This window comes from Spirulina sp. LEGE 11439 (assembly GCF_059821285.1).
The window spans coordinates 1-57,671 of sequence record NZ_JCAMRX010000019.1; the positions used below are offsets into that span (position 1 = coordinate 1).

Annotated in this window: 50 protein-coding genes (1 of these 50 running past the window's edge); 32 read left to right on the plus strand and 18 right to left on the minus strand. The window is 40.4% G+C overall.

All coding sequences use genetic code 11. The features are described 5' to 3' along the window. The 24 genes from AC6RV6_RS14255 to AC6RV6_RS14370 all read left to right on the plus strand — a co-directional run. Positions 1 to 688 (plus strand): class I SAM-dependent methyltransferase (locus AC6RV6_RS14255; protein WP_500241526.1); only part of this gene is annotated, 688 nt, incomplete at its 5' end. Between the two features lie 38 nt (positions 689 to 726). After that, on the plus strand, positions 727 to 2,445 hold the full coding sequence (locus AC6RV6_RS14260) for a glycosyltransferase (RefSeq protein WP_500241527.1): 1,719 nt from the start codon (positions 727 to 729) through the stop codon (positions 2,443 to 2,445). 24 nt (positions 2,446 to 2,469) lie between these two features. Further along, the gene (locus AC6RV6_RS14265) at positions 2,470 to 3,441 is read left to right on the plus strand and encodes a glycosyltransferase family 2 protein (RefSeq protein ID WP_500241528.1); all 972 of its coding nucleotides are present in this window, start codon (positions 2,470 to 2,472) and stop codon (positions 3,439 to 3,441) included. Then, positions 3,441 to 4,286, plus strand: a complete 846-nt coding sequence (locus tag AC6RV6_RS14270; RefSeq protein ID WP_500241529.1) for a class I SAM-dependent methyltransferase — start codon at positions 3,441 to 3,443, stop codon at positions 4,284 to 4,286. The genes AC6RV6_RS14265 and AC6RV6_RS14270 overlap by 1 nt, the downstream gene beginning before the upstream one ends. 4 nt (positions 4,287 to 4,290) lie before the next feature. After that, positions 4,291 to 5,145 (plus strand): hypothetical protein, encoded by an 855-nt coding sequence (locus AC6RV6_RS14275; protein WP_500241530.1) that lies wholly within the window; start codon positions 4,291 to 4,293, stop codon positions 5,143 to 5,145. A 91-nt stretch (positions 5,146 to 5,236) separates the two neighbouring features. Beyond that, on the plus strand, positions 5,237 to 5,959 hold the full coding sequence (locus tag AC6RV6_RS14280; RefSeq protein ID WP_500241531.1) for a methyltransferase domain-containing protein: 723 nt from the start codon (positions 5,237 to 5,239) through the stop codon (positions 5,957 to 5,959). A gap of 28 nt (positions 5,960 to 5,987) precedes the next feature. Beyond that, positions 5,988 to 6,800 (plus strand): class I SAM-dependent methyltransferase, encoded by an 813-nt coding sequence (locus AC6RV6_RS14285; protein ID WP_500241532.1) that lies wholly within the window; start codon positions 5,988 to 5,990, stop codon positions 6,798 to 6,800. Positions 6,801 to 6,828: 28 nt separating this feature from the next. Then, the gene (locus AC6RV6_RS14290; RefSeq protein WP_500241533.1) at positions 6,829 to 7,578 is read left to right on the plus strand and encodes a methyltransferase domain-containing protein; all 750 of its coding nucleotides are present in this window, start codon (positions 6,829 to 6,831) and stop codon (positions 7,576 to 7,578) included. Between the two features lie 24 nt (positions 7,579 to 7,602). Continuing rightward, positions 7,603 to 8,619: a glycosyltransferase family 4 protein gene (locus AC6RV6_RS14295; protein ID WP_500241534.1), complete on the plus strand. Its 1,017-nt coding sequence runs from the start codon at positions 7,603 to 7,605 to the stop codon at positions 8,617 to 8,619. Positions 8,620 to 8,826: 207 nt separating this feature from the next. Beyond that, on the plus strand, positions 8,827 to 9,786 hold the full coding sequence (locus AC6RV6_RS14300; protein ID WP_500241535.1) for a glycosyltransferase family 4 protein: 960 nt from the start codon (positions 8,827 to 8,829) through the stop codon (positions 9,784 to 9,786). Between the two features lie 24 nt (positions 9,787 to 9,810). Then, on the plus strand, positions 9,811 to 10,977 hold the full coding sequence (locus AC6RV6_RS14305; RefSeq protein WP_500241536.1) for a glycosyltransferase family 4 protein: 1,167 nt from the start codon (positions 9,811 to 9,813) through the stop codon (positions 10,975 to 10,977). A 3-nt stretch (positions 10,978 to 10,980) separates the two neighbouring features. Beyond that, positions 10,981 to 11,892: a class I SAM-dependent methyltransferase gene (locus AC6RV6_RS14310; RefSeq protein WP_500241537.1), complete on the plus strand. Its 912-nt coding sequence runs from the start codon at positions 10,981 to 10,983 to the stop codon at positions 11,890 to 11,892. Then, a complete protein-coding gene (locus tag AC6RV6_RS14315; RefSeq protein WP_500241538.1) occupies positions 11,889 to 13,010 on the plus strand; it encodes a glycosyltransferase family 2 protein in 1,122 nt (373 codons plus the stop codon). The genes AC6RV6_RS14310 and AC6RV6_RS14315 overlap by 4 nt, the downstream gene beginning before the upstream one ends. Positions 13,011 to 13,016: 6 nt before the next feature. Beyond that, positions 13,017 to 14,195: a glycosyltransferase family 4 protein gene (locus AC6RV6_RS14320; protein WP_500241539.1), complete on the plus strand. Its 1,179-nt coding sequence runs from the start codon at positions 13,017 to 13,019 to the stop codon at positions 14,193 to 14,195. Then, positions 14,173 to 15,318, plus strand: a complete 1,146-nt coding sequence (locus AC6RV6_RS14325) for a glycosyltransferase (protein WP_500241540.1) — start codon at positions 14,173 to 14,175, stop codon at positions 15,316 to 15,318. Before AC6RV6_RS14320 ends, AC6RV6_RS14325 begins: the two co-directional genes overlap by 23 nt. A 6-nt stretch (positions 15,319 to 15,324) precedes the next feature. After that, on the plus strand, positions 15,325 to 16,449 hold the full coding sequence (locus AC6RV6_RS14330; RefSeq protein WP_500241541.1) for a glycosyltransferase family 4 protein: 1,125 nt from the start codon (positions 15,325 to 15,327) through the stop codon (positions 16,447 to 16,449). Between the two features lie 74 nt (positions 16,450 to 16,523). Next, positions 16,524 to 17,114 carry a Uma2 family endonuclease gene (locus tag AC6RV6_RS14335; RefSeq protein WP_500241542.1) on the plus strand — a complete coding sequence of 197 codons (591 nt, stop codon included), beginning with the start codon at positions 16,524 to 16,526 and terminating at the stop codon, positions 17,112 to 17,114. A gap of 49 nt (positions 17,115 to 17,163) precedes the next feature. Continuing rightward, the gene (locus tag AC6RV6_RS14340) at positions 17,164 to 17,841 is read left to right on the plus strand and encodes a PD-(D/E)XK nuclease family protein (protein ID WP_500241543.1); all 678 of its coding nucleotides are present in this window, start codon (positions 17,164 to 17,166) and stop codon (positions 17,839 to 17,841) included. Between the two features lie 302 nt (positions 17,842 to 18,143). Beyond that, positions 18,144 to 20,087: an asparagine synthase (glutamine-hydrolyzing) gene (gene asnB / locus AC6RV6_RS14345; RefSeq protein ID WP_500241544.1), complete on the plus strand. Its 1,944-nt coding sequence runs from the start codon at positions 18,144 to 18,146 to the stop codon at positions 20,085 to 20,087. Positions 20,088 to 20,100: 13 nt separating this feature from the next. Next, positions 20,101 to 21,021 (plus strand): NAD-dependent epimerase/dehydratase family protein, encoded by a 921-nt coding sequence (locus tag AC6RV6_RS14350; protein ID WP_500241545.1) that lies wholly within the window; start codon positions 20,101 to 20,103, stop codon positions 21,019 to 21,021. A gap of 166 nt (positions 21,022 to 21,187) precedes the next feature. Continuing rightward, a complete protein-coding gene (locus AC6RV6_RS14355; protein ID WP_500241546.1) occupies positions 21,188 to 21,976 on the plus strand; it encodes a glycosyltransferase family 2 protein in 789 nt (262 codons plus the stop codon). Positions 21,977 to 22,011: 35 nt separating this feature from the next. Further along, on the plus strand, positions 22,012 to 22,707 hold the full coding sequence (locus AC6RV6_RS14360) for a class I SAM-dependent methyltransferase (protein WP_500241547.1): 696 nt from the start codon (positions 22,012 to 22,014) through the stop codon (positions 22,705 to 22,707). Positions 22,708 to 22,751: 44 nt separating this feature from the next. Beyond that, positions 22,752 to 24,413 carry a hypothetical protein gene (locus AC6RV6_RS14365; RefSeq protein ID WP_500241548.1) on the plus strand — a complete coding sequence of 554 codons (1,662 nt, stop codon included), beginning with the start codon at positions 22,752 to 22,754 and terminating at the stop codon, positions 24,411 to 24,413. A 46-nt stretch (positions 24,414 to 24,459) separates the two neighbouring features. Beyond that, positions 24,460 to 26,784: an ArnT family glycosyltransferase gene (locus AC6RV6_RS14370; RefSeq protein ID WP_500241549.1), complete on the plus strand. Its 2,325-nt coding sequence runs from the start codon at positions 24,460 to 24,462 to the stop codon at positions 26,782 to 26,784. A gap of 68 nt (positions 26,785 to 26,852) precedes the next feature. Here the strand turns inward: AC6RV6_RS14370 and AC6RV6_RS14375 are convergent, their stop codons facing one another. From AC6RV6_RS14375 to AC6RV6_RS14385, 3 genes are read right to left on the minus strand one after another with little or no spacing between them, the layout of a single operon-like run. Then, positions 26,853 to 29,231 (minus strand): hypothetical protein, encoded by a 2,379-nt coding sequence (locus AC6RV6_RS14375; RefSeq protein ID WP_500241550.1) that lies wholly within the window; start codon positions 29,229 to 29,231, stop codon positions 26,853 to 26,855. A gap of 41 nt (positions 29,232 to 29,272) precedes the next feature. Continuing rightward, on the minus strand, positions 29,273 to 30,139 hold the full coding sequence (locus tag AC6RV6_RS14380; RefSeq protein WP_500241551.1) for an FkbM family methyltransferase: 867 nt from the start codon (positions 30,137 to 30,139) through the stop codon (positions 29,273 to 29,275). A 5-nt stretch (positions 30,140 to 30,144) separates the two neighbouring features. Further along, positions 30,145 to 32,589 (minus strand): hypothetical protein, encoded by a 2,445-nt coding sequence (locus AC6RV6_RS14385; protein WP_500241552.1) that lies wholly within the window; start codon positions 32,587 to 32,589, stop codon positions 30,145 to 30,147. A gap of 231 nt (positions 32,590 to 32,820) precedes the next feature. Here AC6RV6_RS14385 and AC6RV6_RS14390 point away from each other — a divergent pair, with 231 nt between their 5' ends. The 5 genes from AC6RV6_RS14390 (at position 32,821) to AC6RV6_RS14410 (ending at position 39,324) form a co-directional block, all read left to right on the plus strand. After that, positions 32,821 to 34,221: a glycosyltransferase gene (locus tag AC6RV6_RS14390; RefSeq protein ID WP_500241553.1), complete on the plus strand. Its 1,401-nt coding sequence runs from the start codon at positions 32,821 to 32,823 to the stop codon at positions 34,219 to 34,221. A gap of 3 nt (positions 34,222 to 34,224) precedes the next feature. Further along, a complete protein-coding gene (locus tag AC6RV6_RS14395; protein WP_500241554.1) occupies positions 34,225 to 35,559 on the plus strand; it encodes a hypothetical protein in 1,335 nt (444 codons plus the stop codon). A gap of 167 nt (positions 35,560 to 35,726) precedes the next feature. Next, complete coding sequence (locus tag AC6RV6_RS14400; RefSeq protein ID WP_500241555.1) at positions 35,727 to 36,899, plus strand: glycosyltransferase family 4 protein; 1,173 nt, start codon at positions 35,727 to 35,729, stop codon at positions 36,897 to 36,899. Between the two features lie 63 nt (positions 36,900 to 36,962). Next, positions 36,963 to 37,994, plus strand: coding sequence for a glycosyltransferase family 4 protein (locus tag AC6RV6_RS14405; RefSeq protein WP_500241556.1), 1,032 nt, complete (start codon positions 36,963 to 36,965; stop codon positions 37,992 to 37,994). A 37-nt stretch (positions 37,995 to 38,031) separates the two neighbouring features. After that, a complete protein-coding gene (locus tag AC6RV6_RS14410) occupies positions 38,032 to 39,324 on the plus strand; it encodes a nucleotide sugar dehydrogenase (protein WP_500241557.1) in 1,293 nt (430 codons plus the stop codon). Positions 39,325 to 39,412: 88 nt separating this feature from the next. On the opposite strand, the gene AC6RV6_RS14415 is transcribed toward AC6RV6_RS14410, so the two are convergent. The 3 genes from AC6RV6_RS14415 to AC6RV6_RS14425 all read right to left on the minus strand — a co-directional run bounded on the left by AC6RV6_RS14415 (position 39,413) and on the right by AC6RV6_RS14425 (position 43,366). Next, positions 39,413 to 40,354, minus strand: coding sequence for a polysaccharide deacetylase family protein (locus AC6RV6_RS14415; protein ID WP_500241558.1), 942 nt, complete (start codon positions 40,352 to 40,354; stop codon positions 39,413 to 39,415). A 398-nt stretch (positions 40,355 to 40,752) separates the two neighbouring features. After that, positions 40,753 to 42,273, minus strand: a complete 1,521-nt coding sequence (locus AC6RV6_RS14420; protein ID WP_500241559.1) for a bifunctional pantoate--beta-alanine ligase/(d)CMP kinase — start codon at positions 42,271 to 42,273, stop codon at positions 40,753 to 40,755. A gap of 67 nt (positions 42,274 to 42,340) precedes the next feature. Then, positions 42,341 to 43,366 carry a septal ring lytic transglycosylase RlpA family protein gene (locus tag AC6RV6_RS14425; protein ID WP_500241560.1) on the minus strand — a complete coding sequence of 342 codons (1,026 nt, stop codon included), beginning with the start codon at positions 43,364 to 43,366 and terminating at the stop codon, positions 42,341 to 42,343. A 10-nt stretch (positions 43,367 to 43,376) separates the two neighbouring features. Between AC6RV6_RS14425 and AC6RV6_RS14430 the strand changes: the two genes are divergently transcribed. Further along, positions 43,377 to 43,583, plus strand: coding sequence for a hypothetical protein (locus AC6RV6_RS14430; RefSeq protein WP_500241561.1), 207 nt, complete (start codon positions 43,377 to 43,379; stop codon positions 43,581 to 43,583). A gap of 278 nt (positions 43,584 to 43,861) precedes the next feature. Next, positions 43,862 to 44,230 carry a YccF domain-containing protein gene (locus AC6RV6_RS14435; protein WP_500241601.1) on the plus strand — a complete coding sequence of 123 codons (369 nt, stop codon included), beginning with the start codon at positions 43,862 to 43,864 and terminating at the stop codon, positions 44,228 to 44,230. An 89-nt stretch (positions 44,231 to 44,319) separates the two neighbouring features. Here AC6RV6_RS14435 and AC6RV6_RS14440 read toward each other — a convergent pair whose 3' ends face one another. Beyond that, positions 44,320 to 44,889 carry a (2Fe-2S) ferredoxin domain-containing protein gene (locus AC6RV6_RS14440; protein WP_500241562.1) on the minus strand — a complete coding sequence of 190 codons (570 nt, stop codon included), beginning with the start codon at positions 44,887 to 44,889 and terminating at the stop codon, positions 44,320 to 44,322. Positions 44,890 to 44,929: 40 nt separating this feature from the next. Further along, positions 44,930 to 45,265 (minus strand): Asr1405/Asl0597 family protein, encoded by a 336-nt coding sequence (locus AC6RV6_RS14445; RefSeq protein ID WP_500241563.1) that lies wholly within the window; start codon positions 45,263 to 45,265, stop codon positions 44,930 to 44,932. Between the two features lie 173 nt (positions 45,266 to 45,438). Between AC6RV6_RS14445 and AC6RV6_RS14450 the strand changes: the two genes are divergently transcribed. Continuing rightward, entirely contained in the window at positions 45,439 to 45,657 is a 219-nt protein-coding gene (locus AC6RV6_RS14450; protein WP_500241564.1) for a hypothetical protein, read from the plus strand. A gap of 14 nt (positions 45,658 to 45,671) precedes the next feature. Here AC6RV6_RS14450 and AC6RV6_RS14455 read toward each other — a convergent pair whose 3' ends face one another. The 10 genes from AC6RV6_RS14455 to AC6RV6_RS14500 all read right to left on the minus strand — a co-directional run. Then, positions 45,672 to 46,331: a Na(+)/H(+) antiporter subunit B gene (locus AC6RV6_RS14455; RefSeq protein ID WP_500241565.1), complete on the minus strand. Its 660-nt coding sequence runs from the start codon at positions 46,329 to 46,331 to the stop codon at positions 45,672 to 45,674. Further along, a complete protein-coding gene (locus tag AC6RV6_RS14460; RefSeq protein ID WP_500241566.1) occupies positions 46,331 to 46,882 on the minus strand; it encodes a DUF4040 domain-containing protein in 552 nt (183 codons plus the stop codon). Before AC6RV6_RS14460 ends, AC6RV6_RS14455 begins: the two co-directional genes overlap by 1 nt. Next, on the minus strand, positions 46,875 to 47,159 hold the full coding sequence (locus AC6RV6_RS14465) for a monovalent cation/H(+) antiporter subunit G (protein ID WP_500241567.1): 285 nt from the start codon (positions 47,157 to 47,159) through the stop codon (positions 46,875 to 46,877). The genes AC6RV6_RS14460 and AC6RV6_RS14465 overlap by 8 nt, the downstream gene beginning before the upstream one ends. 352 nt (positions 47,160 to 47,511) lie before the next feature. Further along, positions 47,512 to 48,966 (minus strand): cation:proton antiporter, encoded by a 1,455-nt coding sequence (locus AC6RV6_RS14470; RefSeq protein WP_500241602.1) that lies wholly within the window; start codon positions 48,964 to 48,966, stop codon positions 47,512 to 47,514. Positions 48,967 to 49,006: 40 nt separating this feature from the next. Then, on the minus strand, positions 49,007 to 49,261 hold the full coding sequence (locus tag AC6RV6_RS14475) for a hypothetical protein (RefSeq protein ID WP_500241568.1): 255 nt from the start codon (positions 49,259 to 49,261) through the stop codon (positions 49,007 to 49,009). Positions 49,262 to 49,360: 99 nt separating this feature from the next. Further along, on the minus strand, positions 49,361 to 50,686 hold the full coding sequence (iscB, locus tag AC6RV6_RS14480) for an RNA-guided endonuclease IscB (protein WP_500241569.1): 1,326 nt from the start codon (positions 50,684 to 50,686) through the stop codon (positions 49,361 to 49,363). A 268-nt stretch (positions 50,687 to 50,954) separates the two neighbouring features. After that, a complete protein-coding gene (locus AC6RV6_RS14485; protein WP_500241571.1) occupies positions 50,955 to 51,353 on the minus strand; it encodes a Na+/H+ antiporter subunit E in 399 nt (132 codons plus the stop codon). After that, positions 51,338 to 52,786: a cation:proton antiporter gene (locus AC6RV6_RS14490; RefSeq protein WP_500241573.1), complete on the minus strand. Its 1,449-nt coding sequence runs from the start codon at positions 52,784 to 52,786 to the stop codon at positions 51,338 to 51,340. The genes AC6RV6_RS14485 and AC6RV6_RS14490 overlap by 16 nt, the downstream gene beginning before the upstream one ends. A gap of 3 nt (positions 52,787 to 52,789) precedes the next feature. Next, the gene (locus tag AC6RV6_RS14495; RefSeq protein ID WP_500241574.1) at positions 52,790 to 53,125 is read right to left on the minus strand and encodes an NADH-quinone oxidoreductase subunit K; all 336 of its coding nucleotides are present in this window, start codon (positions 53,123 to 53,125) and stop codon (positions 52,790 to 52,792) included. Between the two features lie 39 nt (positions 53,126 to 53,164). After that, positions 53,165 to 57,671 carry the 3' portion of an AAA family ATPase gene (locus AC6RV6_RS14500; protein WP_500241575.1) on the minus strand. The gene runs 1,295 nt beyond the window's last position, so only the last 4,507 of its 5,802 coding nucleotides appear in the window; the start codon falls outside the window, past its right edge; the stop codon is at positions 53,165 to 53,167.

Consider the following 57,671-nt stretch of genomic DNA (forward strand, 5'->3'; position numbering starts at 1 on the left):
ATTTTTATCAAACCCTCTTCCCATGCCTTTTTGCAAGTTTTGTCCTGTACTGAGACCTTTTCCTGATAAATCTTTTCAAGTTGTCTATCACTCTCATTTGCTCGAACATTTACCAAAATCTGAAGTCAAAACCTTTTTACAAGAATGTTATCGGGTTTTAAAACCGAATGGTATCATTAGAATTGTTGTCCCAGATCTCGAACAAATCGCTCGTTTGTACTTAAAGTCTTTAGAAGAAGCCAGCAAAGGTTCTACAGAATGGGCTGCTAACTATGAATGGATAATGTTAGAGATGTACGATCAAGTTGTGCGAAACAATTCTGGAGGAGAAATGGCTGCTTATCTTGCTCAAAACCCCATTCCCAATGAGGAATTTGTTCTAACAAGATTAGGTGTTGATGGTGAGATAATGATTAACAAATTGCGCTCCAGAGATAAAAAACCTCTATCTGATATTGCACTAACTCCTCAACAAATTGGTGAATTTCGTCAAAGTGGAGAAATTCATCAATGGATGTACGATCGCTATTCTCTAGAAGTTCTCCTCAAAAAAGTTGGCTTTCAAGATGTTAAAGTCTGTAATGCTTCAGAATCTCGAATTGCAGATTTTCAACAGTATTATCTTGATGTGATGCTCGATGGTCGAGTTCGCAAACCAGATTCTTTATTTATTGAGGCAAGTAAATAGAGATCGAAAATTTACTATTTCTGACTCTTCTCTCTACTATGCTCAGAATTCTACACATTATTCAATCTTTGACTCGGGGAGGTGCTGCTCGCTCTTTAATAGCAACTGCTAAATACTCTGCTTCTGCTTGCTCTGGAAATTATCAACATCATGTTATTTCCTTATTACCGGCTCAAATGGGAATTCTTGATCTCATTCAAGACTCTAGTTTGTCTTTGATTGATGCTCCGAGTCGAGAGGAGATATTAGATGAAATTCAAAGAGCAGATATTGTTCAGGTTCATTTTTGGAATAACCCCCATATTTATGAATTTCTACGATCGCCTCTCCCACCCATGCGTTTGCTAGTCTGGATTTGGGTGGCTGCTCATAACCCGCCACAAGTCATTACTCAAGACTTAGTAGAATATTCAGATAAGATATTAGGCTGTAGTCCTTATACTGAGGAGAATCCAATTTTTGCAAGTCTTTCTCCTGATGTCAAACAAGCTAAAACAGGAATGGTCTTTGGAGGAACAGATTTCGATCGCTGTATCGATATAAAACCCAAACCCCACAATACCTTCAATATTGGTTATATGGGGACGGTTGGTTTTGTCAAGATGCACCCGAATTATATTCGCATGAGTGCCAGTATCGATCTTCCCAATATCAAAATCATTACGGTGGGGAGAGGACGCGCTCAAAATGAATTACAGCAGCAAGTGACCCAACTGGGGCTAGAGAGCAAATTTGAGTTTATTGATTATGTGGAAGACCCTAAATCTATTATCGAAATCTTAGATGTTTTTGGCTATCCCCTCTGTGAAGAAACCTATGCGGCCTCGGAATTAGTTTTACAAGACGTAATGTATTGTGGTATTCCTCCGGTCGTCTTTCCCTATGGAGGGGTTAAACGTCTGGTCATTCATAATCAAACAGGACTCGTTGTGAATAATTCACAGGAGTATAAAGAAGCTATTGAATATCTCTATCACCATCCAGAAGAAAGGGCGAGACTGGGGAAAAATGCGAGAGAATATGCTCAGCAACATTTTGGGGCTGAAAATGCGATTCAACAACTTCACCCCATTTACGAAAAAATGATGCAACAACCCAAACGACAACGCCTTTGGGGAAGGGCAGCAGAGTCCAGCTTGCTTGAGCAACCCATTACTGTTGAAGATTTAACCGGAGAAATCAAGGCTCTTTCGGGTGCAGAATGCTTTGTCGAGTCTCTTGGAAATACGGCATCACAATTTCAAATTAGTCTGAACTCTGAGAATACTGAAGTATTGTTGGAGAGCGATCGCCAGATCGCTTTCTCTTCCCCCTTACTTCGCAATGGAGTCTCTAATTATTCCTTTTATTACCCAAATGATGCCAATCTAAAATTGTGGTCTGGCTTGATTTGTCAACAACTCGGCCAATACGAAAAAGCGGTCTCTGAATTTTCCGATGCGATCGCACTGGGTTGTAATCATTGGCGTGTTTTGTTGTACTTAGCACAAGCAGCAGAACAAACAGGAGATATCGACCTAGCTAAAAATACTCTGATTCAGTTAAGGAGGGTTCATCGAGACCTCGCGATTGCCCGAGAAACCTACATTCGTTTATTTCATTATCCCTTTTGGTTAATGCCTCTGGTTTTACCTTTAGATTGGTTGCTAGAAAAACTGAAAATGGCCATCCACTCCCCCAAACATTTTCTAAAATTATCGCTTATTTTCATCCGCGATCGCTGTAATTGGCCAATTTTCCCCACGTTAAAAATCTAATGGAAAAGCTAGATTTCTAAGTTTATGAACAAGCGACTAACTGTTGACGATTTACCTTCCGTAGAAGGAAAATCTGGCTGGCCTTGGACAGAGGATTGGCGATCGCTTTCCCTTTCACCTATCGATCGTTCGGACTATCCCCTTGTCAGTATCGTAACGCCCTCCTACAATCAAGGCCAATTCCTCGAAGAAACCCTGCGATCGGTACTGCTCCAAGGCTATCCTCATCTGGAATATATTGTTATCGATGGGGGGTCTACCGATGATAGTGTGGAGATTATTAAACGCTACGAACCTTGGTTAGCTTATTGGCATAGTCAAAGCGATCGCGGTCAAGCAGATGCGATTAATCAAGGCTTGGATTTAGCAACGGGAGAAATTTTGGGTTGGTTGAATTCAGATGATTGTCTGAACAGAGAATCCCTGAATTATTCCCTACAAATTTTCCACACTCAGCCCGACTTAGAATTCTTGTATGGAGACGTTGAAGTTATTGATGGCTTTAGTAAAGTGAAAGGTTTACGGAAGGGTGCAGAGTCGTCCTTTGTGGAAATATTGCGAACTTTAAAAATGCCAATTCCACAACCTGGTAGTTTGTGGCGAAAATCCGCGATCGCTCGAGTGGGAAAGCTAGATCCGAGGTGGCAAGTCGTCCTCGATCGCGAATTTTTTCTCAGGTTGAGGTTTGGCTGCAAAATAAAATATTTCCCAGAAACATTAGCGCAGTTTCGCCATCACCCCGAGGCAAAATCAACCTCTCGACGGAAAGAATGGCTCGATGAGATTCCTGTAATGTACGCAGAATTTTTTGCGCGATCGGATTTGCCTCCTCAGATTCGATCGTTAAAACGAGAAACTATGAGTTCTGTTCATCTATATTGTGCTAACATTGCCCGTGCAGAGAGTTCTCCCATTTTGTCTTACTTTTATCTGTTGCGTGCATCTCTCGAAAATCCTCAAATCCTTGTCAAATTTCTTCAGAAGAGGTTTAGCTAATGCGTATACTCAATAAAGCGATCGAAAAGTTAGACGCAATGGGTATCTTCAAACGAAAAGTCGAAAATTCAACCCCAGAAATAAGCTATCAACCCTACATTCCGACTGCGACAGATATCGATAAATTGTTAGCCAGTCTAAAAGACTTACTCAATATCGAATTGTTAACGCTGCAAAAAATGTGGTCGGAGTATGAAGCATTCTCCAAACAGAAAAATTATGCAGAAGTGCTAGGAGAACGCAAAACCCTCTCAACAGAAGAAGCCTTTGTTATTTATACCCTAGCCTCTCATTTTCGCCCCTGTAATTTCATTGAGATCGGAACACAGCACGGTCGTTCCACTAGACGTATTATTGACCTCTCCCAAAAGCTCGCTCTTGATGTCTCAGTAACCTGTTTTGACATTGTTAATCTTGTTCAATATTTCTCTCCAGATGAAGCAAATTTAATCCTTAAAGATATAACAGAAACTGTAAAAAAAGATATTTTTGATTGCTATAAATCTGGCATTATTTATTTAGATGCTCACCCATACTATTTACTTAAAAATGTCTTGCAAGCTGTTCTCACTAATTCAGATTGGATATTAGTGATTCACGATTGTAGTCGAGGTCTTTGCAACCCACAAATGCAGCTTGCAAAGGAAGACTACTTAGGGATTACCAGTCTGACAGGCCATTGGGAACGTCATGTTTTAGCAGAAGTTTTTGGGATCTCGGACGTGATGAGCAATGAATTAGATCGCGGTGAGAGCAAACACCATATCAGAATGATTTTAGATACTCCTCACGGTTTAAGTGTCATTCTTCCCAAACAATTAACAGCAGATCGAACTGTAAACTAAATTAATGGAAAAGATTGCATTTTGTATAACAGGTTGGCATTATGGCGATCGCGAAACTTACCAAAAATTAACCCTCATTGAAGGTGCAACTCTATTTGTCGTTTCGCATCAAAAAGCCGAGCAAATTCCGGCATGGCTTTATGAGTATGTCAAGCACGAAAATGTTTTAATTCAGCCTAATTTTGGTTATGACTGGGGATGTTACCAGCAGTTTCTCGAGTGGGGAAAATGGCGAGATTTTGACTATATCTTTTTCATGCACGATGATTTAGAGATTAAAGATATTGGTTTTGTTGCAGCTTGCTTACAACTTTTGGAAAAATATTCTGTGATTGGCAATGGCAGAGTAATGCCTCCTATGAATTGGGCAGATACGCACCCTCAATGTTACGCCCATTCTTACTGGAAACCACCCAAGCGAAATTTTACCCATGATGTGGTTCGCGGCTCGTTTTTAGCAACGACTCGCCAATCTTTAGAAGCGATCGGAGATTTCGAGATTTTTTGGGATCCGTGGCATTTGACGGTTGGCTTTGGAAATTTGAGTTTGCGGGCGACTTGCGGGAAATGGCAATCTATTTGTCGCGATCGCGATTGTTTTGGTTTCTTATCGGAAACCTATTGTGATAGTCCGTGGATATCGGAGCTTTATCGCGGTGGTATGGAAGAGAATAATGTATCCGATCGTCAATCCCTGAAAAAAATATTGACTCGTTGGATATTAAAGGTTTGTACAATACACATGGAAACATATTGGCATCGGGATCGTGGGTGTTTGCGTTCAGCTTTGTTGGCTTTTACGGGTTTTTTTGTGGCTATCTTTTCGGGAAATCGATGGAAATTTACAACTCCTAATTAGAAGGCGATTGCCTCAGCATAAAATGTAGAAAATGCTAGACAATTGCTTTTAATATTGATAGTATTAGGATGAAATCAATAAATTAGTTTTTATGGAGTTTAATCCATCTCATCGTTTAAGTTTTGATGTCCTCGACCCAAAATTTGACGATCTTGCTTACTCAATACGTCGCTATTATGTAGATGAATTTTATTCTCGCCACGTCCCTAATTTACCTTCAGGTACTTTAGTCTTAGATTTGGGCGGCAAAAAAATTCGTAAGCGAGGTCAATTTGATGTCGAAAAATATAACTTAAAAGTCGTTTACGTCAATCTGAATCCAGAAACTCAGCCTGATGTTATTGCCGATGCGGAAAATCTTCCTTTTGATGACGAGTCTTTTAATGTTGTTATTTGTTCTGAACTGTTAGAACACGTTGAAAATCCCAAGCAAGCGATCGCAGAAATTTTCAGAGTTCTGAAAAAAGATGGAATGGTTTTAATTTGCGTGCCGTTTTTGTTTCGCATTCACGGAGATCCGCAAGACTTTGGACGTTACACCGATTTTTATTGGAGTTCTCTATTACAAAAATCTGGATTTCAAAATCTTATAATTGAAAAACAAGGCTTATTTTATTCAGTAATAGCAGATTTTGCCAAACAGTATTTTTACAACTTGGGTTTTCCTCGACGTTTTTCCAAGCTCATGCAAATTATTTTTTCTCGTTTTATGAAATGGAGTTTCCAACAAGAGAAAATTTCTGCCATTCAATCCAATTCATTTTTATCATCATTTACAACAGGTTTTGGTATTGTTGCCGTGAAAAAGTTTTAATTCAATCAAAATATTAAAAGAGGTAAAGATGAAAAAAGATTACAGTATTATTTCAGAACAACAGATCGCGGCTAATGAAGAAGAATGGGTAGAACAATTTTGGTCTCAACGTTGGGATAACGTAACGCAATTACCCGATGCCCATACCATTGCCATACGAGAAGAATATCAAATCATTAATCCTTGGCTGCAAAAATTACCGCCAAGAAGTAAGATTTTGGATGGAGGATGCGGTTTGGGAGAGTGGACGATTTTTCTCGGCGATCGCGGTTTTGAAGTCGTCGGCTTGGATATTAGTCAAAGTACCATTACTCGCTTGCAAGAATTATTTCGCGATCGCCAGTTTTTTCATGGAGATATTCGTCAAACTAACTTTGAAAATGAAACCTTTGATGCTTACTTTTCTTGGGGAACTTTCGAGCATTTTGAAAATGGCTTAGGAGATTGTATTCGAGAAGCCTACCGAATTCTTAAACCCGATGGTTTCTTATTTATTAGCGTTCCTTATCACAATTGGAGACATATTTTACGAGATTCTAGAGCATTATCTCATTGGGATGAAACTTACAGTCCCGAACAAGGATATACTGGAGCAAGACGCTTTTACCAGTGGCGACTTACAATCCCAGAATTAGAGAGGGAGCTAGCCCTAGAAAGATTTAAAGTTTTAGACATTCAACCCATTGGCCGCGAACAAGGCGTAAAAAGAATGTTAATTTGCGATCTTCCCATTCAATCTGGTACATGGCTCGAGCGATTCATTACACCAATTTTATATCGAGTGATTCCCACCCGCTTTGTCGGTCACATGATCCTCGCGATTGCCCAAAAAATCCAATAAATTCAATCGATCAAAAGGAGGTCAATCCTTGAAGGAAATTTTCAAAAACCTGTCAGCAAAACTCGCAAGGTTTTGGTATTCAATTTACGATCCAAGAAGATTAACAGAAATGTCAGGGGAGCGAGTTGTTCTATCGGCTTTAAGGGCAACTGGATTTTTAGAGAATTTACAAGGAAAAAGAATTTTAGAAATTGGCCCCAAACATGGCTTGGATTCTTTGATATTAGATCGATTCAATCCCTCAGAGCTAGTTCTGATTGATTTAGCAGAAAAGACACCTTTAGTCAAAACGTGGCTTCCCAATATTGCTTGCAAAACTCGTTATATTGAAGGCAATATTTTATACTTTTCTCCCCAAGAGATTGAGTCAATGGGTTCATTCGATCTGATTTTGTGTAGTGGAGTTCTATATCATAACGTCGAACAAATCAGGATTCTCAAAAGAATTTATAATTTGCTGAATTTAGAAGGGAAAGTCATTATCGAGAGTGCAACAACTCGCGATCGCAAATTAGAGAACTTAAATGTTGTAGAACTTTATTATCCGAATTTTTACAGAAATATTCCAACTGTTACCCATCTGCCTTCCAGACTAGCCATCAAAAGCTGGTTGGAAATGGTGGGTTTTGAAGAAGTGCAGATTCAGGATATTTATTCTAAATCCTTGTGTCATCAAAGAGCAGTTTTAACTGGAATTAAAACTGCTCGCTCAACTCCTTACATTAGTTATGAAAAATCGGAACTCAATCCTATTTATCCTGTGGGAGAGGCAAAATAGTTGAGCTAGAAAATATCAACCAAGATGCTAAAACATTATCTTCTCATTCTCAAGTCAAAACTATTATCTACTAATAATTTATGCAAATTAGCTCTAACTCATTTGAGCGATCCATTGAGACAAGCGGATATTTCCTTCTTTCATGAATTCGTTCCTCCTCCTACTGGAGGAGGACATCAATTTATGCGAGCTTTATGGAGAGAACTAGAAAATCATGGCTTTCGATTGGAAAATAATACAATTTCTAGGACTACGCGAGCTTGCCTTTATAATTCGTTTAATTTTGATTTCGAGCAACTCAAAGAAGCTCAAAAATCTCCATGTAAAATGATTCATCGTGTTGATGGCCCGATCCAAACTTATCGAGGATGGGACGATGGAACAGACGATCGTATTTGGCAAATTAACCAAGAACTAGCAGACGCAACAATATTTCAATCTCAATATAGTTTAAACAAGCATCTTGAGTTGGGATTAAATTTTAAAGAGCCTCATGTGATTATGAATGCTGCCGATCCGCAAATTTTTCACGATCGCGGACGCAAGCCTTTCGATCGCGATCGCAAAATTCGTTTAATATCGAGTAGCTGGTCGGATAATCAAAATAAAGGTTTTGCAATCTATCAATGGTTAGATAAATATCTCGATTGGCAGAAATTTGATTACACCTTTATCGGACGTTCTCCTATTCAATTCGATCGCATTCGCCTTATTCCTCCTGCTAACTCCCAACAATTGGCCGAATTACTACGCCAGCACGATATTTATATTAGTGCCAGTCAAAACGATCCTTGTTCTAATAGTTTGATAGAAGCATTATCTTGCGGCTTACCCGCTCTTTATCTGAAGAGTGGGGGACATCCTGAAATTGTTGGTCAAGCCGGATTTGGATTTAGCGATCGCGAGGAAATTCCCGATTTGCTCAATCACTTAGTGACAAAATATGAAGAGAAGCAGAGTCAAATTAACCTTCCGACTTTAACAGAAGTTGCCGAGTCTTATTTAGCAGTAATGGGATTTAATCAAAATAGTAAGAAATAATCATAAAATCTTACGAAGTTGTTACAATTTATAAAGATCAGCTTAAATTCACCGGTGTTACAATCTCTTTATTTACGAATTCAGCAGAAAATCAATAATACGCTTGAAAATGCAACTTACTCATCAATTGAGCGATGGAAACCTCATTCTCGTCTATTTATCTCCAGCGACTCAGCATCGTGGGTTCTGGATTGGGAAAAACGAGAATTGAACCGAATTTCTCAGGAACTCGGCATTCACCTTCTACAAGATAAATTTTTATCTTATGCTCAAAATCAAGCTATCTTTTATTGTAGTCATTTCACTCTTTTACAAAACAGTTGGCTAGAGCGATCGCATCGTTCGGGATTTGCCTATTTTCACGGTCGTCCCGGAACATCAGATGCACCTGAATTTGACAATTGCTATCAAAACCTATGTCGGTTTCATTCTCAAATTCATCGTCTCCAAGTTTCCCATAGCGAAATGCACAATATTATCTTAGATTCAGGAATTGCACCAGAAAAAGTATTTTTAATTCCTATTGGGATCAATTTATCTTTTTTTCCTCCCCCAACTTCTGAATCTCGCCAACAGGCACGACAAAAATATGATATTCCTGAATCGGCGGTTGTTGTGGGTTCATTTCAGAAAGATGGGGTAGGCTGGGAAGAAGGACTCGAACCCAAACTTATTAAAGGTCCCGACGTTTTTCTCAAAACAATTGAGCGTCTTAAATCTAAAATTCCCGAACTTTTTGTATTGCTTTCCGGTCCCGCCCGAGGATATGTTAAAACAGGGTTAGAACGGTTAAAAGTTCCTTATTGTCATCGTTACCTCAGCCATTATCCTGAAGTTAGCGAACTATTCCAAGCCTTAGATCTCTATATCATTGCTTCGCGTCAGGAAGGAGGACCAAAAGCTGTTTTAGAATCAATGGCGAGTGGTGTTCCTCTCGTTACAACCAGAGTCGGCCAAGCAATGGACTTGATACAGCATGGAAAAAATGGCTGGATGGTGGATGTTGAAGATGTGGAGGGCTTGGCATATTGGGCAGAATATGCTTTGACTCATAAGAGCGATCGCGATCGCATTATTGAGGCTGGTTTACACACAGCTAAGGCTAATTCTTATGATGCTCAAATTCCGTTATGGCGAGAATTTATGCGCGGTTTTGTAGAGTTTTAAGCAAGAAAAACTATTTTTTAAATAATGAATCCACTGCGTAGAATTAAAGTTATTATTGCTTACATTCCTTTAAAAATATGGTATTGGGGGCTCGAACAAAAACAGTATATTCAGCAAAATAAACCAAAACTTGCAAGATGGTTAAAAATCTTTTGGGGAGGAAGTCCTCGCTTTCCTAAAATTAGCGTGTTTTATGGTCATGACTATATTCCCCGTTTAGGAGAAGTGGCTTGGGGAGGAATCGTTAAATTTCAGCGAATGCAGGAAGATTTTTCCAATTCACCGCGCTGTTTTAATATTCTTTATATGGTAAGCAGTGCTAGACCGCAAGACTCAGAACAATTACTCTGGTTAGCACGTCGTAAAGGGGTCAAATTTCTTTGGAATCAAAATGGGGTTGCTTATCCTGCTTGGCATGGGAAAGACTGGGAAAAAACCAACGAACCTTTTGCTAAAATGCTTCACGGGGCGGACTATGTATTTTATCAAAGTAAGTTTTGTAAATTGAGCAGCGATCGCTTTTTAGGAGAGAGAAAAAATAACTGGGAAATTCTCTACAATTGTGTCGATACAACTCAGTTTACTCCAGCAACTTCTAACCCCAATCGCGACAATCTTATCTTACTTCTTGGAGGGAGTCAGTATCAATATTATCGTTTAGAAACTGCTTTGCAAACTTTAGCGATTTTAGCTCGCGATCGCGATGATATATATTTATGGGTGACAGGTCGTTTGGGTTGGCTTCCTGATGAAACCGAAACTCATCAGATTGCAAAAAACTTAGTTGAGACCTTGGGAATTAGCGATCGCGTCACTTTTCTGGGAAAATATTCTCAAGATGAGGCTCCAGAACTCTTTCAAAATGCTCATATTCTCCTCCATCCCAAATATAACGATCCTTGCCCCGGTTTAGTTGTTGAAGCAATGGCTTGCGGGCTTCCTATCGTGTACTCTCAGAGTGGTGGAGTTCCAGAATTAGTAGGAGAAGAAGCCGGTATTGGGATTCCAACAGAGTTAAATTGGGAACGAGATTTACCCCCGAATCCTCACGATCTGGCGGATGCTATTCTACAGGTTAGCGATCGCTACCAACAATATAGCGAAGCTGCCAGAACGAGAGCCGTAGAAAATTTTGATTTGCGTCCTTGGTTGCAACGACATCGAGAGGTTTTTGAGAAATTATTGAGTTGAAAAATGGTAAATATAAAGCAACAATTTAGACAAGTCATAAGCAGAATTATTACACTGATTCCCGATCGCTTTTTTCAACTCATTATTACGCTTTGGCTGGAAAAAGTTTCACAGCGAGAAGGTTTAACGCCACAAGATCGGGATTCATTGCTTTTAGGCTTTTATTTATGGTTCAATCGAATTGAGAAAGAAGAGGACTTAAAAGATAGCGATCGGGATTTATTGAATGTAGGATTTAATTTGCTCTTAGATAAAATTTCTCGGCAAGATCCTAAAATGGCACTGAGATCGCTTTTAGAAATTGACGATAATCTCACCAATCGTATCGATCGCGCTGCTATAGAATATGACAATGGCGTTCATGTCAAGCATCGCTTAACAAAATATCACGATTTTTTTACAGATCGCATTCAAAAAGGCGATCGCGTTCTAGATATTGGCTGTGGTAATGGTGCTTTAGCTGACGATATTGCCCAAACATCTGGCGCAATTGTTACAGGAATTGATATCAATTCTGAATCAATTCAATTTGCGAAAGAACGTTTTCCTCATCCTAATTTAACTTTTATCGAAGGAGATGTTTTAAGCTATCATTTCAATCAATCTTTTAATGTCATTGTTCTTTCTAATGTTCTCGAACATATCGAACATCGCGTTCAATTTTTACAAGAAATTCAAGCTAATATTAACCCCGAACGAATATTAATTAGAGTCCCGGCGATCGATCGTCATTGGCTCGTTCCTTTGCGTCAAGAATTAGGACTGTTTTATTTTAGCGATATTACTCATTACACTGAATATACTTGTGAAAGTTTTGAGGAAGAATTAAGAGCGGCAAGTTTACAAATTAAGTATTTACAAATTAACTGGGGTGAAATTTGGGCTGAAGTTGTTTCAATGAACAATAAACAATGAACAAAAAGTTAAATCAAGCTCCATTGGTGAGTGTTGTGATGTCAGTTCACAATAGCCCAACTTATTTGGCAGAATCTATTGAAAGTATTCTTAGTCAAACCTTTCACGATTTTGAATTTATTATTATCAATGACGGCTCAACAGATCAAAGTAATGATATTTTAAAAAAATATGAAAAATTAGACGATCGTATTTGCTTATATCACCAAGAAAAACAAGGACTACCGACTGCATTAAATCGAGGAATACAGCTTGCTAAAGGCAAATATATTGCTAGAATGGATGCAGATGATATTAGTCTACCAGAACGTTTTGCAAAGCAAGTTTCTTTTATGGAAGCGCATCCAGAAATTGGAGTCTGTGGCACTCGGGTGAAAACTATTGGTGAATCTAGCAGTTATATTAATTCCTATCCTCCCGATGATGCAACAATTCGCTGTTGGTTATTATTGGGTATGGGATTAGCTCATCCTTCTATTTTTCTCAATAAAGCGCTTTTACAAAAGCACGCTTTAGAGTATGATTCTTCTTATCAATATGGTGAAGATTATGCTTTATGGGTCACAGCTTCTAAATTTTTTGCTTTAGCAAATATTCCAGAAGTTTTATTATTGTATCGACTTCATCCCCAACAAATGGGACAAGCATATAAAGAAGAATTACGTATTGAAAGTGCTTATCGCGTTTGGTCTATTTTATTTGACGATCTCGATGTATCATTTACTATGGAGGAATTAGAACTCCATCGGCGCTTGTGGCAATGGCAAATTGAATATACAGAAGAGTTTATCGGCAAAACTGAAAGATGGTTTCATAAACTTAGAAAAGCCAATCGAAAAACTTGCGTTTATGCAGAGCCAAACTTTACTAAATATCTCGGCGATCGCTGGTTTATTATTTGCGAACCCGCTAAGCAACTAGGGTTTTGGTTGGCTTGGAGATGTTGGCGATCGCCATTACTACGAGTTAGTTTGGATCGCGATCGCAAACAGGCTTTTATTCAAGAATGTTTTGATATTGGTGTAGAACATTTGAAAGATCGCTTGGATGATTGGACTCGCTACCGAACCATCAAAAAAACAATATTTAAAACCTTTCTTAAATCGAGAGATAATTAGAGATTTATGACTGAAAAAATTAGAATTACTTGTGTTATTAGTTCTTTAGCAGGAGGTGGTGCAGAACGTTGTATGGTCGATCTGGTGACTAATTTACACGATCGCGGTTATGAAGTCACGTTAATGACCTTATGGCCGGCAATTCCCGATGCTTACACCCTTCCTTCCTATATTCCTCGAATTTATCCCGAACCATTAGCATTTAGTGAAGAACGATGGTATCGAGAAATTATTAGAACTCGCAGTTTCAAAGGGATGAAAATGCGTTGGGAAAGACGCTGGAAAATGGTTTCCGTTTTGCGAACTCGGCTATTAGAAACTCGTCCCGATATTGTGATTAGTTTTATGGATGTTACCAATGCTTTAGTCATCCGAGCTTTGTTTTTCAATAGAATTCCGATTATTATTGCCGAGCATACCGATCCGAGACAGCATCCTCTATCATTATGGTGGAAAATGTGGCGAAATTTGACCTATCCATTTTCAACTCGGATAGTAATGTTAACCGAAGAAACGCGAGATTGGGCAAAAAAGCAATGGCCGTTTAGTCATCCTGTTGCTCTTCCCAATCCAATTTTACCGCCAAAATCCCCATTACCCAATAAACCGGAATACTATCAAAAAGATAAAAATATTGTCGCTCTCGGTCGTTTTGCTAAGGTTAAACGCTTTGATTTTTTAATTTCAGCTTTTGCTCGAGTTGCCGATCGCTTTCCCGACTGGCAATTAACGATTTTTGGAGAAGGGGAATTACGCTCTGAATTAGAAGCACAAATCAAAGAATTGAAGTTAGAAGAACAAGTTTATTTACCGGGGAGAATTCCAGAACCGACGAGAATCATGGCTCATGCGGATTTTTTAGTTTTATCTTCTTATTACGAAGGATTTCCTAATGCTTTATTAGAAGGAATGTCGTGCGGTTTGCCTGTAATTAGCGTAGATTGTCCGAGCGGTCCGAGAGCAATTATTCGCGATGGAGTTGATGGAATTTTAGTTCCTTTTAATGATTTACAGGCTCTGAGCGATGCAATGGCTGATTTAATGGAAAATGAGACAAAAAGGAAACGCTTTGCTCAAAATGCACCCGATGTTCTCGATCGCTTTAGTGTCGAGAGAATTATGGGAATCTGGGATGAAATGATTCGCGAACTCCTTGAAGAAAATGCCGAAAAAATCAAGAATTAGAGTTGCTTTTCTCATTCGTTCTCTTGAATATGGAGGAGCAGAACGTCAATTAGTGACTCTAGTTAAAGGAATGGATAAAACGCTGTTTGAAATTGCAATTTTTTATTTTTATGGTGGTGGTACATTAGAACAAGAATTACACGATAGTCCAGTCAAAACTATTTGCTTGCAAAAACGCGATCGCTGGGATATTTTTGGTTTCTTGGCTCAATTACTTCACCATCTCCGACAATTTCAACCTGATATTTTACATGGTTATCTCAGTACCTCTAATTTAATTGCTTTATGGCTCAAGATTTTTCTTCCTAAAACCCGCATTTTTTGGGGAGTTCGTGCTTCTAATTTAGATTTGAGTAAATACGATTGGTTTGCACGGCTTAATTTTCAGTTGGAATGTCTTGTCTCGCACTTTGCCGATCGCATTCTCGTCAATTCTCAAACTGGGAGAGATTATCATCTTCAGCATGGTTTTCCTCGGGAAAAAATGACGGTTATCCCCAATGGAATTGATATAAATTCATTTTATCCCGATCTTGAAGCGAGAGTTCGGATTCGTTTAGAATGGAATGTTGAAGATAACATTGTTTTAATTGGTTTAGTAGGCAGACTCGATCCGATTAAAGATCATTTTACATTCTTCCAAGCGGCTCGATTATTACTCGATCGCCAGAAAAATATCTGTTTTGTTTGTGTCGGGAGTGGAGAGAAAAGCTATGCACAAAAATTAAAAGTATGTGTAGAAGAATTAGGCATAACAGAAAATGTGATTTGGACGGGGATGCGGAATGATATGCCAGCAGTTTATAATGCGTTGGATATCGTGACTTCTTGCTCTCTGAGTGAAGGATTTTCGAATGCGATCGCAGAAGCAATGTCTTGTGGAGTTTCCTGCGTGGTTACAGATGTCGGAGACTCTAGTTGGTTAGTGAGTAATACAGGGTTTGTCGTTCCCAAACAACAACCCGAAGAACTGGTTCGGGGATGGTTATCTTATCTTGATAAAATGCCAGAATCAAAGAGATTTAGTGACGATAATCCCGCAAGAAAACGAATTCTAGAAAGTTTTAGCGTTGCAAGATTAGCAGAACAAACTCAAAATATATTTAGAGAGGCGATCGTATAATTAATCATGAAAATTCTCCATATCATTACTGATTTAGATACGGGAGGAGCAGAAATGATGTTGTATCGACTTCTCTCTCGCTGCGATCGCGATCGCTTCCAATGTACTGTAATTTCTCTTATGGATCGAGGGTCATTAGGCGATCGCATTGCCGATCTTGATATTCCCGTGCATACTCTCAATTTAAATCCTAAAGCACCTTCTTTTAACACGATCGCGATACTTTTAAAACTCGTTCGTCAAATTCAACCCGATATTATTCAGGGTTGGATGTATCATGCTAATTTAGCGGCATTCTTAGCCACTTTATTTTATCATAAACCTTGTATTTGGTGCATTCATAATTCTTTATATTCTCTCGAATATGAGAAGAAAAGAACAACAGCGATCGCCTTGACTTCTAGTTTATTATCACACTTTGTTAAGCAAACTATTTTTGTTTCTCAAACCAGTTATTCACAACATTTAGATGTGGGTTATAGTCGCAAACATAGTCTTGTTATTCCTAATGGTATTGATACCGCTCTTTTTATTCCTTCTGCTCATGCACGAAAAAGCACACGAGAAGAATTAGGATTATCAGAAGATAGCTTACTAATTGGTAAAATTGCGCGTTTTCACTCCCAAAAAGATCATCCAAACTTCTTACAAGCTGCCGCATTATTGTTAGAAAGTAAAAGCAATCGCGATCCTCATTTTCTTCTTTGCGGTCAGGGATGCGATCGCAAAAATAAAACCTTAACTCAACTCATTGAAGAATTAAACTTAACCGACAAAGTTCATCTTTTAGGCCAGCGAGATAATATCCCTAATATTATGGCCGCTTTAGATATTGCCACATCATCATCTTTTACAGAAGCATTACCTAATGTTATTGCTGAAGCAATGTCCTGTGGTATTCCTTGTGTTGTTACTGATGTGGGAGATTGCGCTAGTTTAGTAGGCGATACCGGAAAAATTGTTCCGCCAAAAAATTCAGAAGCATTAGCACAAGCATGGAGAGAATTAATCGATATTGGAGACCAAGAGAGAATGAATTGGGGAAAACTTGCTCGAGAAAAGATTGAGAAATCTTTTTCTTTAGAAATGGCCGTACAACAATACGAAAATTTGTATCAAAAATTAGCCTGAGTCACTGAAAATGCTAGTATGATTAATGAATTGGGTAAGCGATCGCTCTTCTTGACTCCCATTACCTCAAAACAATGCTTAGTCTCGACAATACTCCATTAATTCTCCAAACTCGCCCTGCTTTTGAAATGACAGACGAGCAGTTTTTTCAATTCTGTCAAATTAACCGTAATTATCGTATCGAACGAAATATTGAAGGAGAATTGCTGGTTATGTCTCCAGTAGGAAGCGAAACTGGACACCATAATGCAAAACTGACGCAACAATTGGGTAATTGGTCAGACGAAGATGGTACAGGGATTGATTTTGATTCTTCTACGAGTTTTACGCTTCCAAATGGTGCAAACCGATCGCCGGATGCGGCTTGGGTAAAATTAGAGAAATGGCAGGCAATTCCCTTGGAGAAACGACGAAAATTTGCGCCATTATGTCCTGATTTTGTCGTTGAATTGCGATCTCCTAGCGATAATCTCAAACCGTTACAAGATAAGATGCAAGAATATATTGAAAATGGAGCATCTTTGGGATGGTTAATCGATCGCAAAAATCGCCGAGTTTATATCTATCGTCCGCAAGTTGAAGTAGAATGTTTGGAATCTCCTACAACAGTTAAAGGCGATCCTATTCTATCGGGGTTTGTTTTAAAGCTAGCAAAAATTTGGTAATTTCTCACTGAAAACTTGTACAATGTAAAAATGTGTGAGGTGGGAAGTTATGGAAGAACAAGAAATTAAAGCATTGATTCGACAAGAATTACCGAAAATCATACAAGAAGATCGAGAGGTACGAGATTTTGTATTGCGAACTATTGAAAATTTATATGCAGGCAAACAAGAAACCGAAAATCGCTTCGATCGCATTTTGGCAGAATTGCAGCGCGATCGCGAAACACAGCGTCAAAAATGGGATGAACAAAATCGCAAGTGGGACGAACAAAACCGGAACTTCCAAGCACTTTTAGAAGAAGTTAGAACGCTTAATCGCAAGCACGATAGCACAATAGGTGCTTTAGGTGCGAGATGGGGATTTCGTTCGGAAGAATCTTTTCGCAAAGCACTCCAAGGAATTTTACAAGAGTCTTTTGGGGTTGAAGTGATTAACTTAACAGAATACGATGAAACAGGAGAAGTTTTTGGCAGACCAGAACAAATTGAATTAGATTTAATTATCAAAAATAGCTTGTTGATTATCTGCGAAATAAAATCATCGATCAGTAAAGCGGATATCTATACGTTTGAGAAAAAAGTTAGGTTTTATCAAGAACGCCATCATCAAACTGCCAATCGAAAAATTATTATTTCGCCAATGGTACATCCTAGAGCATTAGAAGTTGGTCGAAAACTAAACATTGAAGTGTATAGTTATGCTGAAGATATAGAAATAACTAGGTGAACTTAAACCTATCTGTTGACTTTGTTGTAATTGAATTCTATAGTCAATCAGTAAAGCCGAAATTTATACTAAGGAGAAATTCAAACAATGTCTCGTAGAGTAATAGGGATTCACTTAGTTTGTCGAGGTGGAGAGAATGTCAAAGATATCGGAGATGGTCGCTAGTATGGGTAGGTAGCGGAACAGGAGAAAAAGGATATCTTTGGTCAGATGATGCGTAAATTAGATCAATATATATCTTAGATTGCCGTTCAGTTCGTTATGATTAAACTCGACCCTATTCCCAAAATCAAGAACAAATAATGTGCGGAATTACTGGATTTTGGGATTCATCGGCCACAACAAGTCCCGATCGCTTACAAGAAATTGTCGAAAAAATGTCTTTTCGGCTTCTCCATCGCGGTCCCGATGATGGGGGAAACTGGGTGGATGAAAATGCAGGTATTGCTTTAGGACATCGCCGACTTTCCATTCTTGACCTGTCTCCAGAAGGACATCAACCCATGTTCTCGGCAGGCGATCGCTATATCATCATTTTTAATGGGGAAATTTACAACTTTTTAAGCCTACGAAAAGAACTCGAACAACTCGGCCATCGTTTCCGAGGTCATTCTGATACTGAGGTGATGCTGGCAGGTTTTTGTCAATGGGGCATTGAAGCAGCAGTTAAACGCTTTATCGGGATGTTTGCTTTTGCCCTCTGGGATCGTCAAGATCGGGTGCTGCATTTGTGCCGCGATCGAATGGGAGAAAAACCTCTTTATTATGGCTGGATGGGGTCAACATTCCTCTTTGGATCGGAACTGAAAGCCTTAAAAATTCATCCCGACTGGCAAGGAGAAATCGATCGCAATGCCCTTACTCTCCTCCTGCGTCACAATTATATTAATGCGCCTCATTCTATTTATAAAAATATCTCTAAACTGCCTCCCGGAACCCTGCTGAGCCTCAAACAGGGAGGAGAACGCCCCGAACCAATCCCCTACTGGTCATTCCAAGAAGTCGCGGAATATGGGGCAGCAAACCCCTTTTCCGGGGACAAACGAGAGGCGATCGCGCAACTCGATAATTTATTGCGAGACGCGATCGCGCAACAAATGCTCGCCGATGTTCCCTTGGGAGCCTTTTTATCCGGGGGGATCGACTCTTCCCTCATTGTGGCTTTGATGCAGGCGCAAAGTTCTCAACCCGTGAAAACTTTTAGCATTGGCTTTCACGAAGCAGAATATAACGAGGCGACTTATGCTAAAGCAGTTGCTCGACATTTAGGCACAGACCATACAGAACTCTACGTTACGCCTCAAGATGCTTTAGCGATCGTGCCGAAACTGCCAACCCTTTACGATGAACCCTTCTCCGACTCCTCTCAAATTCCTACCTTTCTCGTCGCACAATTAGCACGTCAGCATGTGACAGTGAGTTTGTCAGGAGATGCAGGAGACGAGCTTTTTGGGGGCTATACTCGCTATTTCATGGGACAACGTTTTGGCAAGAGGAACATCCCTACAGGAATTAAAAAAATCTTGGCGCGGGTTTTAAAAGCGCGATCGCCCCAAGCATGGGACCAAACCTTACAACCTTTCCGGCCTTGGCTTCCGTCCCCTTTCAAACAGCGTCAACTGGGAACAAAATTACACCGCGTCGCCGACGTTTTGAGCTTGGAGAGTCCAGAAGCCATTTATCGCAGCTTTGTTTCCCACTGGAAAAATCCCGCAGAGATTGTTCTCGATGCGATCGAACCGCAAACAGCCCTCAATACTCCCGTACTTTGGGCAAATCTTCCCCAATTTTTCGAGCAGATGATGTACTTGGATGCCCACACTTACCTCCCCGGAGATATTCTCGTCAAAGTCGATCGCGCGGCTATGGGAGTCAGTCTGGAAACCCGCATCCCCTTCCTCGACCATCGAGTTATCAAATTAGCTTGGAGTCTCCCCCTCGCGTGGAAAGCCCCCGAGGAAGGGCAAGGAAAATGGATTCTCCGGCAAATTCTCGCCCAATACATCCCCGAAAATCTTTTTGAACGTCCGAAAATGGGATTTGGGGTTCCCATCGATCGCTGGTTGCGCGGAGAACTGCGAGACTGGGCGGAAAATCTTCTCGACGAAAGGCGGTTGCGTCAAGAGGGTTATTTTCACCCCCAACCCATCCGGCAAAAATGGCAAGAACACTTATCTGGGCATTACAATTGGCAATACTATCTTTGGGATGTTTTAATGTTTCAAGCGTGGTTGGCCGAAAATTAGGAACAAAGCCTTTATGCACTTTATTGTCACGGGAGGAGCGGGATTTATCGGCTCTCATGTCACCGAACAGCTTTTAGCCAATGGCGATCGGGTGACAGTATTAGATAATTTCAGCACGGGAAAATTCAATAATTTACCCGAGCATTCCCAGCTAACCCTCGTGCAGAAAAATATTCTCGATTGTACTGCCGAAGATTTTAATCAAGCCGTTGATGGCATTGCCCATCTCGCGGCAACTCCCTCAGTAGAAAGTTCTTGGCTCGATCCTCTCGCGGCTCATCATAATAATTTATCAGCAACTTTGGCGGCAATTCAACTCTGCCATAAACTACAATGTCCCCGTTTAGTTTTTGCCAGTTCTGCGGCAGTTTATGGGATGCCCCAAACCTTACCCATTGCTGAAGATCATCCCACAAAACCCATTTCCCCCTATGGTTTGCAAAAATTGGTCGGCGAACAGTACGGGCAACTCTTTGCGGACAAATATGGTTTTACTTTTGTAGCGTTAAGATTGTTTAATGTTTTTGGCGATCGCCAAGATCCGCAATCTCCTTATTCCGGTGTTATTTCTAAGTTTCTCGAAGCGATGAAAAATAATACCCCCATTACGATTTATGGTGATGGTTCGCAAACCCGCGATTTTATTAGCGTGACAGATATTGCCAGTGCTTTTAGACAAGCTTTGCAATTGCCGTTGCCAGAAACTAAAGAATTAGTGGTTAATGTGGGAAGCGGGCGATCGCTTTCTTTGCTCGAGTTAGTTGAAATTCTCAGACAATGTTTTCCTCATTGGCAAGAAAATATTCAATTTGCTCCAGCGAGAACGGGAGACATTCAACACTCTCACTCTAATATAAAAAAAATTAATTCCTGTTTTGATTTCACACCCAAATATGAAATCGAACAACAATTTCATTTACTCGCTGAAGTTTAAATGCACTGCAATTCATCTATTGTTTTATAAGATTATCTAATCAAAATAAGGTCATACATTCTGATTTTTTTTGAGTTAAGAGATAGATGAATAAAGATGTAAATTAATGTTAAAATTAACGACATAAACAAGTCTAAACCCTCGCCAGAGAAACCCTTAAAAGAGCGTGTATCCAAAAACACTATCTGTTGTCATTCCAGTTTACAACGAAGAACAAACTCTTAAAGAAATTGTTCGCAAAGTTTTCGATCTATCCAACTTGCAAAAAATTGACCTGCAAGAAATTGTTATCATTGATGATTGTTCAACAGATCGAACGCCAGAGATTACTCTCGAATTAACGGAAATGTATTCTTGCGTTCGCGTGACCCGACATCCTAAAAATAAAGGCAAAACTGAAGCGCTTAAAACAGCGTTTGCGTTAGTAGAAGGAGATATCGTAATTATTCAAGATGCAGATCTAGAATACGATCCAGAAGAAATACCTTCAGTCATTCAACCGATTTTAGACGAGAAAGCAGATATTGTCTATGGTTCTCGTTTTCTTGTGAGAAAAGCCGCACGGGTTCTTTACTTTTATCACAGTCTTGCCAATCACTTTTTGACATTTCTCTGCAACTTTATGACTAACCTCAACATGACAGATGTAGAGACAGGTTATAAAGCCTTTCGTCGGGAAATTATTAGTAATATGATTATCAAATCGAGGGGATTTGGTTTTGAAATTGAGGTCACGGCAAAAATTTCTAAATTAACTCGCCTCGGTTATTCAATTTATGAAGTCCCGATCAGTTATTATGGTCGAACTTATGATGAAGGAAAAAAAATAGGCTTAAAAGATGGAATAGAAGCAATTTGGTATATTTTTCGCTTTAATCTATTTTGTAATTTACGTTCTTCTTTTAAGCAAATTCCCAATATTACTCCGTTTTCTTTTAAAACCTATAAAAAATAACTAAAATCGTCAATTTTTCATTGTGTAGGAGTATTATGGTTGCTGATGTTCAAGCATTTTGGCTAACAAATTTAAAGCGAGCCGATCGCTTTAATGAATGGGTATTTTCCCAAATTCGTCCTCATTTAGGTCAAAATGTATTAGAGGTTGGCTGTGGTAATGGTAATTTTACAACCCTGCTAGCCCAGAATTGCGATCGCGTGACAGGGGTAGACCTAAACCTACAATACGTCACCGAAGCACGCTCTCGATTGAAGGAGTTCAATCATGTCGAACTTCTTGTCGCTGATGCCACTCAACTTGACTTAAATAATACATTTGATACGATTATTTTGCTTGACGTTCTTGAACACATTGAAGATGATGTACAAACATTGAATCAGCTTTATCATTGTTTAAAACCGGGGGGTAAATTAATTCTTAAAGTTCCTGCACTACAATTTCTGTATAGTCCTATGGATAAGGTAATCGGTCATTATCGTCGCTACAATCGGAAAAGTTTATTGAATATTCTCCCAAAAAACCATTTTTCGGGTTCGAGAATATGGTATTTTAATCGAATTGGAATTATAGGTTGGTGGCTGAATGGTAAAGTGTTGCAGCGATCGATCCCTTCTTCATCTCAAGTCAGTTTATTTAATGAAATTGTCCCTATAGCAAAATTCCTTGAAAATATTTTGCCTCTACCCTTTGGGCTTTCTTTATTTGCTATTGTTAATAAATCAAAATAGGCCAATTTAGATTTGAGATGTCGAACAAAAAAAATCTTTTGGAATTGAAAACGAAATTTTGTGAAGCTCAACCCATTCAATTGATTGAGACTCATATTTCAAAAATATTTCTGAGCTTATTTATAATAATATTTACTATCGGTTTATTTCTCAGAATTTTTTGGACATTTAGCCTAGGAATCCCTTATTTTTTACCAGATTCATGGAGTTATTTAGGACCAGCCCTTAATTCACCTGCTTTACCTATTTCCGAAATTAGAACTGCTGGAGTTCCTTATTTGGTTGCTTTAGGCTTAATTCTTTTTAAGCATCCTATCGGAATTTTAATTATCCATAATGTTCTCTGGATTCTATTAACGCTTACCATTACCTTAACACTTGCTTATCGATTAGAATTAAAAATATTATCTCTTATCGTACTGTTTTATCTATGTTTTGCCAATAATAATTTATCTTTTGAATATTTATTGCTTTCCGAGCATTTATCTCGAACGCTTTATGGGCTTTACTTCACACTCATGATTTCTGCGATCGGGCGATCGCTAAAACTTTGGTCAATAGTTTTAACTGCGATCGTAATCTATCTCAATATTCTCTCTAAGCCCAGTGCTATTATTTTAGTTCCTGTAACTGTAATCCTATATTTTGCAATATGGTTCTGGCAAAAACAAAAACAAAGTTTGCAAAAGATCGGTATTTCTGCAATTTTGATTTGCATTATAGTTGGTTCTGGTTTATTAACTTACGGTTATGGCTTTAAAGCAAAAATGGGGAATTTTGGTTTCAGTTATTTTGCTGGATATAATCTTTTCTGTCACGTTGGCCATCTCATCGATCTAAAGTCAGAAACTTACCCAGAACTGATGGCAGATTTTCGAGAATATATGCCGCTTTATACATCCAAATATGCAGCCCGTAAAGAGTATTATTGTAATTGGCTGGTATTTGGCAGCACTAATGATGAACTCAAAACTGATTTTGGCGATCGCAGTCCAGTCGCTTCCGTTCATGCTTATCTAGAATCCAAATCTCAACCTACCTCAACAAAAGAGGTTAATAAAATTTTTCAAACATTAGCCAAAGAAGCGATCGCCGCGCATCCAATTCAATATTTAAAATATGCGTTCGATCGCGCATTACATTTAATTCACTATGCCAACTCTTCCGATTATTTTGATTATCTTCAAACAATTTCTCTAGAACGACATCAAAACGATATTCAAACTTTTAAGGATTATATTAAAAAGCAATCGGAATCCAATATTTGGACGATCGATCGCATGAAAAACGCAATTCTCTCAGAACGAGATCGCATGGGAGATTACGAAAATCCTGAAATTTTCGCAATCTGGCAAGCGATTGAATCTTTTTATACTGTCCTTTTCAAATTCATTTATAAATGTCTGCGAGGATTCCAATATTTTTCAATTTTCTCCATCCCTCTTATTTTTTATACTTTTCCTTTTATTTTCTTTCCGACTAAAGGCAAAACCAGCCTTATTAACTTAAAATTAATTGCTATATTTTCTGCATTAATAACAATCGCATATACTTTATTTTTAGGTGGATTTAATACTGCTGATGTGCTACGATTTATTGTTAACATTCAAGATATTATTGTTATCGGAGAAATTGCTATTATTATTTATACAACTATGATAATACGAAGAGCTTTGTATTCCTTCTATCATCGATTTTTTTTATAAGAAAGCTAAATACTGAAAAATCCAAGAGTTTTTTACTCCTTAGCTAATGAAACATCAGATCGGAAACATCATCAGACTTTTTAACCAAGTTAGTAAATGGCTTCAATCTTCACAAATAACTTTATTTTGGTCTAGTTGTCTTGCTTTAGTTCTGGCTTTATTGAGCTTTTCTACATGGCATGATATTTTTACTGAACGCAATTTACCGATCGCCGTGCAACTTTCTGCACCGGGAGTAGAAATCGTTCGAGCATATTGGGACAATCCAGAAAACTATCCCAATGCTTACGAACCAATTATTGTTAAACCGATTGAATCACAAAAATGGAACATTCAAATTGAAGCATTGGGAGAAAAAAATTCTGAATCGCGAGGCTTTGAAGTTGCCGTATTAGATATTAACACCCCTCGAGGTCAAGTTGATTGGTCGCAAGCTCATTTTACTGGGAATTGGGAAATGCGAAATTCGGGCAGTTCTCCACAAGGCAAAGCCGCGATCGCTCACAGCAATAAGCCCGAATATCTTTCTCAACCCAGTCAAATTCAATCTCTAAACGTACCGATTGAAGGAGGAGATTTAGAAATCGAAATCTTTGCCCATGCAGGTAGTGGAAAAGCCAAAATAAGCGTTAATGATACCGTGCGCGAACTCGATTTTTATCGACGCAGTGGCAGGCATGAAACTATACAATTTCCTGCATTTGTCGCTGGCGATCGCATTGTTCGAGATTATGTCTTTCAATCTGTCGATACTCCTTGGAGAAAAATTAAATTTATTCCAGAAGGAGGAGGAGTGGTTAATATTAAGCAAGTTAAAGCAAGAAATAAAATACTCCTTCAAAAAAATAATGATATTTATGTTTTGCCTTGGCGATTTTGGACTCGTTGGACTTGCAGTCTTCTCGCAACTTTTCTTGGTTTTATAATGACGGTCGTGCTATTGATTAGTACAGTTCATCTTTGGCAAGAACAACAACAAAAATGGTTGGGTATATGGAGCTATATTATTGGCTTATCTATTGTTTTAAGTGGTTTTTGGATGCTGGTTTATTATCCAGCAATTATGAGTGCAGATTCCTTAAATCAGTGGTCACAAGCATTAAGTCATAGTTATGATGATTGGCATCCTCCTTTGATGACTTTAGGCATGAGAGCAACTTTATGGATTACGGATAGCCCTGCTTTATTTGCTTTTATTCAAGGATTTTTGCTTTATTTCAGTATTTATTTATTTATTTATTTACTTCTTCAATATCGTGCGATTGCTCCAAAATTACAGCTATTATGCCTGTCGTTAATTCCTCTTATTCCTACGCTGTGGAATTATAGCGTAACACTATGGAAAGATGTCTGGTTATGTACTGCTTTAATTTTAATGTTATGCAGTTTATTAAAATCACAAGAAACAAAGAAAGTTACTTGGTTTATTCTGTATTGTATTTTATTTGGCATTAGTATTTCTCTGAGAAAAAGTGCAATTTTTTATTTTCCATTTTTTGCTTTTGAATGTTTCGTTTATCTAAAGCGCGAACTGCGTTTGCAAGCGATCGCTTGGATTGCAATTGCCTCTCTTTCTATTTTTGCACCTCTTGGATTTCCTCAGGGGATTAATTATTTGGCGAATGCAAATGAGACACATCAAGAGGGCAAGGCTATATTATATGATATTATTGGTACTTATCTTCACACCAATACTCCTAGACCGTATAGTTTTCAAGAATTTTTTACAGCATTAGCCAACGAAAAAAAAGAAACTTCTTATGAAAATCTTAAACAGTTTTATTCTCCTATTAGTGGAGATGATTATGTTTGGCATCAGGAGGCAATTTTTAATTATCAAAAAGTCGAAAATAACCGAACTAAAATTTTGCAATTCTTACTTTTTGATAGCATATTGAAACATCCTTTTGCTTATTTAAAGCACAAAAGTCACGTTTGGGATTATTTTCTCGGATTTCGCGGACCTCAATATCCCTATGATTATGGAATTTTAAAAGATAACGATTTGGGTTTAGAAGCAAATTTTAAGCTACCGAGAATTCAGGAATGGGTTGTCGATGAAATCTTACCGGGTTTTGAAAGTTTTTTTCTTCCTAAAGATTTTATTTATCTCGTCTGTATTTTAGCAATTTTTTCTCAGATTGTCGATCGTTTGACCAAGATCGAGCAAAAAAACAGATTCAAGTATTTTTTCCTGTCTTTAAACGTTGCTGGGTCGCTAATTGCTTCATTTATGTTTATTACTCCAGTTGTTAATTTTCGCTATATTTTCACGTCTTGTATTATTTTATTTTCTCTTTCTCTTATTGATTTTTTTACAATCGCACAAACTTTATTTTTGTTTTTTAGGCGAAAAAATCAAGAAATATAATGATATCAAATGTGTAAATCGCTAATCTCCTGATTTCACAATCAATAGTGGAGGGTTGATATTGTATCTTATTTCCAGTAGATACCCAGCACACCATAATCAAAAAAGACTGCAACTGAAGCTAAGCCAGCTATATCTAAATTAGCAATTAAAAAGGTTAAAATAGGAATAAGATAAGCTTTTTTACCTATTAATCGAGTGCCTAGAATAGCTAGGGCAATTGTGCCAATAGGATAAGAATAAAATGTCAACCGAGGTAACATAATTTTTAATCCCCATTTAGAGGCTTCAGGGATTGTTACAATTGCAGACATTAAAACTAGAATAGTCAATAAGAAAGAGAAAATAAGTAATAATTGTTCGCGATCGCGAGTTTGACCTCGTACCCATTTTACTGATAAAAGAACAATCAAAGTTACGGCAGCGATCGCGCCAAAAATCATATTTCCATACACAAAAGATTGTATCCCTCTACCTAACCAGTACAATCCGCTAACAAAATCTAATGTTGTGATAATTTCTAACCAAGTTTCAAGATTTTTAGTGATAAAATCTGCATTGCTAATATCACCCATCGTTCCTAAAACCTTAAGAAGATAGATTTCTTTCCAGACAATAGATAAGAGAATCTGTGCTGTTAAAATAAAACTGGCCAATTTTTTGTGCTTGTAGACAAATAGCACAAAAAAACTAGATAAAACAATCGCATAGAGATCGTAAATTAATATACTGGGAATCAGCAAAGAAGCCAGTAAAATGTCCTTTTTTCGATTCGAGGCTAAAACGATCTCTAAAGTTGCCCACATAGCGATCGCAACATAAGCATAAGCCATTAAGTGCATTGAAGGCTGTGCAACCCAACTGACAAAACCCCAACTCGAAGCAACACATAACATGGCGATCGAGGCTATGCGATCGCCTAAATTCAGCAGCCAACAAATGCGATCGAGTGAGATACACGCAAACAGCCAAAAGAGAAGATTTAAGATGAAATTAGCAATCCATCGGTGTCCGTCAAAACTAATTAAAGAACTGAGATAACCATAGAAAAATCTTCGATAATATACAGATTCAAATCGTAACTCTTTTGTTGCTGAAGCATGGCTAAAAATTTTTTCTTCAGCAATATAATGACCGATATCGCAATTGACCATTATGACATAGCTTTCGTAAGGACATTCATAATAATAAGTGGAAGCGCGATTAACATAAGTCAGAGGGGAATCATGAGAAATATGAGTAAAAGAATTAAACCAAATAATAATAAAGGTTACAATTAAAAGAGCTAGTTTTTTGCGATCGCGATAATAGCGAATGATCTTGTTGAGTATGAAGCTGATAAGTATTGAAAAAATAACCCATTGAAGAAATTCTAAAGGTCTCCAAATAGTTGAAGGTAATCTTAAAGTTAACAAGAATCCCAGAGAAAATAAAAACCAAATTTTTTTTGAGGAATATTCAGTTTTAACAAAAAAATACCAAATAAAGAGAAAAAGAAATGTAGGTAATGTATTGAGAATCCCAACAGTTGATACTTCAAAATATGCCATCCATAAACCCTGAAATATAGTAAAACTTAAAATGATTGCAGTATCTTCAAGAAATCCAAATGTAATAAATCCAATTGTAACTAATAAAATAATAATTGTTAAAAGACTCAAGAGAAATCGATTATTCCAATGAAAAGGAATCATATATCGATTCTGGGTAAGAGCAATTGCATTGTTTCCTCCAACTTGAATGTTCTCAACATTAACTGTTGCTTTACCTTCAGAAATAAATTCTAACTTTCCCCACAAAGTATCGGGGATTTGAATTGAATATTGGCGACTTATGCGATCTCCTTGGGTCATTGATACAAAAGACACTATTTCATGTTTGCCTTCTCGATGAAAAAGATCTACTTCTTTTATCTTTTCATTGGCAGTTATTTTAACTTTACCACTGTTTGCATGGCCGAAAAGTTTAATTTCTAAATCTCCTCCTTCTATCGGCAAAGAGAGAGATTGAATTTGGGAAGGATGAACTCCAAATTCAGGTTTATTACTATGAGCGATCGCCACTTTTCCTTGAGGACCGCTAGGATCGTCGCGAAATTCCCATTCTCCTCCTGCAAATTTCCCTCGAGACCAATCTGCTTGGCCTTGAGGGGTTTTAATATCTAAAATAACAACTTCTAAACCATTAGACTGAGGTTTTTTTTCTCCTAATGCTTCAAGTTTTAAATCCCAGTGTTTTGATTTAACGGGTTTAACAACAATAGGTTCATACGCATTAGGATGAGTATCGGGATCTTGCCAATATGCTCTAACAATTTCTACTCCTGGTGCTGACATTTTAATATCAATCGCGAGTTTTTGATTAAAAACCTCCCCATACCATACCCAAAAACTTAATAGAGAACAGAGAACAATAATCAAACTAGACCAGTAGTATTTTTGGTTCATTGAAAATATACCTTAAGAATTTTAAGTATAAAAAATTAATTTTATATAGTCTCTTCAATATTTTTAATAGGCTTTGCAATAGCATTAATACTTGCTCCATCTCGAATACGATTGCATAATTCAGTTGCATCCATTGTTAATTTTTTTCCAGTTTTTTCATGAAATAATTGATAATGATGACAGGTTAAAATTTTAATTAGGTCTGCCATTGATGTACCTCTCTCTTCTAGTGTATAAGGAGAAAGTTCGAGACAGAGTAAAGGCTGATATTGATGTATTGTGGATTTTGCCCCTTGAAGAACATCGCACTCGTAGCCATCTACATCTATTTTAATAAAGTCTACACGATCGATTCCGCGCTGGTTTAGATAGCTATCTAAGGTATATATTGATGCACCTTCTGTCGATTTTAATTCACCTCGGTGTTTGGGGTGGCGATCGACCATTCCTGTCACCGTCCAACTGGAATAGATTTTAGCTTGATAGTTGGGTTTGTTTTCTCGACTCAATAGCACTTGCGCGATCGCAATTCGAGATTTAAATTCTGGATTAAGTGCAGCATTAATGCTTAACTTTTCATAGGCATATTTTGTTGGTTCAAAGGCAATTACTAAACCCTCTCGACCGACAATTTTAGCAAACCAGAGGGTATGTGCGCCAATATTTGCACCAATATCTAAAACTCTATCTCCTGGTTTAATCCATTGACTATATGCTTTGACTGTTTCTGATTCAAATTGGCCAAAAAGATAAATAGACAAATCAATGCCTTCTCGCAGATCGAGTTGCCAGAGAATATCATGACGTTTGACTCGCACAATATCATCAGTTTGGCCGAGAAAAGAGCGCCAAAACTTTACAATCTTGTAGAGAATACCAGCAATATATATTTTGAAGGCTGTTTTCATTAATTCTACTTCCAATAAATTCCAATCATACCATAGTCAAAAAACGTTGCCACTGTTGCTAATCCCGTGATATCTATATTGGCAATCAAAAAAGTAAGCATAGGGATCAGATAAGTTTTCTGTTTGATCAAAGCATTGCCCAAAAAGGCTAAAGCAATGGTAGAGATTGGATAAGAATAAAATGCCAATCGAGGTAACATTCCTCCACTCATTCCCCATTCTGAGGCTTTAGGAATAGTTGCAATTGTTGCCATCCAAACTAAAAAATAAATCAGAATAGAGAATAATAAGAGCAGGCGTTCTTCCTGATTATCTTTACCTTTGATCCATTTAAAACCAAGAAAGATAATGAAAATAAATCCTGCGATCGCACCCCAAATCATATTACCATAGATAAAAGAATGAGTTCCCCGAATAGTCCAGTGTAGTGCTTGCCCAAAATCCAAATTTTTAATAATACTTACCCAAATTTTTAAACTTTCTGTGGCAACTCGAATATTTCCTTGGTCGCCAACTGTACCGAGAACTTTTGCCAGATAAAATTTTTGCCAAATAAAAGATAAAGCCAATTGCCCTGTTAAAATTGACAAAGCAGGGATTTTTCGTTTATAGAATAATAAAATGAGAAAGCTTGATAAAGTAATAGGATAAATATCGTAAACTAAAGTTCCTGACATAATAATCAGCGAGTATAAAGCAATTTTTTGCCAAGAACGAGTAGATAAAATCTCTAAAGTTGCCCACACTGTAATTGCAGCATAAGCATAAGCAGTCATATACATGGCAGGTTGTCCAACAAAGCTGACAAACCCCCAACTTGATGCACAACAAAGCATGGATATTGAAGCAATTCTTTCACCTAGTTTTGCGAGAACACAAATTTTATATAATGCGACACAACTCAACATCCAAAATAATAAATTGAGAGTAAAACTAGCAATCCAACGATGACCGGAAAATCCGATTAATGAGCTAAGATAGCCATAGAAAAAACGACGTAGTTTGACAGAAAAACTGGCATCGTAATCATCTATGGTAAAGATCATTTCTTCAGCAACATAATGACCGAGATCGCAATTTGACATAAACAAGTAAGTTTCATGAGGACATTGCCAATAAAAGCCGATTGAACGATTTACATAGGTATAAGGCGAATCATGAGAAATATGAGCAAAGGCATTAAACCAAATAATGATAAAAGTTGCGATCGCAAGTGCAAGTCTTCGTCTGATTTTATAATAATTTAAAATCTTTTTAAAAATTAAAGTAATAACAATTAAATAAACAATCCAGTTAATAAATTCTAAACTACGTCCGGCTGTCAAAGGAAGTCTCAAAACAAGCAAGCTGCCCAAACTAAAGAAAAGCCAAAAGCGTTTTTGAGAATATTCTGTTTTGATAAATAAATACCAAATACTTAAGAATATAAAAGTAGGTAATGTATTGAGAATAACAACTCTAAGGGATAAAAAGAAAAGCAGCCAAATAAATTGAAATATGGTAAATCCTAAAACAATTTTAATATCTTCAAAAAATTTCAAAGCAATAATTATAGCAATTCCTAAAGTTGTTAAACTTGCCAATAAACTCAATAATTCTCGATTTTTCCATTGAAATGGTAAACGATATTCATTATTACTATTTGGTATTAAGACTTTGTCATTAACGCGAACTTCATCAATATCGATGTTAGTTCCATCTTCAGGGATAAATTTTAACATGCCCCAGAAACTATCGATCGCCTGAAAATGATATTCTCGAATTTTCCGATCGCCTTTTGATAAAGCTGGAAACTTTAAATCTTCATACCTAAGATTGGGACTGTATAAATCCAATTCTCGGACGCTATTATTTGCAGTAATCCGAACTTTGCCACTTCCCACATTAGATAGGAGATGAACCTCTAGATCGCCACCTTGAATGGGAATTGATAAAGACTGAATTTGACTGGGATGTTGTCCATATTCTGGTTTATTGCTATGAGCAATTGCAACTTTTCCTTGCGGTCCATTGGGATCGGAACGAAACTCCCAATTGCCTCCTGATAATTCTCCTTGCGACCAATCAATTTGACCTTGAGGAGTCCTAATATCTAAAATTGCAATTTCAAAACCATCTGACTTGGGATTTTTCTCGCCCAAGGCTTCAATTGTTAACTGCCAGTCTTGTGATTCTACAGATTTAACAATAATAGGTTCATAAGCACTGAAATGAGTTTCTGGAGCACGCCAATAGGCTCTGACAATCTCAGTTTCTGGCGCAGATAGTTTCACGGTAATTGGAATTGTTTGCTCAAATGTCCAATACCAGACAGGAAAACTCAGGAGAGAAACGATAAAAGCACAGAAAATCGGCCAGTAAAGGATCGAATTGCGAGTTTGAGATACTGAAAAACAACGATCTCGCCATTGCTGCAGTCTATGTTTAATATTCTCTAGTTGCTTTTTCATTCCTTTTCACCTACTCGCTGCCGCCTGAAATATTAAAACACTCCTTGGACAATATTGCCAATTGCGATCGCGATCGCGCCACAAAATCTCGCGATCGTAAAGCTCTATTATTGCCATCTCCAAGTTATTGAGTTCACTCCTCTTGCATTCCTTCCCTATTTGTATTAATCTAATAAACTCGACATTTGCCAATTTTTCATCGCGATCGCCAAACATCTTTAAGATTGATTTATGACCCCCATACAAGCCCATGCTTTAGAAAAGTGGCGAAAACGCAATCTCTATTACTACCAAGATTTAGAGCATTTTTACTACTTCTGGATCGAATCTCACTCAAAAGTATTAGAAGTTGGTTCGGGTTTAGGAGATTTGCTCAGTGCCATTCAACCTCAATCGGGCTTAGGAATTGACATTAATGCACTTGCCATCAAAATCTCGCAAGAGAAATATCCGTCTGTAACGTTTCAACTTGAAGATGCCGAAGATTTTTTTCCAGAAGAAGTTTTTGATTATGTATTGATGGCTAATACGTTGGGTTATCTCAATAATATACAATTAGTCTTTTCTAATCTCCATAAAGCCTGTCAGCTTTCTACACGATTTATCATTACTTTTCATAATCCAATTTGGGAACCCATTCTCAAATTGGCAACGGCAATTGGTCAACGAATGAACCTCCCGACTCTTAATTGGTTGAATCGAAAAGATATTGAAAACTTACTTGAACTAGAGGGATTTGAAACAATATTTTACGGGAAACGTTTATTATGTCCCAAAAATATTCCGCTCATTTCTTGGTTTTTTAATCGAGTTCTCGCTCCTCTTCCTTGGATTTCTCAACTTTGTTTAACTGAATATATTATTGCCAGACCTCAACCTAATACTGTAGAAGCTGAACGCAATATTCAAGAAAAAACTTGTTCGATTATTGTTCCCGCACGGAATGAAGCTGGAAATATCGAACGCTGTATTACAGAAATGCCTCGTTTGGGAAAGCATACTGAAATCATTTTTATTGAAGGTCATTCTCAAGATAATACATGGGAAGAAATTCAGCGCGTTCAGGAAAAATATAAGCAAGAATGGGATATCAAAATTTGTCAGCAAACAGGAAAAGGAAAAGGAGATGCCGTCCGTCTTGGCTTTTCAATAGCAACTGGAGATGTTTTAATTATTTTAGATTCCGATCTAACGGTTAGACCTGTGGATTTAATTTATTTTTTCAAAGCTATTGCTTCTGGTAAAAGTGAAATGGCGAATGGCTGTCGTTTAGTTTATCCCATTCCTAAAACTGAAATGCCTTGGTTAAATCGGATGGCGAATCGCTTCTTTGCAGCTTTACTCTCTTATTTATTAAATACGAAAATTAAGGATTCTTTATGTGGAACTAAAGCAATTTCTCGGGAAAATTATCAGCGTCTTGCGGCGAATCGTTCTTATTTTGGCGACTTCGATCCCTTTGGAGATTTCGATCTTCTATTTGGTGCAGCAAAATTGGGTTTAAAAATTGTTGACATTCCTGTAAGATATGTACCGAGGACTTATGGGAGTTCCAATATTCAGCATTTCAAAGAAGGATTAATTCTCCTAAAAATGTGTATTTATGCAGCTCAAAAAATGAAATTTGTTTAAAAGATGAAAAATATTGCTCTTTATACTATTCAATCTTTTTGGCTGTTTGTTTGGCGAGCGCTCTGCCAATTTATTGATTCCCAGAAACCTTATCGCTATGATTATCTATTCTATCTAGTTCTCACGATCGCAATTCCCACAGCCTTTCTTTTTTCTCCACATCCCCCTCCCGGTGAAGAGTTTTGCGGATCTTATTTTTACCTAACGCAAAATTTTGGTGGATTTCCCATCAATTGTGATTCTGGAGGGTTTTCCGATCCGGTTATTAATCACGATTTGATCTTTCAAGAAAATTTTGTGCGACAAAATCGACCCTTTTATATTTTTCTAGGAGGGGTATTTAGCCTTATTCCCACAGCCATTGTTAAGATATTAGGCATACATTATATTTTTCCTGAAACATCGACTCGCATCGAACATTTTATTGGATTTTTAACGCTTAATATATCTATCTTATTTACTACTCTCATTTTATATCATAAAACTTTAATTCATTTTAAAGTACACAAATTTTTAATTTATTCAGGTAGTATATTTTTGGTTGGAAACGAAATTGTTAAAGTATTTGTTTGGAGCGCTAATCCACAAATGTTTAATATTTTTACTCCAATTGCAGCTATTTTTTGGGTTTATTGGGGAATCAAAAAAAATATTTCTAACAAAACACTATTAATAATTTCTTTGATTTTGGGTTTGTTTCCACTTGCTTATGGGACTTGCATTCTTTTTTTGCCTAGTCTTGTTATTGTGTATTTACATAATAATCAACAGAAAAAATTAATTTCTCTAAAAAATATTTTTGGGCTTTTTCTTGTAACTTTTACTTTTTTACTTCCTGCTCTTTTATGGATATCTCTCGTTACCGCGATCGCAGGTTCGTTCTATAGTCACGAATCTGAAACATATCGTCAATTTCTTTGGGTTTTTGACGAACTTAAAGTCAGTTTTTCTGATTTTTCTAAACTTGCTTGGGATTATCTCAAACAATATTTTTCTTTTCCTCCAAAAGAATTAGTATTGGCTTTCAGAGTCAATATCGTTTTGATAATATTTTCCTTTCTCAGATATGGAATGAAAAGAACATTGAAGCTATTAAATTCTCTAAAATATATGTATCTTGTTTTTTTATTATTTCTTGTTTTTCTCTATTTTATAGCATTTTACCCGCAACGCTTATATTTTAACTTATTTATTATTATGTTTTTTCTTAATATTCCCTTTCTCAACCTTCTTATTAGTAGAAAGAGAATAATCGGTTGGATTGTACCAACGGGTGTTTTATTTGCCAGCATGAGTTACTTTTTTAAATTTCTCTTACAAACAGGACCTTATCAATAGGTTAGAGTATCTTGCCAAGACACTAGAGTCAATTTACCATTGAAGAAATTCCAACAAATTTGGCTATTAACATTAAAATCTTGAGAAATTCTCGCAGCTTTGTTGAATCCGGTATAGATTCGGAAAAAGTGCAATAACGATAAACTTTCCTTCATAAAATTCTCAATATGCCTTCCTCTCGCCAAAAAATCCGCGTCATGCGAATTATTGCCCGCCTCAACGTTGGCGGTCCGGCACGTCATGTGGTGTTACTGAATGCCAATTTAGAGCAATCGCAATACCAAAATCTGCTCGTCACGGGGATAGAAGGTGCGCGAGAAGGCAGCATGAAAGATTTAGTAGAAACCCATCAATTAGACATGAAAATTATTCCCGAACTCGGTCGGGAAATTGCCCTCAAAAACGATCTTTTTGTCCTGTGGAAACTCTATCGCCTGATTCGGCAATATCGTCCCCATATCGTCCATACCCACACGGCTAAAGCCGGACTCGTCGGACGAATTGCCGCAAAATTGGCAGGAGTTCCTATCATCCTACATACCTTTCACGGTCACGTTTTTCACGGTTACTTCAGTCCGGCTAAAACCAGATTTTTCATTGTCCTCGAACAATTTTGCGCCCTGTTTAGCGATCGCATCATCACCATTAGCGATCGCCTCAAACAAGAAATTGCCGCTTATGGAGTCGCCCCTCTCAAAAAAATAGAAACTATCCCCCTCGGCTTCGATCTCTCCGCCTTTGCCGCCCAAAACCGCTATTCTGGCGGTTTTCGCACCGACCTCAGTTTTCCCGCTAATGGCAAACTCATTGCCGCTGTCGGTCGCCTCGTCCCCATCAAAAATATCCCTCTCCTCCTCAAAGCCGTCGCGATCGCCCGTCAAAGCGACCCTCAGATTCATCTTGCCCTCATTGGCGATGGAGAACTGCGATCGCACCTCGAAACCCATGCCCGAGAACTCGGCATTGCTGAAGCCGTTATTTTTACGGGTTGGCGGCAAGATCTGCCAGCAATTTACGCCGATCTCGATGCGGTCATTATTTCCTCTGATAACGAAGGAACTCCCGCCTCTCTCATCGAGGCCATGGCAACAGGATGCCCCGTCATTGCCACCCGGGTCGGCGGGGTTCTAGATCTCGTCACTCCCGATAGAGGCAAAACCGTGACCCCAAAAAATCCTCAACTTCTCGCCGATGCCATCCTCGACCTGTGGCAAAATCCCGAACAAACCCAAAATTGCGCCGCCAATGCCCGAGAATATGCCCTGAAAACTTACAATTCTCAACGATTAATTGGAGATATTGCCCAACTTTATGAAAAACTGGTGAAGTCCTCCAACTAGACTTGGTTGGCGATCGGGAGGATTCAAGCCTCAGACCCCACATTGTCGATCAACAAAAACATCGTGAAGGCAAACTTAACCCTAACCCTAACCGTTCTCATCTCCTGTCTGATTTCTTTAATTGGCACTTATGCTATTAGAAGTGCTGCTTTGCGCTTTCATTGGCTGGACAGGCCGGGACAGGGGAAAGTTCATGCCACCCCCATTCCCTTACTCGGTGGAATTGGCATTTATGCTGGATTTGTCATTGCCTTCTGGGTCACAAACTCCCCAACGATTTTGCAGCAAAGCAGTGCGGTTTTGGCTGGGGCGACTCTGATTACCATTACCGGGCTTTACGATGACTTGCGGGGTATGAAACCCTTGCCCAAGCTCATTGCCCAAGTCTTAGCGGCAGGATCTCTCATTACGGGGGGAATTTACGCCCAAGTGACGGGAATTTATCTCTTGGATCTGGCTATTACCGTGTTTTGGGTCGTCGGGATTTGTAACGCCCAAAACTTATTGGATAATATGGATGGTCTTTCGGCGGGCGTGGCGGCGATCGCCTGTTTCTTTTTCACCCTCCTCGCCGTCTCTCAAGGTCAAGTCATTATTTCCGCCGTAGCCGCAGCACTCCTCGGGGCAACAATGGGATTTTTGCGCTTTAATTGGCATCCCGCCACAATTTTTATGGGAGATACAGGCAGTCTTTTATTGGGTTTTCTCTTGGCGGCTTTAGGCATTCAATTGCGATTTCCTAGCGATCTCGTCTTGAGAACTTGGATGATTCCCATCCTCGTGCTGGCTATCCCTATTTTTGATACCACTCTCGTCAGTATTTCTCGCCTGCGTCGCGGTTTGCGCCTAACGGATGGGGGCAAAGATCACGTTTCCCACCGCCTGAGAAAAATGGGGTTGGGAATCCGTCAATCTGTTGGCACGATTTATTTAGCCAGTTGCTTTTGCGGCATCGTTGCCTTGTTAATTGCTCTGATTCATAACACAGTGTTAACTTATCTCCTGACCGCGATCGTCATTCTAGTCGGTTTAGCGGCACTTTTCCTCTTAGAAAGAGTCGATCTTTCCGATACCGGACAACCGCAGAGACAGTGAACAGTTATCAGTTATCAGTTATCAGTAAAAATTACCTATGAATCATTATCAATCTCCTAAAATTGCCGTGCTTGGGTTGGGATATGTTGGACTTCCCGTTGCTTTGGCCTTTGCGAGAAAGTTTGCCAATACGGTTGGATTTGATATTAATAGTCGGCGTGTCGATGAATTAAATACAGGATTGGATAGTACGGGAGAAAGCGATCGCGAAACTTTACAGGAAACGACCCTTAAAATTACCGATAATCTCAATGATATTGCTGCAAGTAATTTTTATGTCGTTGCGGTTCCGACCCCAGTTGACCACGATCGTAAACCGGATTTAACACCTTTAATTAAAGCCTCGCAAAGCCTCGCTAAAATTCTCAAATCTGGCGATATTATCGTCTACGAATCAACTGTTTATCCCGGTGTTACTGAAGAAATTTGCGGGAGTATTTTGGCGCAAATATCGGGATTGCAACAAGGTCGAGATTTTAAATTGGGATACTCTCCCGAACGGATTAATCCGGGGGATAAAAATCATACTTTAGAAAAAATTGTTAAAGTCGTATCAGGGGAAGATAGCGAAACTTGCGATCGCATTGCCGAAATTTACGGAGCTATTATCGAGGCTGGCGTTTACTGCGCTCCTGCGATTAAAGTGGCAGAAGCCGCTAAAGTGATTGAGAACATTCAACGAGATATTAATATTGCCTTAATGAACGAACTGGCAATTATTTTTGACCGTCTGGAAATTCGCACCTCGGATGTTCTTTCTGCGGCGAGAACCAAGTGGAATTTTCTGCCCTTTAGTCCAGGTTTAGTGGGAGGGCATTGCATTGGCGTAGACCCCTATTATCTGACGACGAAAGCTGAAGAATTGGGCTATCATCCTCAAGTTATCCTCGCCGGACGGCGCATTAATGATGGTATGGGAACATTTCTAGCACAGCGATTGGTTAAACTTTTAGTGGCTGCTAATTGTCCCATTCGCGATGCTAAAGTGGGCATTCTCGGCATTACTTTTAAAGAAAATGTTGCCGATCTCCGCAATAGTCGCGTTCCCGATATTGTTGCGGAACTTCAGCAATTTGGAATTGCTCCTTTCGTCCACGATCCCTATGCCGATCGCGAAGCTACAAAAGCTGAATATAATATTACCTTAGTTCCTTGGGATGATTTATTAACATTAGATGCCATCGTTCTTGCGGTTCCTCATCAATTTTATCTGTCTCTCTCTCTCTCGCAATTGCTTGCCCCTTTACATTCTCAAGGTGTGTTTATGGATGTCAAAGCGGCGATCGCTCCTTCAAACCTACCTGAAACTCTTTCTTATTGGAGTTTATAACCCACAAAGTAGGAGAAAATTCCTCCTACTTTGTGGATAGAAACGCGATCGGCATTGTTCATTGATAATTGTTCATTGATAATTGAAATTATCCTCCAGCTTGTTTTGTTTCTTGTTCTTTCAGGTCTAATAGTTCGGGGACGGTTACGAATTCATAACCCCGTTCTTTCAACTGATTAATAATGTAAGGGAGTGCATTAACGGTTTTAGTGCGATCGCCACCGCCATCGTGAAATAAAGCAATTCCCCCCGGACGAGCTTCATTTAAAACCCGCGTGGCAATATCTTGGGAGGAGGCGTAATAATCTTTGGAATCCGCCGACCACATCACCACCACATTCCCTTTTTTGGCAGCATAAGCCGCCATCCCATTGTGAAGATAGCCCCCGGGGGGTCGAAATAATTTACTTCTCACTCCTGTGGCCTTCTGAATCCAAAAATCAGTATTATCAATTTGAGCCTTTGCTCCGGCTGCAGTTTGCTGGTGATAAGGATGGCTCCAGCTATGATTGGCGAGAGCGTGACCTTTTAAGTGAATGTGTTTTGCCCGTGCCGGATATTCCCGTACATTTCGCCCTAACAAAAAGAACGTTGCTTTGATATTGTGACTATCGAGAAGGTACAAAATATTATTGGTGTACTCTTCTGATGGCCCGTCATCAAACGTTAAGGCAATGACTTTGCGATCGCCTTTCAATTTGACATCGTTAATCGTTTTACCGTGAAACTGTTGGGGAATGGGAAAATCAGAAAGTTTCGCCACTCGCTCCATTTCTTTAACATTATTGGTTGCCAAAGTCGGTAACTGTTCTAAACCCGGGGTCAGTCCACCGGGCTGAGAAAGGTTACTACTGGCAACATATTGATGAGCAGCGCGTCCTGCGGGTACGCTCAAACCCGCTAGAAAACTTAAGCTGGCAGCACCTAACGCAATTCCCAATTTGCGATCGAAGAATTGACGTTTTGGGGTTTGGCGTTGCCGTTTAACGAAATCGTTGTTATTTTGAGAATTCAGCTTTGGTGTGCTCACGCCTTCAATTTTCCCGAAAGATAGGTGACAGCAGAAAAAGAAAACGTTTTTATTGTTTTCCCATGATGCTACTTTATATTCGCGTTTAAGTAAGCCGAGCAAGCAAGCGAAACTTTTGTTTGTCTTGGTGCGCGTTCCCTCTCTAGGTCGATGGGATTGGGCAAATGCGATACTTCGACTGCGCTCAGTATAAATTAATTCGCTGGGGTCTCACTGCTTTCTCAAAGTCTCGGTAAAATGGCAGACTTCCTTTCAAACCGTGACTTTTTTGCTTTTATTGGCTTACTCTACCGAATCTTTTTGCACCATATCCAAATGATATCCGGAATATTCTCCAGTATTCTTAAAATTTATTAAAGCTATCAGTCAGAAAAAGGATGGTGAGGGCGATCGCTCCGTTAGGGACACAATTGTAAAATTTTTTGAATCACCTCTTCGATACTTAATCCGTCGGTTTGAATGGCGATCGCATCGGCGGCTTGGCGAAGGGGAGCCATTTTGCGAGTACTGTCGAGGCGATCGCGTTCGCGAATTTGGGTCTCGAGTTCTTCTTGGAATACCAAACCGTATCCCTGTGCCTGCAAATCTCGCAAACGTCGTCGGGCGCGTTCTTGTACGGAAGCTGTTAAAAAGATTTTCACCTCGGCATCGGGAAACACATAAGTACCAATATCTCGCCCTTCTGCTACCAGTCCTCCTTTTTTTCCCCAGAGGCGCTGTTGCTCCACCAGTTGATGGCGGACGGCGGGATGTTTGGCCACGGCGGAGACATTGGCGGTTACTTCGGGAGAGCGAATGATTTGCGTCACCTCTTTCTCATTCAGATAAACTTCTTGAAGGCCTTCACCTTCAGGCTGGACGAACTGAATCGACGATCGTGCGGCCAGTTCTGCGATCGCCGCCTCGTCTTCCACAGAGATTCCCGCCTCCAAAACCCGCCACGTTAGGGCGCGATACATGGCCCCGGTATCGAGATAAATATGTCCCAACTGACGGGCAATCTGTTTGGCTGCTGTCGATTTACCTACTCCTGCGGGTCCGTCGATGGCAATAATGGGTTGCCGATGGCGCAAGATAATATTATCAATTAAACGAGTTGTTCCCAGTTTCACGGCGATCGCTAATAATCCTGCTTCTTTAATCGTTTCTAAAGGTTCTAAGGTCATGGGATGAACCAACTCCACATACTCTACTCGAACAACTTCTTCTCGTGCCAGTTCTCGCGCGACGATTGCGAGTAAAACTGTTTCTTGTCGTTCTCCCTTGTCAAAAGCAACTTTTGCGGTTTGCAAACTGCGAAATAAGACCGTTGCGCGTTCTCTCTCTCGGGGGTTCAAATACTGATTGCGAGAACTATATGCCAAACCTGAATTTTCCCGCACGATCGCACAGGGGCGAATTTCCACGGAAAGCCGAAAATCCTGCACCAAACGGCGAATAATGGCCAATTGTTGGGCATCCTTCTCGCCAAAATAGGCTCGAGTCGGTTGCACGATATTTAATAGTTTCACGACAACGGTAGCGACCCCCGGAAAATGTCCCGGTCTCGATGCGCCGCACAAACCTGACATCATGGAAGTAAGAGGGAGAACCCCCGTTACATTTTCGCCCGGTTTTCCTTCTGTATTCATTTCTGTCACAGAAGGTGCAAATACGGCATTAACATTCAAGCGATCGCACAGTCGGCAATCTGCCTCTAAAGTTCGCGGATACCGGTCTAAATCTTCCCCCGGGGCAAATTGAAGCGGATTTACAAAAATACTCGCGACCACGACATCATTTTCCGATTGAGCGATCTCGAGCAAACTTTGATGTCCTTGATGTAGCGCCCCCATTGTCGGGACAAACCCGATTTCCTTTTTTTGCCAATAGCGACTGAGATAGGCTCTCAGTCCAGCAATGGTATGAAATAAACGCACTGAACAATTATCAATTATCAATGAATAATAATAATTGATAATTGATAATTGTTTGTCGTTTACAGTTTTATCGCCCGAGAACTTCGACTTTGACTGGCGCAATACCGCTTCCCAACATGCCAATGTTACTCGCGGCGGCGCGGGATAAATCGATGACGCGACCGCGAATGAATGGTCCGCGATCGTTGATCCGCACGATGACAGTCCGACCGTTGTTTAAATTCGTGACGCGGACTCGCGTGCCGAAAGGTAATGTTTTATGAGCCGCCGTTAACGCATTTTGGTTATAACGCTCTCCACTAGCACTGCGTCGTCCGTGAAAATAACCGCCGTACCATGACGCGATTCCTCGTTGCTCCGATCGCACGCTATAATTTCTCGTCGGCGCAACATAAGCAACGGCACGAGGGCGGGTTTCGATATTCCCAAGGGCCAGAGGTGCTGCTCCTCCAGTCAAACGCCGCAATTCATTAACGACGCGTAAGGTATCTCGCTCCCAATTTTTACTGCTGTTTAGCAAAACTGTTTTGTCATCTACGCTCAATAATTCTGTTTCTCCGACATGAACAACATAGGTTTTCCGTTCTGCATTCCAGGTTGCGGTAATTTTGGCGGCATCTTCGACACTCAAGCGATCGATTTTTTCGGCGGCTAAGGTCGCTCTCCAGAGGGGATCGCCTTCAGATTCGACGACGCTAGAAATAAGTCCCGCACGAATTTGAGCGGGAGTAACCACACCGAATTCTTCTCCGAGAGATTTATTGCTGGCTTCTGACTCTTCTGTAGTAGACCCCAAGAAGGTGACGATAGGAAGACGATGAACGTAGAGGGTTGCGGCGGGGGTTTCGTCTTCTATATGAGGATAAATGCTGGTAATTGCACGGCTGGAAAGTTTGGCTTCTGAAGCATCAGCCTCGGCGACGACTTCTTCGAGATTGTCCGTGTTAAGGGGGGAGATCGGTTCGTTGAGAGAGGAAAGTTCTCTAACTTCTGCACTTTGAGTTTCAGTGGCTTCTGTTGTATTAGCCATTACCGTGCCAGAAGTGGCAATGAGGATGGTAGCAATGGAGCTACCCAATAGTTTGTAATTCATACGCTTTTATTTGCTGATCGTTAATAAGGTTGTTATTGAACTCGGTGTAGCCCCTGATGCAGTCACTCATTATTCAGAACTGCAACAGAGTAACACGAAGTTTTGCACTGCGGATCTGATGAAAACGATCGCGTTTCTACTTGATGGCGGTGACAAAATTCCCGAAATTCCCGCAAGTCAAGCGATCGCGCCTTGCTTCTTTATAAACTTTTGTTAAGAATTTTGAATTTCTCTCGCAGAAAGGATAAGCAAATATAACCACCGAAAAATTTTATATTCGTCTAAAACCTGAGAATTCAAGAACGAGGGTTCTCTATCTGACAACCCCAAAAATCCCCTCAACTCTTGAGATGTGGTGAGAGTTAACCTGTTATTCAGTGACAGACCTTAAAATATCGCGATCGCGAACTTCAAGGAAGATAAAAATTGCTAAGATTGAGTCAGATGAAATATTCAATTCATTCCGGCTCACTTATCGTTTACGTTATTTATATTATGAGTCTCTTAGGAAATATAATCTGGTTGATTTTCGGTGGTTTCTTTGCAGGTTTAGGCTATATTTTGGGAGGAATATTGTTGTGTGTAACTATTATTGGGATTCCTTTTGGGTGGCAGGCCATAAAATTAGGCATAGCAACCATGACTCCTTTCGGTCGAGAAATTACCACCAATGAAGAAACAGGAAGCGTTATCAATACTATTTTTAATATTATCTGGCTTCTCGTTTTTGGCTGGGAAATTGCCTTAACCCATTTGATTTTTGCAGCCTTATTTGCAATTACAATTATTGGTCTTCCTTTTGCCAAACAGCATTGGAAATTACTTTTCTTATCCTTATTTCCCTTCGGTCGAGAATTAGTATAGTGATTGTTTATAATCAGTTGTTTGTTGTTGAGAAAAAGTCCAAAACTTTACCTTTTTTACAACAATTAGTAACGCACCAACAACAATTCTCAACTTTCAACAAAATGTTTCTCGATGAGTTCGGGAACTTGAGCGTAATTGACGTGGGTATATTTTGCTTTGTCGGGCATGATAACAACATTAGGACCTTTTTTGCATTGTTTGAGGCAACCTGTCATTTTGATTTTAACTCGATCGCCCAATCCGCGATCGCGTAATTCTTTTTCTAAAGTCCGACAAACTGCATCTCCACCTCGTTTGCGGCAGGTTGATTTTTGACAGACTAAAACGCTGGCTTTACTCGTTTTAGATGTTGATTTGGGAAGAGCGATCGCGTCAAGTTCCGATTTTTGTTGCGGTTGGACTAAAGCGATCGACTCTGCCGTGAGTTGAACGATCCCAGTTTTTTTCCGTTTTTGCGTGCCGCTTACTTCTAAGCAACATCCCGGTACAATGCTCGGATCGAGAGTATTTCGTAATTCTTTGGGAACTTTAAGCCAATATTCTCGTTCCTCAAAAATCAGCCTGAGATATTTAATTTTATACCCATCTTTAATCACAAACCCTAATAATTGACCGACGATCGTAAAATTAGCAACGGGCATATTGCTTTTAGACATAATACTTTAGCCAATGAACGGTAATTTGCATTAATTCAGTCTAACTTTGGGCTTGCCAGCAATCTTCTAAAAAGTCTAATAACTGGTGGCGCGAAGCACGATAACGACGTGCGATCGACCACAATTGGAGCGCTGCCGTGGGGGTGGCAATTTGTACTCCCAACGGTTGTTCGATCGCGCACTGGCATGGAATTTCCAACTCTTGCAAGCGGTGATAAATTGACCAGCGATCGGTTTTGTCGATCTCGATAACTTCTATATCCAGCCCTGTAATTTCTAAGTTTTCAATCTCTAGAGATTCTTTTTCCAGACTGACTAAAACAGGTTGTAATGTCTCATCGGTGGCGATCGCCTCCTCGGGTTGATCTGTATTCATTTTTGAGAACCCTCCGTAAACCTTCGTTACATCAAGTATACGAGTAATTCTCCTAAATGACAAGTCTTCTCAATAAAAAAAATTAACAATATTTTACATTTTTTCTCAAACCCTCTCTGTGTTAGGGTTTGAAGGGATAAAGAAAAAATACTTACTCAGAAATTAAGTCAATTATGTCTAATTCACAAAAATGGTATATTGTCAAGAAAAATGATGGATCTTGCGAAATTAGCGATATGGCTGCACCCGATCGCATAGGAGCAGATTTAAAAGTCAATGAAGAGAAAGGAAAAAAGCAAATTTGGGGACCCTTTAGCGATCGCCAAGAAGCGATCGCCCGTCGCATCGGTTTAATTCGAGCGGGAAAATGCCAGCCGCAGCGTAGAGAATGAGAGCAAATCCCGCTTTATAATAAACCCCGGTAATGAATGAAGACCAAAACTACCGCCCAAGATCCCAAAGCCACTTTGATAGCAACAAGAATATTGAGTAGAGGGATCGCGCCACCACTAAGCAACATCCCCAACTCTCCCCGAGGGAATTCTATGCCAACCAGCGTGAGAACCGAAAGGACGATAAAAACCAGTACCGATAACTTTTCCCACGTCGCGATGCGCCAACGCTTATAAATTCCCTGCATCCATTCAGGGGAGGAAGTAATCGCGACCAGACCGATTGCGGTTCCTCCTGCCACTCCTGCCGCAAACCCGCCTCCCGGGCTTAAATGTCCGCGAATCGCCAGTTCGAGACTCACTAAAGCAGCAATTGTCGCCCCCAAACGCGCCAGCACGATCGAAGGGCGATCGCGAAACTGATGAATTTGATTTTGCGGCTTTTCATCGGCGAGTAGAAACTTAGCCCCCCCAATGGCAACCGTAAAAACCACGACCTCAAAGATCGTGTCGTAGAGACGATTCCGTAAAATAATCCCCGCAACCGCACTGGGAACGCCACTATCCGCCACTACGGATTCAACAATCGAAAAGGGCAATTCGGGGGCTGCGTTGGGCATGACGAGCATTTTGATGTAGAGGGCGATTCCCGCCGCAATATAGAGCCATTTCATCAATGTTTCTCCAGTAAGTCCGAGTTCTCAATATAAGTTAGGGTCGTCCCGGGTGACACCAATTCGGATTGTACGATTTTATAGAGGCGTTGCAGCCGAATGACAATGTGATAGGAGGGTTCGCTGTTTTTCTCTTCGTCCTGTTGGATACAAGTGGCATGAATATCTTTTTCTTGCAAGGCTGCGTGCAAGTCTTCCTTTTCTCCATAGGACACCAGTTCGAGACGCATCTGGTGCTTGTTCACAATACTGCGTAACTCTGCCATCAGTTGCCGGCGAGTGTCGCATTCCTCTTCTTTTCCCAGTATGCCCAAACGCATTACCATCGACGATCGCACTGCTACTGCATACAAAGTAATCGCCAGCATCGTTCCCACTAGCGCCTCTGTCAAAGCGACATCGGGAGCCCCCAAAACCGCATATAGCAATGCTGCAACTGCCCCGAGGATGCCTCGAATAACGAGAGCATTATAAGGATTGACCTGCAATACCAGCATCACTGATGTTAACGGCAACAAGGCAGCGATCGCGTAAATATAGCTCTCATCCATCAATCTTCCCTTCCCCACCACTGGAACAATAAGCCAGCACGTATCCCAACATCGTATTCCAGAGTGCCAAGCAAACGATCGCCAACACCAGTAGCGGCCATTCCCGAGGAATCTTCAGAAGCAGTCCAAAAATAATACTCATAGAACCGAGAGTATCCGACACCGAAAGACTATGGAGTTTAAATAAAACCGATCGCTGGCTGAGGAGAGGAGCAGTTCCCCAAAACCAAAAAATAATGCCAATAATGATGCAAGTGTAGCTAATAAAATCAATCATCAAAAATATGCGAGTGGATACCCCAATTCTCTACAGGTTGGGGAGGAAACGAGCATCAACGTACAACCGTTGCTCCAGCAAATTTCGTTCCCCGTTTACAAATTAAACCAGTAGAGCGCTGGAGCAACTCCACCTTGGATGCAGTGAACTGACCGAGACGCTTCCAATTGATATCAGAAACTGAAACGGCTTTTCTCGTATTCAACCGTTTAAATCAGGGTTTCTCCCCCAATCCCCATCGCCTTGCGTTGGGGTTGTTGAATCGTTTAATGAAATTGGCCAGCAGCATTAAATCTGCATTTCCTACCGTGAAGACGATCCTAATCATCCCGCAAAACCGCGACAAATCAAATTAAATGTCCAACCAGACAATGCCCATCCAAAAGAGTAAAATCAAAATTACGCTCATCGAACCGATTAAATGATCGAATTTCTCGGCGATTCTGGGTAGTTTGATGCTGAATCTTTTGACGATCGTCAGATAGACCAACCATCCCAAAGCGATCGTTGCTAAAGGTTTGATAATATTCGCGAGAGTATAGGCATTATAGTAGGCAATATTCGCCGCAATCAAGCTGACCAAGAGAAGGGTTATGGCTATCCAAAAACCGGGTTTGGCTTTATTTGTCTGGGCTTCCCCTTGACTGTGGTGGGGTAAAAAGATAAATCTGGCATACATGATTGCTGTTCCCAAGGCCGCTAAATTCATGCCGATGACTTGCCAAGGAAGCAGGTTTTTCATGGTTAAAACCTTGGCACCAAAGCCGGAGAGTAGAGGAAAACCCGAGATCGAAAAACTGGCGATCGCCAAGGCTACCCACAAAGGAGTAGAGATCGGTTGCCGTTGCAACTGTTCGATATCGCGACTGGGTAAGGTTCCGGCAATTAAAAACAGCGAGGCTTTAACCAGTCCGTGGGTGAGGGCGTAAAATCCTCCCACTTCTGGGGCTGCGAGAATAAAGCCCAATTGGGAAACCGTGGAAAAGGCGAGGGTTCGCTTGGTATCCTTTTCAAATAAGCCGTAGAATATGCCGATCAGGGCGCTAGCTGCCCCGAAAAAGCGGATGATGGGATCGACCTCTGGCACAATCAAGGCGCAGCGCAGGAGGGGAAAAATGCCGCTTTTGACTGCAACGCCTGAAAGCAATGCCGAAACTGGGGTTTCCGATTCCGCGTGGGTCAAAGGCAACCACAACCCGGAAATAAAAACGCCGCCTTTGATTAACAGTCCTAAAAAAATGAGTGCGAGAGCTTCGGGAGGGGCATTTCTTAACCCAGCAAAGGCAAAAGAGTGATTTGCTTGGTAAACCAGCACAGCACCGATGAGATAAAAGAGCATGGCCACATTGCTGATGAACAGGTAGCGCAAGGCTACCCACATAGAGCGATCGCTGCGAGAATAAGCGATGACGAGGAAAGCGGCAATGCTGGTGACTTCGAGGGCAACGTATAAGCTAATGAAATCCGCGCAGATAAAGACCGCATTGACGCTACCGTGCAGAATAATGGTATGGGTGTAAAAAAAGGCGGTTTTTTGAGTATCCCAGCTATAAATGATGACGGCAGCCGTAACTAGAGCATTCGTGAGAATAAAAAAGCCGCTCGATGTATCGGCTTCTAATGTAACCCCAAAATTATCGAGCAGATTTAAAGTGAGGGGCGATGCTTGTAAAAACAGTCCAAATCCATAGCTCACTGACAATAAAACTGTCACAATCGCCAGAGCGCGATCGAGCCGAGGCAGAAGATAAATGAGAAACCCCATAAAAAAAGGCAGGGCCACCCAAGCGATCGTCAAAGTATTCATCACAAGCAATCAGTTATGGTGAGTATGTAGCTAAATAAAATCAATCATATTCATTCATGCGCTTAATGATATTTGCCAGCAGCATTAACGACGCATTTCCGACGGTGAGGACGATCGCGCCGACAATGCCGATCGCCCAATCATCCCGCAAAACCGAGACGAACAAAATTAAAATTGCTGTCTTCGTGGAGATACTGGCAAAAGCCAACATTTTTTGCCAGATATTATCATTTTTCCAAGCATCATAAAGGGGAATGAGCAAGGCCAGGATCATGGCAATTAATAATAGATTCATCAGAAACCCCCGTGGAGACCCTCACCATACCCGTAGGGTTGGTGGTGGGAGGAAACGAGGCGTATATTTGGGAGGCTCGATGCCTCCCAAATATACAAATCAATAGGTGTACGCATAACCATCCTTTTGATGAATTGGACTGCAATATTTATGACTAATTCCTTGAATTAATCCAGTTTTTGTCAAAATATTGAAACTTCCTGTAGAACGCACTGCAACCCGTCCAGAGTAAGTCCCAATCTTCTTTCCTTTGGTGACAATCGCTTTAACAATGTCACCTGTTTGAAATCCTTTAACTTGCTTTTGGCGAGGAACGTAACGAGTCGGAAAACCATATTTATCGGTTCTGCACATCTGCCTTGTTCCGTGACCTTTAGCTGCAATTAAAAGCGGTTTTTTGACCTCAACAATTAATTGCTCTGGAGTCGATCTTCCAACGCAAGCGGCATCGAGCCAGTGAGTTTTTGATAAGTTTTGACGAGTTCGGTTAAACTTGGTTAATCCTCCCGTTCCAACTTCAACAGGTAAACCCGTCTCTTGGTCAGCATTCCCTTGCGTCTTACGCCGACGCGGGGTCTGACCGCTTCTTTTCAATTCTTCATACAGTTTCCAGCGAGTCGAATTAACGGCTGCACTATCCGATAATGGTTTTTTGGCTTGCCCTAGAATCCGTTTGAGAATGTTAGGTTTTCCCGTCAAAAATTGTTCAATCTCTTGGCTTCCCTTGGTTTGATTGCAAGAATGACAGGCTAGAGTTAGATTACTGACTCGATTACTACCACCTTTCGATTTCGGCTTAATATGCTCGACTTCTAAGGGAGTATTTTCAGCGCCACAATAAGCACATTTTCTCTTCCATTTTTCGAGCAGATACTCCCTCACTTCGTACCCGAACAATTCTCCTTGCTGGTATTCAGTACCAGAGATTTCAGGGTTTTGTAATGCTTGAGTATCGAATCGAACTAACTCTTGAGAAAGTCCCGATATCGGACAAACTCGGCACAGTCGATTGACCCAAGTGAGAATATTATGAACTCGCGACATTAAACTCGGAGCAAGCCAGCATTTGGGACGTTTCCTGTTGAGAAAGCGAGGTTTTCTGTATCGAGTTTTGCGATTTCTACGAGAACGCCTTAACTGTCGTCTCGAAGTCAGAGCATCTCGAATTTGCTGTCCGCGATGGGTTAGTTCCGCACCCCAAATCACTCGATCTCCTTGCACGATTGCAATCCCCGTTGTCTTTGAACCCGGGTCAATTTTTAACTGACAGTCATTAATTTCTCCTCCTTCTACGTCTTGCAGAATAATGATGAACGGAAACCGCTTAAACACTTTAGCTCGTCCCGATTTGAGCAATTTTCTTGCTCTAGCAGGGTGAGTTGGATTTAATGGTTTCTTGTTTTTATCTAATACAAAAACCCTCATGGGTGAAACTCCTATTGCTAGGGTAAAGTTCGCTTCGCCAATGTTTTTTAAGTTTGCGGTCAGACCTCGGTGAGGTTTCCTCACCTTGGGAATGCTGGCCGTGCTAACAGCACTTCCTTAACCCAACTACGGATGTTTAACTGTTAACCACAGAAGCTACAAACTAGCGACGCATTCGTAGGTGTGATGGCTTAAAAAACGGAGTTCCCCAAGGAACTTAGGCTGGTCAACTATGGACTTGAACCAAGCCCCCGCTATACCCAAAGGGTTAGCGGTGGGTTATTGACGGCTTTTTCCTCCGAATAACGCGATGAACTTCATACCAACCTTCTTCGTCATATTTCACCACAATTGTTTTTGGGGTAAACGTAATGAGCAAAATATCTAAAAAAACAAGACGGTGCGATCGCGTTCTTTCCACGCGTTCCACAATAATATCCTCTTCATTATGAGGACGCAGAATGAGATCGAAGGCTTCAATATAAGCCAGAGGAATCGCCCAAAGAATTTTTCCCAGTATCGATAGCCACTCTTTGAGGGTTTCCGGGTTGGTATAACCGCGAGGCAAGAGCAGTGAAATACTAAGACCGATGAGTACATTCGGCCAGCTTAAATTCGCTGTCAGCAAAAACCAGATTGTTAAGCGTAAGATTAAATGTCCAACCATGCAAACCCCATCCAAAAGAGTAAAATCAAAACGAGGCTCATCGAACCGATTAAATGATCGAATTGCTCCACGACGCGGGGCAATTTGATGTTTAATTTTTTAAAGATGGCAAAATAGGCCAGCCAACCGAGGAAGATCGTCGCTAAAGGTTTAATGGTATTCGTCAGGTTATAAGCATCATAGTAGGCAACATTGGCCACAATCAAGCCCAAAAGGAGGATAATAACGGCTATCCAGAAACCCGGTCTGCTTTTGCGATCTTCTACGGATTTTTGATGGGGGATAAAGATAAATTTAGCAAAGGAAATGGCCGTGCCTAATGCCGCCAAATTCATGCCGATCACTTGCCAAGGGAGAAGATTTTTCATGGTTAATATCTTGGCACCAAAACCGGACAGTAAAGGAAAACCCGAGATCGAGAAACTGGCGATCGCCAGCACGATCCAGAGGGGGGTGGCGATGGGTTGCTGTTGCAATTCTTTGAGGTTGCGACTGGGTAAAGTTCCCGCGATTAAAAAGAGTGCTGCTTTAACGAGGCCGTGAGTGAGGGCGTAAAATCCCCCAACTTCCGGCGCAGCAAGGATAAAGCCCAGTTGAGAAACCGTATGAAAGGCCAGCATGCGTTTGGTATCCTTCTCAAAAACGGCATAAGCGACTCCTAGGAGAGCGGTAGCCACGCCAAAGGAACGCACAATGGGGTCAATCTCCGGTACTATTAAAGCGCAGCGCATGAGGGGAAATATACCGCTTTTCACCGCAACCCCCGAGAGCATGGCGGAAACGGGGGTTTCTGATTCGGAGTGAGTTAAGGGTAGCCATAAACCGGAAACAAAGACTCCACCTTTGACTAAAAGTCCGAGAAAAATTAGAGCAAGGGCTTCTGGGGGAGCAGAGCGTAAACCCGCAAAGGCAAAGGAATTATTGGCTTGGTAGACCAGTGCTGCACCGATAAGATAAAAGAGCAGAGCGACGTTACTGATGAAGAGATAGCGCAAACCGACCCACAAAGAGCGATCGCTACGAGGATAGGCGATGGCAAGGAAAGCCGCAATCCCACTCACTTCAAGGGCGACATACAAGCTAATAAAATCCGCACAGATAAATGTCGCATTAACGCTACCGTGCAGAATAATGGCTTGAGTATAAAAAAAGGCGGTTTTATCAGTATCCCAACAGTAAATGACCACAGCCAATGTGACGAGGGCATTAGTCAAGATAAAAAAGCCACTCGCAGTATCGGCTTCCAATGTCACCCCAAAATTATCGAGTAATGTGAGGAGAAGGGGGGCATCTTGGCAAAAGAGCCAGAAACCATAACCCACCGATGCTAAAGCTGCCATGAAAGCGAGGTAGCGATCCAGTTTGGGGAGGAGGTAAATGAGAAACCCGACAAAAAAGGGCAGGGCGACCCAAGCGATCGTTATCGTGTTCATTTCTTATGTGTTATCCTGCTCGATCTCGTGAGTGTCTAAGGTGGGATGATCTCGCGAGAGTTTCATAACTCCGACCAGCATTAATGCCTGAATCGATAGGCCAATGACGATCGCTGTCAAGATTGCCCCTTGGGGAACGGGATCGGCATAAGCGTCATGGATTCCGCCCTCGGAGAGAATGGGGGTGAATAAGCCATCTCGCGAGGCAATGAGGACATAGTAAGCGATCGCTCCCGTACTCATCACATCCATGGAGACGATTTTCATCAGTAGGTTCTTTTTGAGAAAGATCCCGAAAAATCCGCACAAGATCGTGGCGAATACAAATGCTTCTAACACGGAATTTATCTGTTGGCTAATAATGTTTGCTAGAATACACTATTTGTGGTCAATGAGAGTATTCCTTGTTAATTGATGCTCGACCCACTGGCGATCGAAAATCGCTTGATAAATACGGTTCTTGACTTTTAGTTTTCCGTCTTTTTGTATGACCAACCCCGACAGGAGCAATTCTTGTTCGATTTCGCTATCTGTGACGGGAACATCTTTACCCAGCACAATTTTTTGATACATATGCAGGAGTTCTACCCGAAGATCGCTTCTGAGAATGCGATCGCGAATAGTTTTTAAATGTTCGGGGTCATCTTTCATTTTCCAGTTTTTAAGAATGTCGGTTCGCACTAACGCTTCAATCCACCGAGCCTCGCCATTGAGAGGAATTGCCGATTGAGTATCGCGGATCAATTGACAAAGCTTTTGGGTTAAGAAGGGTTGTCCTCCCGTCCAAGCGATGATTTCTTTAAGAATGGTTTGGGGATTATTGACTTTCAAGCCATAGAGAAGAGGTTGCGCTTCATTTATTTTGAAGCCTTCGAGGTGAATGGGACGACCGATATTAAAAGGGGTTTTTTGGATATCCTGAATGAGAGTGGAAGGGGTGGCCACGCCAAAGAAGGCAAACGTTATACGCTGATAATTCGGATCGATCGCACGTTGGTTATAGCAGGAACGAATGAGGGCAAAAAAGTCATTTACAGGGAAAGCTAAGCTTAAAATACAGTCAATTTCATCCAAAAAGATGACCATTTTGGCCGGTTCGCAATTATCTTTATCGTTCACTTCTACGAGCAACACTTCCTCAATAAATTGCATCAGTCGTTGAGGAGCAGAAATATCGAGGCGATCGGCCCACCAAGCTTTCAGTTTGACTTTCCGGAGCAAGCCAAAGCCTCGCCACAGTTCGACGGCAAAGCCTTTATACCATTGGCTGGGAGTGACATTTTCGCCACCAATGCGGGTCAAATCGATGGCAATACAGCGATAGCCTTCTTCATTGAGTTGCTTGAGGATGCGAACCATGAGGCTAGATTTGCCCATTTGTCTAGCGTTGAAGGTGTAGCAGAATTCCCCCGATCGCATGGCTTGGTAAAGGTGGCGATCGGCGGAACGGACAACGTAGGTGGGAGAATCCACATCCAAACTCCCCCCGATCTGATAATCGAAATTTTCGGCTTGTTCGTCGCTTTTGAGGAGGTCGTTTTCAAGTTTGAGGGCCGCTTGGGTTTGTTTGAGAACGGCGACGGTTTGAGAGAGTTCGGCAGTCCGCTCTTCGACTCTTCGCTCTAAAGTTTCGTAAAGGTGAGCGTTTTCTAAGGAGATTGCCGCTTGGGTGGCGAGGGTTCGCAAGAGTTCCATGCGCTCTCGGGTAAAAGCACCCACACTGAGGTTATTTTCGAGATAAATAATGCCTTGAAGTTTGCCTTGATTGATGAAGGGGGTGCAGGCGATCGATTTGCACTGATACTGTTGAAGATAAGCATCATCGATAAAGTGGTGAGAATCTGCATCAGTGTGAGACTCTAGAGAATGCTCCCCGAGAGAGTCTCTTTCATTCATTGCATCGTTTAAGACCACAGTATTGCCGGTGCGGGCCACATAATTAACAATTTTTGAGGACAGTTTGGCGAACTTCTCAATCGGAAGAACGGGCAAAATTGCCACACTCTCTGAGTCGGTTTCTTCGATCGCCGCGATCGCTAAATTCTGACTGCGAGGCAAAATCAAAATTCCCCGCTCGGCCCCCGCATTTTCAACCAGAATCGTCATTAAAGTTGCCAACAAGTTCTCTAAAACAATCTCGCTAGAAATCGCATTTGTCGCTTTAATAACTGTCGCCAAATCTAAAACGGCATTCTCAGTAGATTCGCTCGTCGTCTGCGTGTTTAAGATTGCCGTTGAAAAAGTTTGCTCTGTAGAAGCCAGACATAATTGGGGATAGTTCTCTTCGAGATGTTTGACTTTGGCCGCTGCCCCCCAGCGCTCGTAGTAGTAATGAGCATCTCTCATGTAAACGCAAGCTATTTTTTCTTGACCCCAGTTCAGATAAAATTTAGCAGCGAGTTCGTTGGCCAAGGCTTCTTCTTGGATATATTCATTGACTTTAGCTCCAGAAATTGCTCGATTGTATGCCTCGATCGCTTCTGATTTTTGTCCTAAAATTCGGCATTTCTCAGCTTCTACGAGATCGACTTTATGCTGATAATTCATGGGGGCATAGTTTGCCCATTGCTGTTGCAATTGTGTTTGGTTTTGCTCCACTCGTTGGAGTAATATAGCTCTTGCCTCAGTGGGGAGTTTGCGATCGGTAAAATCCGAACTCAAAACCGTTAAAGCCGTTAAAGAATCATAAAAATAAAATACAGGAATGCCAACAGTTCCCGTGCCAGCAAATAAATAGCGCCTGACTTCAATAACTTGGTTTTGAGCCGCTTCAATATCCTCAAACAAGTAACAAAGCATCAGTTTGTACAAATGAAAAAGATACAATCCCAGCAAGTCACTCGCAGAGATAAGTTGAGGTAAAAATTCTGTTTCTTGGAGAGCCTCTCCAGACAAAATATTAGGATGTGTTGAAATATTGGGATGTGTTGAAGTCTCTCGCAAATTCAAAACAGGTTGCCAATGAATTCGACAATAATTTGCAGTTGTTAATTGATTGATTTGCACCAGCCCATTGTAATAGGTGCGAGCCTCTTGTTCCAAAGTGTTTAAGGGCTGACCGCACCAGAAAGCATTGAAACAAAAATTATGGGCAGCCCAGCCGGCAAAGCCAAGATCGCCGACTTCTAGAGCCGATGCGTAGCTTTCTTGTTGTAACGGTAGCGTTTCTTTGGTATGAGATTTTCGGTGTAAAATTAAAAATCCAAATGAGATTAAGACTTTGGATTTTATCACTTTTTCATCTAATTTTGAGACAATTTGGAGCGCCAAACGACCAAATTTTACACCTGTATTTACATCTTGCAAAAGATTACAAGCAACGATACCATAGTTGTTATAAGCAAAAGCTGAAGCTGATGTATTTCCATACTGAATAGATAGCTTGACAGATAAGCTCACGATTAAAGGAAATAAAGGCGGAGCAGCAATATAAGCAGTGATGATAATACTATCGATAATCTCCACAATCGCGATTTTTTCCGCATCTGTCATCATTGGTAGATTAACAAGATCTTCAATTTCTCGTTCTCTAATGAGTTGGTCAATCTCAGAAATCGCTTGTCGAACATCGTTTTCGGTTGGTGTTTGCGGAAAAACAATGCCTAATTGTTGTAAGAATTGTTGGGCGATGACAATCGCTTCAGTGAGTTTATTTTGGGCTGTCTTTGCTTCGATCCTCAGTCGATAAACATTGACTTGCTCGGGTAAAGAGCGGACTCGTGCGATAACGGTTTCAATTAACTGTTCCATGATCTCAAAGTTGCCACAGAAGGAAGCTAATTCAGCCGCTAATTCATGAAAAGTCAGACAAGTATCATATTGTCTTTGCCAAGGATTTTCTCCTAATAACAATAAGCCATTTTTAATATAATCGCGACCTGTTTGATAGGCAGTAGCATCTCTGGCTTTACGACAAGCGATGAGATTGAGTTTGGCCAGCTCGTCGCGTTCTTTTTGTTCGGTAATGAGAGGAATGCCATAATTTAATTGATTGACGATCTCAAAAATATTTTCATCTCTTGCTTCTGGGAGAGTTTTTTGGAGCAGAATTTGCCCGATCTGGTAATGGGTTAGTTCTTTTCTCTCCTCGGGAATCAGAGCATACGCTGCCTGTTGAATGCGATCGTGAGCAAATCTATAGGAGTGAATAAGCAAGTTTTCATCGAGTTCTGAGAGAGGGAAAATAAATTGGCGATCGAGAGCAATTTTTAAGCGTTCAAAAATCTCTAGCGGAGATTTTTCTGCAATCCAAGTGAGTATCGTTAAGTCAAATTCTGTACCCAAACAAGCGGCAAGAGATAAAATTTCTTGGTTGGATTCCGGTAATTGTTGCAGTCTTTCGACCATTAATTCAACGACATTATCGGTAAAATTTCTGGCTGCGATCGCTTCTATATCCCATTGCCAATTTTTCTCGACAGGATGGAATCGCAGTAGTTTTTCTTCATATAATGCTTGCAAAAATTCGTTAATAAAGAAAGGATTTCCTTCAGTTTTTTTCTGAATTAACAATGCTAAATCTCTCACGGTTTCCGATGTTTGCCGAAGCGTATGACTGACCCAAAAATAAATATTATTGCTAGACAATGGGCTTAATATAACTTGATTAACTACTGCGTTATTTTGCCGCATTTTTTCGAGAGAAAGAGTCAAGGGATGACCGACAAAAACTTCATTATCGCGATAGGCACCCAAAAGCAAAAGGGAGTTGGCTTGGCTGTCAAGTAACAGCCATTCCATCAATTTCAGCGTTGCTGAATCTGCCCATTGCAAATCGTCTAAAAATAATGTTAAGGGATGCTCTGAGTTACAAAAAACGCGGATGAAATTTCCGATCGCGAGATTAAAACGATTTTGTGCTTCATTTGCTCCTAATATGGGAACA

Excerpts from the sequence above, each read along its gene's own strand:
- AC6RV6_RS14260 (WP_500241527.1), top strand. The coding sequence starts at position 727 with ATGCTCAGAATTCTACACATTATTCAATCTTTGACTCGGGGAGGTGCT.
- AC6RV6_RS14265 (WP_500241528.1), top strand. The coding sequence starts at position 2,470 with ATGAACAAGCGACTAACTGTTGACGATTTACCTTCCGTAGAAGGAAAA.
- AC6RV6_RS14270 (WP_500241529.1), top strand. The coding sequence starts at position 3,441 with ATGCGTATACTCAATAAAGCGATCGAAAAGTTAGACGCAATGGGTATC.
- AC6RV6_RS14275 (WP_500241530.1), top strand. The coding sequence starts at position 4,291 with ATGGAAAAGATTGCATTTTGTATAACAGGTTGGCATTATGGCGATCGC.
- AC6RV6_RS14280 (WP_500241531.1), top strand. The coding sequence starts at position 5,237 with ATGGAGTTTAATCCATCTCATCGTTTAAGTTTTGATGTCCTCGACCCA.
- AC6RV6_RS14285 (WP_500241532.1), top strand. The coding sequence starts at position 5,988 with ATGAAAAAAGATTACAGTATTATTTCAGAACAACAGATCGCGGCTAAT.
- AC6RV6_RS14295 (WP_500241534.1), top strand. The coding sequence starts at position 7,603 with ATGCTAAAACATTATCTTCTCATTCTCAAGTCAAAACTATTATCTACT.
- AC6RV6_RS14305 (WP_500241536.1), top strand. The coding sequence starts at position 9,811 with ATGAATCCACTGCGTAGAATTAAAGTTATTATTGCTTACATTCCTTTA.
- AC6RV6_RS14310 (WP_500241537.1), top strand. The coding sequence starts at position 10,981 with ATGGTAAATATAAAGCAACAATTTAGACAAGTCATAAGCAGAATTATT.
- AC6RV6_RS14315 (WP_500241538.1), top strand. The coding sequence starts at position 11,889 with ATGAACAAAAAGTTAAATCAAGCTCCATTGGTGAGTGTTGTGATGTCA.
- AC6RV6_RS14320 (WP_500241539.1), top strand. The coding sequence starts at position 13,017 with ATGACTGAAAAAATTAGAATTACTTGTGTTATTAGTTCTTTAGCAGGA.
- AC6RV6_RS14325 (WP_500241540.1), top strand. The coding sequence starts at position 14,173 with ATGCCGAAAAAATCAAGAATTAGAGTTGCTTTTCTCATTCGTTCTCTT.
- AC6RV6_RS14330 (WP_500241541.1), top strand. The coding sequence starts at position 15,325 with ATGAAAATTCTCCATATCATTACTGATTTAGATACGGGAGGAGCAGAA.
- AC6RV6_RS14335 (WP_500241542.1), top strand. The coding sequence starts at position 16,524 with ATGCTTAGTCTCGACAATACTCCATTAATTCTCCAAACTCGCCCTGCT.
- AC6RV6_RS14340 (WP_500241543.1), top strand. The coding sequence starts at position 17,164 with ATGGAAGAACAAGAAATTAAAGCATTGATTCGACAAGAATTACCGAAA.
- asnB (WP_500241544.1), top strand. The coding sequence starts at position 18,144 with ATGTGCGGAATTACTGGATTTTGGGATTCATCGGCCACAACAAGTCCC.
- AC6RV6_RS14350 (WP_500241545.1), top strand. The coding sequence starts at position 20,101 with ATGCACTTTATTGTCACGGGAGGAGCGGGATTTATCGGCTCTCATGTC.
- AC6RV6_RS14360 (WP_500241547.1), top strand. The coding sequence starts at position 22,012 with ATGGTTGCTGATGTTCAAGCATTTTGGCTAACAAATTTAAAGCGAGCC.
- AC6RV6_RS14370 (WP_500241549.1), top strand. The coding sequence starts at position 24,460 with ATGAAACATCAGATCGGAAACATCATCAGACTTTTTAACCAAGTTAGT.
- AC6RV6_RS14375 (WP_500241550.1), bottom strand. The coding sequence starts at position 29,231 with ATGAACCAAAAATACTACTGGTCTAGTTTGATTATTGTTCTCTGTTCT.
- AC6RV6_RS14380 (WP_500241551.1), bottom strand. The coding sequence starts at position 30,139 with ATGAAAACAGCCTTCAAAATATATATTGCTGGTATTCTCTACAAGATT.
- AC6RV6_RS14385 (WP_500241552.1), bottom strand. The coding sequence starts at position 32,589 with ATGAAAAAGCAACTAGAGAATATTAAACATAGACTGCAGCAATGGCGA.
- AC6RV6_RS14390 (WP_500241553.1), top strand. The coding sequence starts at position 32,821 with ATGACCCCCATACAAGCCCATGCTTTAGAAAAGTGGCGAAAACGCAAT.
- AC6RV6_RS14395 (WP_500241554.1), top strand. The coding sequence starts at position 34,225 with ATGAAAAATATTGCTCTTTATACTATTCAATCTTTTTGGCTGTTTGTT.
- AC6RV6_RS14400 (WP_500241555.1), top strand. The coding sequence starts at position 35,727 with ATGCCTTCCTCTCGCCAAAAAATCCGCGTCATGCGAATTATTGCCCGC.
- AC6RV6_RS14410 (WP_500241557.1), top strand. The coding sequence starts at position 38,032 with ATGAATCATTATCAATCTCCTAAAATTGCCGTGCTTGGGTTGGGATAT.
- AC6RV6_RS14425 (WP_500241560.1), bottom strand. The coding sequence starts at position 43,366 with ATGAATTACAAACTATTGGGTAGCTCCATTGCTACCATCCTCATTGCC.
- AC6RV6_RS14435 (WP_500241601.1), top strand. The coding sequence starts at position 43,862 with ATGAGTCTCTTAGGAAATATAATCTGGTTGATTTTCGGTGGTTTCTTT.
- AC6RV6_RS14440 (WP_500241562.1), bottom strand. The coding sequence starts at position 44,889 with ATGTCTAAAAGCAATATGCCCGTTGCTAATTTTACGATCGTCGGTCAA.
- AC6RV6_RS14445 (WP_500241563.1), bottom strand. The coding sequence starts at position 45,265 with ATGAATACAGATCAACCCGAGGAGGCGATCGCCACCGATGAGACATTA.
- AC6RV6_RS14450 (WP_500241564.1), top strand. The coding sequence starts at position 45,439 with ATGTCTAATTCACAAAAATGGTATATTGTCAAGAAAAATGATGGATCT.
- AC6RV6_RS14455 (WP_500241565.1), bottom strand. The coding sequence starts at position 46,331 with ATGAAATGGCTCTATATTGCGGCGGGAATCGCCCTCTACATCAAAATG.
- AC6RV6_RS14460 (WP_500241566.1), bottom strand. The coding sequence starts at position 46,882 with ATGGATGAGAGCTATATTTACGCGATCGCTGCCTTGTTGCCGTTAACA.
- AC6RV6_RS14465 (WP_500241567.1), bottom strand. The coding sequence starts at position 47,159 with ATGATTGATTTTATTAGCTACACTTGCATCATTATTGGCATTATTTTT.
- AC6RV6_RS14470 (WP_500241602.1), bottom strand. The coding sequence starts at position 48,966 with ATGAATACTTTGACGATCGCTTGGGTGGCCCTGCCTTTTTTTATGGGG.
- AC6RV6_RS14475 (WP_500241568.1), bottom strand. The coding sequence starts at position 49,261 with ATGAATCTATTATTAATTGCCATGATCCTGGCCTTGCTCATTCCCCTT.
- iscB (WP_500241569.1), bottom strand. The coding sequence starts at position 50,686 with ATGAGGGTTTTTGTATTAGATAAAAACAAGAAACCATTAAATCCAACT.
- AC6RV6_RS14485 (WP_500241571.1), bottom strand. The coding sequence starts at position 51,353 with ATGGTTGGACATTTAATCTTACGCTTAACAATCTGGTTTTTGCTGACA.
- AC6RV6_RS14490 (WP_500241573.1), bottom strand. The coding sequence starts at position 52,786 with ATGAACACGATAACGATCGCTTGGGTCGCCCTGCCCTTTTTTGTCGGG.